Raw genomic sequence first — 55,737 nt, 5'->3', positions numbered from 1 at the left:
ATCGCGCCGATGGTCTGCGCAGTGGCACGCCGGTTCGATTCAAAGGCCTGGACGTTGGGAAGATTGAGGACGTCGACCTCAGTGATGACCTTCAATCAGTACTGCTGACCGCGCGGATCACAGAAGTGCCGGAGCGTATCGCTCGGGTTGGCAGTCAGTTCTGGGTGGTCAAACCTGAGCTTGGCCTGATGAAAACCTCGAACCTCGAAACGTTGGTCACCGGGCAATACATTGAAGTGCAACCGTCGCCGAAGAACCTGGGCCCGCAGAAGACTTTCGAGGCCTTGACCAATCCTCCGGAAACCGCCAAGGAAGAGGCTGGTTTAAGTTTGGTGTTGAGCGCTGCTCGTCGGGGTTCGCTGAAGACTGGCGTCCCCGTCACCTATCGCGAAATAACGGTAGGCAAGGTGACCGGTTATGAGCTGGGCCAGACGGCTGATCGAGTATTGGTGCACATCCTGATCGAGCCGAAGTACGCACCCCTGGTGCGCAGTGGCACGCGGTTCTGGAACACCAGTGGTTTCGGTTTTGACTACGGCTTGTTCAAAGGCGCGACAATACGCACCGAGTCACTGGAGACGCTGGTTCAGGGCGGTATCGCCTTTGCCACACCGGATGGCGACCGCATGGGTGTCCCGGCGCGGCCTGAGCAAACCTTCCCGTTGTTCGATCAGTTCGAAGATGAGTGGCTGACCTGGGCGCCGAAGATCGCAATCGGCAAGTAATTTATCGGCGCCTGTGATCTGCCTTCGCGGGCAAACCTCGCTCCTACAATGAAAAGATAAAAAAAGGCCGCGATCCATTTGGATCGCGGCCTTTTTGTTGGCTTGGATTAAGTCAAATCAGACCGCATCCAGCTCTGGCTCATCAGCTTGTACAACAACGGTTGCCTTCACTTCATCGTGGCGACGAATGTACTTCCAGTCCGCCTCGTCAATGTAGATGCCGTTCGGGCCGCTGCCGCCTTCCAGGTCGATGGCGACACTGGCGCAAACTTGCGGCTTCACACTAGCCAGAATCGGCACGAAGCCCAGTTGCAGGCTGGTTTCCAGCAGCGCGGCCTGGTTCTTCTCGTCGATGTCCGCCGCCTCGTCGAGGTAGTACGGCAGGCGCACGCGCCCGGCCTGGTCGCGGTCCATCAAGTGCAGCAACAAGTACATGTTGGTCAGCGCCTTGATAGTCATGGTGGTGCCATTGGATGCCGCACCGTCGATGTCGGTGTGGATCACCGGCTGGCCGTTGACCTTGGTGATCTCGAACGCCAGCTCGAACAGATCCTTAAGACCGAGTTGGTTGTGGTTCGCCGCCACCAGCCGCGCCAGGTATTCCTTGGCTTCTTCGTTCTTGTTGTCCTGATCGGCGCTTTGGCTCAGGTCGAAGACGGAAAGGGTTTCGCCTTCTTCGTACTGACCGGCGCTGTGGATGATCTGGTCAATGTGCTTGAGCGCTTCCTTGTTCGGTGCGAGCACGATGCGGAAGCTTTGCAGGTTGGAGACCTGACGCTTGTTGATCTCGCGGTTGAACAGCGCCAGTTGATGCTCGAGGCTGTCATAGTCGCTGCGGATGTTACGCAGGGTCCGGGCGATATCGGTAACCGCCGCACGGCGCGCCTTGCCGAGGGTCAGGGCTTCATCGGTGCGGTGTGCATAGGCGTTGATCAGCAGTTGCAGGCGACGTTCCATGTCGTCTTCGCTGTCAAACTTGGCCACGCCTTTCAGGCGAACCTGAGCGTACAGCGCGTCGATCTGCCCGTCGCTGCGCAGCAATCCTTGCCAGCTGTCCTGATAGTCATTGAGCAACGGCAGCAGGTTGTCCATGGAGTCGTCGACCGGGTCCATGAACGGCGTGCCGAATGGCAGGTCCGCCGGCAATAGCTGACGGCGGCGCAGGGCGTCGTCGAGGGTACGTTGCTTGGCTTCCATGTCGCCGATCTGCCGGCCGACCAGTTGCAGCTTGGCCGACAGTTGCTGGACGCGTTCGGTGAAGGCATCGCTGGAACGTTTCAATTCGTCCTGAGCGGCTTCCATCTGTGCCAGTTGCTCAAGCTTGTCGCCTTCCTCGGCGCTCAGGGTTTGCGCGCGGCGGAAGTCTTCCAGGGCTTTCTGCGCATCCAGCACTTGCTGGTACAGGGCTTCGGTCTGGGTCTTGCTGGCCGCACGGTCGGCTGCCACGGCAGCTTGAGTTTTCAGCTGCTTGAGTTCTTTTTCCAAACGGTCTTTCTGATCGCGCAATGCCGCGCGGTCGGCTAGGGCTTGCAGGGCCGGCGGCTCGATGTGCGAGATGTCGATGGACAGGCCCGGCACTTCGAAGCGCTCACCTTTGAAGCCATCAAGGATCAGCTCCATGGATTTGACCCACTGACCATCCTCGTCCAGCGTAATGCCATGCTCGCCCAGCGGGAGGCTGAACAACGCGCTGTTGAACAGGCGCATCAGGCGCTCGACGTCCTGCTGCGAGAATTCTTCGCGCAAACGGGCGTAGCTGTTGTTGTCGGCATGATCGAGTTGTTGCTTGACCGACTTCAGGCGTTTTTCCAGATCCCGCAGGCGCTCTTCCAGGTCTTCGGCGCTGAACTGCCGCGACTGGGCCAGTGCACCGGCCAGTTCGTCGTGCGCGTCCTTGGCGGCCAGCAGTTGCTGCTCGAGGACTTTGACGTCATCGACCAGCGCGAAGCGATGCTTGAGCACCGACAACTCGCCGAGCCATCGCTGGATACCGGTGATTTCCCGCTCCAGACGCATCAGCTCCTGAGTGCCACCACGCTGATCGTTTTGCAGCGCGTCCTGCTCGTTGCGGTAGTGCTCGGCCTGAATCGTCAGTTCTTCCTTGCGCGCACTGGCGTAGTCCGACCAGGTGCCGAGCAAGGAATCGAGCAGCGGCGAGATCCGGTGCAGTTTACCGCGCAGGATATTGCGCTGGGCCACGCCAGCGGCCAGTGCTTCAACCAGCGGGCCAGCGGTGACCAGCGAGTTGTAATCCTGCTCCATGCGACGTACATCGCGGAACGCTTCTTCACACGCTGCGATGTAATCGACGCTACCGGAACGCAGGCTGTGTTCGAAAGCATCGAGGAACAACTGCTTGAGTTTGGCCGCGGTGATTTCGCGCATGTGCAGCAAGTTGATAAACAGGGCCCGGAAGGTCTTCAGGCTCTGCTCGCTGGTGGAGCGCAGCGGGATCAACGTCAGGTCCAGCGGAATCGAAGTGTGGCCGCCAACCAGCAAACGACGCAGTTCATCCGGCTTGAGTTCGTAGGCTTTCAGGCCTTCGCGTTCGAGGTTGTTGAACAGCTCTTTCTGCCGCAGGCAGGTGTCGTCTTTCTGGTAATGGGCCAGATCGAGTTTGCCGGCATAGGCAAAGAACTGGTGACCGAAACCGCCGCCCGGGCCGCGGCCGACCACGCCGATTACGTGCGGGCCGTGGGGCAGGGAGACTTCCACCAGGATGTAACTGGTGTCCGAAGCGAAGTAGAACCGACGGGATTGCTCCAGGCTGTACTTGCCGAAACTCATGTCCGACATGCGCGCCAGAATCGGGAACTGTAAGGCGTTGATCGAAGCGGATTTACCGAGGTTGTTCGCGCCGTAAACCGACAGCGGCTCTTCCAGCGGGAACAGGCCGAGGCTGTAACCGGCGGTGTTCAAAAGGGCAAAGCGGCGAATGCCGTAGCGTTCCTTGCTCATGCGTCAGTCTCCTGTTCTTCGGCAATGGCGCGGGCCATGGCGTCTTCTTCGCTTTCTTCCTCGAAGTCGCTGAGGTCTAGCGGATCATCGGTTTGCAGCAGCTTCTCGTCGCTGTCGTCATCGATCAATACCGGAACTGGCAATGGCAGCACGCTGTGCAGGCTGGCCGCCAGATCGCGGTCCTGCTGAACCGACAGGCAAACATCGAGGAAGCGGTGCATCGGCGGCAGGAAGCGGTAGATGCCAGGCTCTTCGCTGGCGAAACCGAGTTGGGTCATGCGACGCATGATCTTTTCTTCCAGTTCGTCCTGAGTCTGGACCTCGGCCTGGATGAACAGGTCGCGGTACTTTTCCAGCAACGATGGCAGTTCATCTCGGCCGAGACTGCCGCCGTCGAGCACGGAGATCGGGTCGCGGCCCTGGTCGGCCAAGTGCTCGACAAGGATGAAGGTGAACAGCGCCAGACGTTGCGCGGTCTTGTTTACTGCCGCAGCAGCCAGGTCTGGTACGAAGTAGTAGAAACCCCGGGTGTCGCAGACCAGTTCAAAGCCCAGTGCCTTGAACAGCGTGCGGTACTGGTCCTGGAAGTTCGACAGTTGCGCGTACAGCTCCGGATCGCGGCGGCTGACGTGGTAGCCCTTGAACAGCTCGCGAAAGATCGGTGCCAGATGGGACAGTTCGGATAGATCAAGATGCATTTGGAATGCTCGCAGAATTCTCGGCGGCGGTGTCACCGGACGAGAGCAGGGCGAAGGAGCGCAGGCTGACCTGATGCTCGTGAGTGTGGTAATCGCGGCGTTCCAGACGCTCGCGTTTGAAGCGTTTTTCCCGCGACAGACGCGAGAACCAGTAGAGCAATTCGTCGGTGGCGCCGTCCGGCTCCTGCTCCAGCAGCCAGGTCATCAGGTCCGGCATCGGCAGGGCGTCTTCGCAGCGTTCGAGCATTTCCCGAACCGTGCGTGGCGCGCGTGGGGCTTCGCCTTTCTGGGTCTTGTGAGCCTTGGGGAAACGCGCAGGTTTCGGCTCGAAACGGGCCAAGGCGTACACGTAGGCTTCGACCTGACTGGCGCTGCCGAGGAAGGTGCTTTGAGGCCGGGTGAACATCGGCATCGCGGCTTGCGGTACCGCATCGATACCTTTACGACGAATGGCCGACAAGGCCAGCGCCGCGCCACGGGTCACGGCGTTGTGCCGGCGCGCTTCTTCACGCAACGGCAGCAGCAGTTCACGGGCATGACGCAAGGTCAGTTGGGCACTGGTCTGCATTTCGAGAATGCGCGCGTGGGTGCGCAGCAGCATGTCGTCGTCGACCAGATGGCCGAGGCGCTGCTGTTCAGTGAGCATCTTCAGCAGGACGTTTTCGACCTTGCGCACGCCTTGTTCGAAGGCGCCGTCAGCGTTCACCAACTGGATCATCGGCTCGACGTATTCATCCCAGGTCGCCAGTACTTCAGCGTAGCGTTGACGCAATGGGATCTGCCGGTCGCTGGTCTTGGCCCGCTCGGCGACGGCCACCAAGGCCTGTTCGTCGTTGGCAAGCTTCTTCAAAACGTCTCGCACGCGCATGTCGAGCAGACGCAACTGGCGCGCCAGATCGTTGCCGTCGCGAATCTCGAAGGCGTCCTGAATGTAACCGGCCAGGCGCTCGAGATGGCGCAAATAGGCTTCGATTTCCAGACACAGGCCCAGACGGTGCTCACGGCGCAGGTAAGCGAGGAAATCGTGGATCTGCGCATTGAGCTCGAAACGGTTCGGGCTTTTCGCCACGGGAACCAGAATATCGAGGCGGATCCACACGTCCAGAAGGCTGGTGATGTCCTGCGGTGTACTGTCGAGTTGCTGGGCGGCCAGTTGCGTGCGCAGTTCGTTGAGGCTCAGGGTGCCTTGGTCGAAGTGCTCGCACAGTGGCTCCAGAAGTGCCCAGTGTTCAGCGAGGGCGCGCAAGACGCGCTTGGGTTCGATCATCGGAATGGCCGGCTGGTTGGCGATTAAAAGCCGCGATTGTACTGCATCGCAGCCGTGTCGATTCACTCTCGGGATGGGCTGTCGCCATTTTTCATAGGTGGAAAGACTATCGGTGAAGTCTATCGATCAACAGCGCGGGCGATCTTGAGCGAAGGGCGGTAGAATCACTGCACTTTAGTTATCCACAAGTGGCCGACCTTTGCTTATCGAGTCCCGTCGCCGCGCTTATTTGACCGCCATGCAGGTGGTCAACTGGCTGCCGCGCACCGAATTGCCCTTTGCTGCGCCCTCGCGGCCTGAACTGCTGGAGATGCCCGAGCCGTTGGTCATCGCCAAGGTTGTACAGGCTCCTGTGGCTGAGACGCCCGTGGAACCGGTGGTCAAACCTTCTGAACGGGTAAAGATCGAGGTGCCACGGCCATCGTTGGCCAGCACGCGCACGAACGCCAAGGTCGAAGAAGAGGAAGCCCCGGTCGCGGTTAGGGCGCCGGTCGTTCCGCCACCGCGCTTCGCCCTGCAATTACTGCGTGCAGGTCGTTGCCTGTTGCTGGTGGAGTTACCCACAGGCGAAAGCTTCCAGACCCGCGATCCGGCCTATCTGTTGCTCAAAGACATGCTGCGCGCCGCCGGCCTGCCAGACAGCCCGCAAATCATCGGCGAGCCGGTGTGCTGGCCGCTGCTGGCACGCGGCACCATGGATCAAGGGCCGGAAGCGGCTCGGGATTTCGTACAAGGCTTTCTGTCGGCCCGTCTGGAAGACGCTCCATGCGTCTGCCTGTGGCTGATCGGACTGCCGGCGGTGCGTTTTGCCGGTGAGGCCAACGCCGAATCCTTCAACCGTGAACTTCAGGTCGAAGGCCTGGGGTCGGTCTGGGCCCTGCCGGGTCTGGAATTATTAATGGAAGAGCCACAGCGTAAGGCTGATGTCTGGCAAGCCATGCGTCGGCTGATGGCGCGCTGGAAAGAATCGAATGAGTGACGCTGTATCGTTCCGCCCGATGATCGAGGCGGACCTGGACACTGTACTGAAAATTGAATACGCGGCTTACAGCCATCCCTGGACCCGCGGGATTTTTCTCGATGGCCTGGGCAAGTACCAGATCTGGCTGATGTTCGAAGGGCAGCAACAGGTCGGTCATGGCGTGGTGCAGATCATTCTTGATGAGGCGCATCTGCTGAACATCACCGTCAAACCGGAAAATCAGGGCCGAGGCCTGGGTTTGACGCTTCTGGAGCATTTGATGTCGATTGCCTACAAGGCAGAGGCGCGGGAATGTTTTCTGGAAGTGCGCGACAGCAACCGGGCGGCGTTTCGGTTGTATGAGCGGTATGGGTTCAACGAAATCGGACGTCGGCGGGATTACTACCCGGCGGTTGGCGGGCGCGAAGATGCCGTGGTAATGGCCTGCACTTTGGTTGACTGAAACGCCCGTAGGAGCTGCCGAAGGCTGCGATCTTTGATCTTTCTATGTCGCGGCAATAAAAAATCAAAAGATCGCAGCCTTCGGCAGCTCCTACGTTGGAATCCGGGCAGACCTGTAGATCAACGCTTGCCATCCATCGGATCGCGTCGCGCCAATTCCTCCTCATCCAGCCCATTGCCCCCGCCGATGTCGTCTTCATCGACAATGCTCAAATCCCAATCCGCCTGGTCGCCTTCACCCTCTTCGCGGCTGTCCCGTGCGCCGTCTTCACGGATCAAGGTTTCCGGGCTCATGTCATCGTCGGTGGATTCATGGTCATCGGTCGAGCCGCCGGTCATGCCAGCCTCACGGATGCGTTCGTCGGGCATCTTCTGCGCACGCTCGTGTTCGGGGATCAAGTCGCCGATTCTGGCGCTCGGTTCTTCCTCGTCGAAATCCAGCTCATGCACTGAGCCCATGCGGTCTTCGTTGTCGTCGATGGGCTCGGGTTGCGCTTCATCGAACGGACGTCGTGAATCAGTCATGGCATTCCCTCATACTGTAGGCCTTACTACAGTGGACCCACTGGGCTTGCGAGAATTCCACCGGCACGGAGCACCGGACAGCCATTTAATGCATCAGGGGAATCTGCATCTCGCGCGTGACCCCGACACAGGGTTGTCTGTCAAAGCAGCAAATCATTCTTGAGGCTTCATTGCATGAACGAATTACAAGATCTGATTGATAACAATGAGCGCTGGGCCGACGCGATCACCCAGGAAGATCCTGATTTCTTCGCCAAGCTGGCCCGTCAACAAACCCCGGAATACCTGTGGATCGGTTGCTCCGATGCCCGCGTGCCGGCCAATGAAATCGTCGGCATGCTGCCGGGTGATCTGTTCGTGCACCGCAACGTGGCCAACGTTGTACTGCACACCGACCTCAACTGCCTGTCAGTGATTCAGTACGCGGTCGACGTGCTCAAGGTCAAACACATCTATGGTTGCGGCGGTGTACGCGCCTCGATGCAGGACCGTCAGTTGGGCCTGATCGATGGTTGGCTGCGCTCTATTCGCGATCTCTATTATGAAAAGCGCGACGAACTGGCCAAGTTGTCCACCGAAGAAGAAAGGGTCGACCGCCTCTGCGAACTCAATGTGATCCAGCAGGTGGCGAACGTCGGTCATACCAGCATTGTGCAAAACGCCTGGCATCGTGGGCAGAGCCTGTCGATTCATGGTTGCATCTATGGCATCAAGGATGGACGCTGGAAAAGCCTGAACGCCACCATCAGCGGTTTCGAACAGTTGCCGCCGCAATACCGTTTGCGCCCGGTCGAGGCGTTGTAAAAGCTTTTCAGCCGAGACTTCGTCGACGCCGGTGTTGAAAAAACTGTTCTCCATTGGCATTCGGCGACTCGTCGTAGCCGATGATCCAGCCACGGCAGCAGGAACAACCGCAACGGCAGGCGAACTGTCGCTGCAGCTTGTCTTCTGTCGCGGCGAAATCCATCGTCAGCCGGTCACCCTTTTTGATGTCTTTGAGCGACCATAACCACAGCTCGCTCATGTCGAGAAAGACGTTGGGGTCGCAGGAGTGGCTTAGCAAGCCGCAGAAGCGCGGATCGTAGACGTGGATACCTGGCGCTAGCTGTCGGGTGTGTCGGCAGCGATAGGGCAACAGATGTCCGGAAACCCTGCAGATTCGGCTGATGCGGGGGAACTCGCGCAACGCCGTGACAGCTATTGCCGATCCCTCAGCGTTGTAGATGATTTCAAAGTCGTCCTTGGAGGGGAATCCAAGGCGAAGGGGCAACTCTTCAAAGGGATAGATGCCATTGGATGGCGGTGGGGGTATTTCTTGGTGGGCATGGGCTCTCATCACAATCCTTGTCAGCTGGGTGCTACAACCTCCGTCAGCTGATATCCGGTCAGCTCTGCAGCACATGGGTATGCCCCAAGCCTCTCGCAAATGAAACATTTGATCTACTGTCAGATATGACAGGCGAAAAAGGCTCTTTCCCGCGTCAGCCATGGCTCACGCGGGAAAGACTTTCATCGTTTACAAGTGTGGAGCAGGAGCAGAGGTCGCAAGAGACGGGCTCTTCAGCTGTTTCAGCTGAGATTTGACCGTCGTTGTTGCGCATTTGGCCACGGCCTGTTCGGGCGTCAGGTTGCGGATCGAGGTGTAGAACAGTTCGCAGGTTTTTTCTTTCTGGGTGACTTGCCAGGTCTGAGTACAGCTTTTCAGCTGAACGGTAGGGTCAGTGCCCGGTTTGCTGCCCATCCCGGCCTGCCAGCACGCGGCGCTCAGATCCTGCCCCATGACTTTCAGCCCCGCGGCGTCAGCCTTGGCCTGGGCATCGCTGCCGCTATAGGCCTCGGGATCGGCGGCGTACCAGATGTAGCTCGGGTGGTTGGAACCCAGTACTGGCACCTTCACACCCTCGCTCGGGCTGATGGTTGCCAGGCCCAGCACGTCCACGGTCGGCCCGTATTGTTGCTTGATCCAGTTACGCACCGGTGCACCGAAGGCAACCATTGGCAACGCAGCGCCACTGGCGTTCTGGCTGACTTCCTTGACCATGGTGGTCTGGTAATCCTTGAAGTAGTCATAGACGCCTTCGAGGTCCTTGCCGGCGCTGGACGGCGCGGCAATCGGTGCGATGTCGATGATGGTCTGATAGCCCGGTGTCTGGTCGTCAGGGATGCCATTGGCGGTCAGCAGCGTGGCCCAGCGATCGGTTGTCTTGGACTCCAGATAGTCCTGAGCCTGGGTCAGCGAGTAATCCGGCGGGAAGTGCAGCAGTTCGACGCTTTTACGGTTTTCCAGTGCCATGCCCAGCGGCAGGAACAGATACCAGTTATAGGTCCATTTACCATCGGCACTCAACTTGCTGGCGCCGTTGTAAGCCAAATCCCCAGCCTTGAGCAATGCGGTCAATGGTTTGTCATAACCTTTGGGCACACCGCTGATATTGGCGTAGAGCTGCTCATTGTCGGTTTTGACCACCACTTTTGCGGTTTTGTAGCCATCGCGTTGTACGCTCTGGGTCAGGTAGTGCTCGACTGTCTGTTCCAGTGTCCAGTTGCGATAGCAGATGACGTTGCAGTTGTTGGGGTAGGCGAACAGCCGGGTAACACGTTCGGTACTGCCCAGATTCAGATCGACATCGGCGTGAGCGGCGGCACTCAGGGTGAGGGCTGCGAGGGTGAGTCCTGTGAGTTTTAACATGCTCAGATCCTTTTCAGCGTGGTCCCGATGATGGGATGGATGCCATATTGGATCAGCGGCGTTACATATAAAAGCGGGTTCTCATGGTTTTTTTCACAGGATTACCCCTGCCTATTTGGGTCTGCTGTGGCGAGAGCCCGGCCCCCCCAAGTAAATTGTCCGGAGCCGGGTGAATATTAAGTATTACAACAGATGCAATGCCAAATGGCCGCCAGCGCGCAGGTATTCTATTTGCGCAACAACAGCATCTTTGACGATGGCTTCGCCTGTATCGGTCAACTTGGCTTTTTTGGCATCGATGATGGACGATTGCATTAATTGCATGACCACATCCATTGCTTTCTGGAACGCTGTCAGATTGTTGTGCAGGCCAAACTCGCGAACGACAGCGTCCATGCGGCGATCTGCATCATCACGCAACTTCCTATATTCAACGACTGAAACTCTGCCGTCCTGGTATATCTCATTGATCATTTCTTCCAGCGTTTTTGATACTAAAGACATCTGACTTGTTCATCCTTGGAGTGGTGTCGTTTTTAACTTTAAAAATCAAGTTGTAAGATGCCGAAGTTTAACCCGCTGATTTATATATTTGAGATAGGAACTGGCTGGATTTAATGTCAGGCGCAATCGAGCCTGTATGTAGGAGAAGTCTTGGTCGTTGCCGATTAGCCTGATGGCGAGTCCATTCGGTTGGTGCCAACAGTCAACCAATCGGTCCGTTGCGGTGATGCTGTTTGGGACGATGGTCTGACGGGTTGTCCACAAGCGCATTTGCGTAGACCATGGGCGCCTTGGTTTTTTGCCTGCCAGAGTTTTTTCCATGACGACCAATAACAATGCGCTCCCGGCGCCCTTCACCCGCTCGGACTACAAGACACTGGGGCTTGCAGCCCTTGGCGGTGCGCTGGAAATCTACGACTTCATCATTTTCGTATTTTTCGCGCTGACCCTCAGCCAGCTGTTCTTTCCGCCAGAAATGCCCGAGTGGCTGCGTCTGCTGCAAAGCTTCGGGATCTTCGTTACCGGTTACCTTGCGCGGCCTCTGGGCGGGATCCTGATGGCGCATTTCGCCGATAAATTGGGACGCAAGAAGGTTTTCAGCCTGAGCATCCTGATGATGGCGTTGCCATGCCTGCTGATCGGGATCATGCCGACCTACGCCCAAATTGGTTATTTCGCTCCACTGCTGTTGTTGGCCCTGAGGGTCCTGCAAGGCGCGGCGGTAGGTGGTGAAGTGCCGAGTGCCTGGGTGTTCGTCGCCGAGCATGCACCGGTCGGGCATCGCGGTTATGCCTTGGGTTTCCTGCAGGCGGGGCTGACCTTCGGCTACTTGATCGGAGCCCTGACGGCGACATTTCTGGCACAGACGTTCACCCCGGCGGAAATCCTTGATTACGCTTGGCGCTACCCGTTTCTCCTGGGCGGTGTGTTTGGCGTCATTGGTGTCTGGCTGCGTCGCTGGCTCAGTGAAACTCCGGTATTCATGGCGATGCAGGTCCAGCGCGAGGCTACTGTCGAACTGCCGCTGCGCACGGTCCTGCGCGAGCACCGCCTGGCGATGTTGCCGGCGATGATTCTCACCTGCGTGCTGACCTCGGCCGTGGTGGTGTTCGTAGTCATCACCCCGACCATGATGCAAAAAACCTTCGGCATGACCGCCAGCCATACTTTCGCCCTGAGTGCTTTGGGCATCGTGTTTCTGAACATCGGCTGCGTACTCGCGGGGTTGCTTGTCGACCGCATTGGTGCCTGGCGCACGGTGATGCTGTATAGCCTGCTGCTGCCTCTGGGTATCGGCGTGCTCTACACCTGCCTGATCATTGAAGGTCAGTGGATTGGTTTGGCCTATGCAGTGGCAGGCCTCGGTTGTGGGGTAGTTGGCGCGGTGCCGTCGGTGATGGTCAACCTGTTTCCGGCGCGAATTCGCGTCTCGGGGATTTCCTTTACCTACAACATTGCCTACGCCGCCTGGGCCAGTATCACGCCGCTGCTATTGATCGGTCTGATGCCGTGGAGTCCATGGATTTGTGTGATTTTCTGCGCAGTGATGGGGGCGGTGGGCGTCAGCAGCGCAGCGTATTTCGGCGCGCGAGTACCGCGAGTTGGGCGCTGTTCGGTAGCTGGCGCGGTATAAAGGTGATCGTGTTGCCACTATTTTTGTAGGACAATCCCGAAACACCCTTCAGAAAATATTCCCAAGGCCGATGGCTAGGCTGTATGCAGCTTTTATCCCTGTCCATCGGTGCTTTCCATGTTCAACAAACGCTTGAAGCAGGAGCTGTCGGCTCTTCGCGAAGAACTCTCCAGCCTTCAGCAAGTCAAGGAGAGCCTGGACAGCGAGATGTTGGCCCTGACTCTTGATTCCGATGGCAGGATTCAATCGGTCAACCAGAACTTCATGGGTGAGATGCTCTACAAGGGCAACGATCTGGTCGGCCGACACATCGAAGACATCGTCCCCGTCCATGTGAAATCGGACGAATTCCACCGCCGCTTCAAGACTGCGCTGACCCGTGGCGAGCACTTTGCCGGCACGGTTCGTTTATTGCGGGGCAATGGTGCCGAAGCCTGGCTGCGGTCGATCATGCAGCCGGTGCGGTCCTCGGATGGCCGGATCAAACACTTCTCGATTTACTCCAGCGACCTGACCCGCACCATTGAGGCGTCCCGTGAACATGAGAACCTGATCGGTGCGCTGGTGCGTTCGACCGCGCTCATCGAGTTCGACCTCAATGGCAATGTGCTGTCGGCAAACGAGCGGTTTCTCAATGGCATGGGCTACAACCTGGCGCAGGTCCAGGGCAAACATCACCGCACCTTCTGTGAGCCAGAGGAATATAACAGCGCCGAGTATCAGAACTTCTGGCGCCGCCTGAATGCCGGTGAGTTCGTGGCCGATCGTTTCAAGCGTATCGACAGCCACGGTCGCGTGGTCTGGCTGGAGGCTTCCTACAACCCGGTGGTCGACGCGAACAACAAACTCTACAAAGTGGTGAAATTCGCCACGGTGATTACCGATCAGGTCAATCAGGAGCAGGCCGTCGCCGAAGCGGCCAACATCGCCTACAGCACCTCGTTGCAAACTGACAGCAGTGCCCAGCGCGGTACCACTGTGGTGACTCAAGCGGTGGACGTCATGCGTGACTTGGCCAGGCACATGCAAACCGCTGGCGAAGGCATCGAAGCGCTGAACGCACAATCATTGGTGATCGGCACCATCGTCAAAACCATCAGTGGTATCGCCGAACAAACCAACCTGCTGGCGCTCAACGCAGCCATTGAAGCGGCCCGTGCAGGTGAACAGGGTCGAGGTTTTGCCGTGGTGGCTGACGAAGTCCGGCAACTGGCCTCGCGCACCAGCCAGGCGACCGATGAAATTGTCGGCGTCGTTCGCCAGAACCAGGACATGGCACGCAACGCCGTGGCCCTGATGACCGATGGCAAACTCCAGGCCGAACAGGGGCTGGCGCTGGCGGCGGAGGCGGGCACAGTGATCGTCGAGATCCAGGATGGGGCGCAGAAAGTGGTAAGCGCGGTCGGGCAGTTTGCCAATCAGTTATCGACTTGATGCTATCTGTGCGGCATGAATAGCGCTAAAAAGGGCAGGCCTGCTTTTGCGGCTTGATCAGGCTAGGATTCTTCGCTGACAAAAAAAGGCCTACCTCGCGGTAAGCCTTTTCTTATTCGTGTGTACGACTCAATCCCCCAACGCTTGCCCCTCACGCCGCGGATCGGCACCACCGGCCAACGCCGCATTCCCTTGTGCATCCTTGACCCGAACAATCGCCTGAGTCCCGCTGGTCATGTCGATCTCGTTCACGTTGTGCCCTTTGTCCTTCAGTACCTGAATCAGCTCTGTGCTGAACTGCCCCTGTTCCAGTTCGGTCGGGCCGTTGCGGCTGCCGAAGTTGGGCAGGTTGATAGCCGCTTGCGGGTCGAGGTTCCAGTCGAGCAGGCCGATGGTGGACTTGGCCACGTACTCAATGATCTGCGAGCCGCCGGGGGAGCCGACGGTGGCCAGGAATTCGCCGTTCTGGCGATCGAAGATCAGAGTGGGCGCCATGGATGAGCGGGGGCGTTTACCGGGCTCGACGCGGTTGGCGACTTTTTGCCCGTTCTCTTCGGGGATGAACGAGAAGTCGGTCATTTGGTTGTTGAGCAGAAAACCCTGGACCATCAGGTGCGAGCCAAACGCTGCTTCCACGGTGGTGGTCATGGACACCGCGCCACCTTCGTCATCGACCGCCACCACTTGCGAGGTAGAGATGCGCAGTGGCGAGCGGTCCGGCGCATAGGCAATCTGAATCCCCGGCGGGGTGCCGGGTTTGGCCTGCCTCATGCTGCGGTCACCAATCAGCGCGGCGCGGCTGGCCAGATAAGTCGGGTCGATCAGACCTTTTATCGGCACGGGTACGAAGTCGGTGTCGGCGACATACTGTGCTCGGTCGGCGTAAGCCAGGCGCTCGGCTTCAGCGATCAGGTGCACAGCTTCTGGGGCTGGTTCGATGCCCGCCGGTTGGCTGGTCTTGACCGGTTTGAGTGGTGCCAGGGCAAAACGCGGGTCGCGGGATTCCAGCGCCTGCAAGGTGCCGAGAATTTGCGCCACTGCGATCCCGCCCGACGATGGAGGTGGCATGCCGCAGACCTGCCAGCGTTTGTAGTCGGTGCAAAGCGGCCCGCGTTCCTTGGCCTTGTAGCCTTGGAGATCGTTCAGCGACAGGCTGCCGGGGTTGGCGTGATCCTGAACCTTGGCGACGATCTCTTTCGCGATTGGCCCTTTGTACAGGGCGTCGGGACCTTCCTTGGCGATGCGCTTGAACACCGCGGCGAGTGCCGGGTTCTTCAACTGTGTACCGATGGCTTTCGGGCTGCCATCGGCGTTCAGGAAGTAGGCGGCCATGTCGGGTGAACGCTGTATGAACGCGTCTGCCGCGATCAACTGATGCAGTCGTGGCGAAATGGCGAAGCCTTGTTCCGCGAGTTTGATGGCGGGTTCGAACAACTTCGCCCACGGCAGGCGACCATGCTTTTGATGGGCCAATTCCAGTGCCCGCAACACACCCGGCGTCCCCACTGAGCGTCCGCCGATCTGTGCCTGGGTGAACGGCATCGGTTTGCCGTCGGCTTGCAGAAACAGTTTCTCGGTGGCGCCGGCCGGAGCGGTTTCGCGACCGTCGTAGGTGCGCACAACCTTGCCATCCCACAGCACAATCAACGCGCCACCGCCGATACCCGACGATTGTGGCTCGACCAGTGTCAACACCGCCTGCATGGCAATGGCCGCATCAATCGCCGAGCCGCCCTCACGCATCATCTGCCGTCCGGCTTCGGCTGCCAGCGGGTTGGCGGCTGCGGCCATGTGTTTGGAGGCGTATCGGGTCTGCAGGTCGGTGCGATAACCAGAGGCGATTTCTGGCGCGACTGGCAGGGTTGAGACTGACGGCGAAGAGGGCGGGGCACTGCACGCGGCGAGGGTTAAAGCGGTTGCGATCAGCGAAAAGGCTGACAGGCGATAGCGACTCAAGTGGAAGGCTGAGAACACGCGGAGCACTCCGTCCATGGGATAAAAGGTCCGGGGACTTTATCGAGCGAGGGCGTGGTGTGCAAATCAGAGGGCTCTCGCCACATTTCTCGAGGCATAAAAAAAACGGTCTACCTTTCGGTAAGCCGTTTCAGTACTTGGTGGAGCACAGTCATTTGAACTCGACCGTTAATCTAAAGACTTACAAGCGGTTTTTTTTTGAACAATCCAAGTCATACACGTGGGCATCGAGATCATCCAAATGTATCTGGGGGATAATGTCGGCGGGAATTCTTGAGGAACTGGAAAGGTTGTAGACGTGGAATTGATCACTGATTACTTTTCTCGCCACTATTTTGAATGACGGTAAAATCCTGGTGTGAAAATGCTGATCCAGTCCGCAAGGAGAAACTACGGTGTTCTTCTCTTCATAGAATCGACTGACAGCTTGATTTAGGTCAACCCCCACCATCACCACCTTATTGAAACCGGCGTGATAAGCGATTTGCAGAGCCGCATAGGCAACAGTGCGCGCGTCGAAAAAACCTCGCTTCAGATTTTTGCTGAAACCGATGCGCCGATTGCGACGCTTAAGAAAGTTACGATTTCTTATCAGGTCTTTATCTACACCAATAAGTTCGCCCCAAGAAAGCTTTGGCGCCTTGCTCAGCAAAAACACTTCCCCTTTTGGCGCAACCGACAGGTTTTGAACCTGGTCCTCCCATAAGGCAACTCGCTCACTAAGAAGTAAGGCTTGGGAGAACAGTTCCGGCTGCTGCTCGGGAAAATTCTTATCGGTACAGGCATAGAAAAAAGGCTTAACGCCAGTCCCGATAAACTTTGAGATAGCCCCATTCATTGTGATCATGGGGACATCTGCGAATTGTTCAGGATGAAAGTCTTTGGCAGACCCTCCCGAGGCTACAATAAAAACAGCGCCTTTATGAATATTGCGACACTCATCAAAGTCACGAATATTAATCCTAGCGCTCATTCTTGGTTAGTCCTGTTGTTAGGATCATTTGATGCGATATCGGCACCAAACAATATTGCTGAAGCATGGTTTGTGAAGCGGTAAATTGTATCAAGTTATGTCTTGAGGCATTTTGCGGATGAGGTTTACATTTTATAAAGCTACCGGTGCAAGGTCCAGTGTGCCATCACGGCATTTCATATGGCAAAAAAACATACTGATGTCGTCGAACTCCGCAGTGAGAGGAGGGTGGTGAATGTCCTGAATTTCGGCTGAGAAGAAAAAACGGCATATCTGCGACGAATCTTCATGCGTTCGGGCGGTATCGTCCAGAGTTTTTTACTGAGGTGGAAGATACCAGGCGTAGACAAAGCCGAGCATCTGGCAGTCCGCTGAGGAAGTATGTGCGAAATTGGAGCTCTTGCTGGTTTGCAGGAGTTTACGCAGGCCTTCAATGCGCTAGTGTATGGCGCGACCCGGTACATGGGAGAGAAGCAAAACGAATGCTCCAGACACAAGAAAGCCCGCACTAGGCGGGCTTCTTGTGTGGCTTATAGACTTCACTAGATGTCTGTAAACCGGTACTTGGTGGCTACACAGGGACTTGAACCCCGGACCCCAGCATTATGAATGCTATGCTCTAACCAACTGAGCTATGTAGCCAAGTGGCGCGCATTATTCACCTGGAACGAAGATGCGTCAAGCGTAAATTTAAAATATTTCTCCACACTTTCAACCGCTTATCCCGCTGACCCGAAAAACCGGGCCAAGGGAGGGCGTCAACCGAGCTGAAATTTCCCGGTATTCGCACTCAAAGCCTTGCTGCCCTGGCTCAAGGTGTCCGCAGCCAGATTCACCGCCCGCGCGCCTTCAAGCAAGCGTACCGCCGCCTGATCGACTTGCTGGATGTTGCCGCTGACTTCATCGGCGGTGCTCGCTTGCTCGTCAACAGCGGTGGCGATCTGCGCCAAGGTGTCGGTGACACTCTGCACCGCGTTGGCGATTTCCCCCAGGCGCTCGCCCAGACCGGTGACGGCCTGCGCATCCGATTGCGCCTGGCCGCAGGCCGCTTCCATCAGGCTCACGGCTTCGTTGACGGTGCTGCGCAGGCTGTCGACGGTGCCGGCGATTTGCGCGGTGGACGATTGGGTGCGTTGTGACAGGCTGCGCACTTCATCGGCCACTACGGCAAAGCCACGACCTTGCTCGCCGGCCCGTGCGGCCTCGATGGCGGCGTTGAGGGCTAGCAGGTTGGTCTGCTCGGCGACACCGCGAATGGTATCGACCACCAATTGAATTTGCTGTCCTTGCTCGCTGACCCGGCCCAGTGCCGCCGCAGTGTCGTTCAAGCGCTGATTGAGCTGCTGAATACTCGCTGTCGTGCGTTGGCTGTCACGGCTGCTGTCGGCGGCGATGCGCTGGGTGTGCTGAGCGCTGCCAGATGCCTGTTCGCAACTCTGGGCGACCCCTTGAGAGGTCGCGGCCAATTGTGTGGCCGCAGCGGCGATCTGGCTGATCTGCAACTGCTGAGCTTCGACTTCCCCAAGGGCACCACTCGAGTGATGGTTGAGGGTGCGCACCGCGTTACTGAGCTGCAAGGTCTCGTGATCGACCCCCAGCAGGCTGTTGCGCAGTTGCACTACAGCGACGTTGAGGGCGGTGCTGATAGCAGCCAGTTCGTCGCGGCCCTGCACCGGTACTTGCAGGCTCAGGTTGCCGTCACGCAACGCTTCGGCCAGTAGCGTGATGCCGCTGGCGCTGCGACGGATCGAGGCCTGCAAACAGATGAACAGGTACAACGCGGCCAGCAGCAGGCAGCCAAAAACTGTCGCCACCAGGATGAACTGGCGTATGGCCGAGCCGTGGTAGTAATCCAGCCGTTGATCCAGAGAAACCAACGATTGCTGGCGCAACGAGGCGAGGTCGCCGAGGAGGGCGTCGAGGCTGCGTTCAAAGTCTTCCGGCTTGAGGTTGATGCTGCCGCCGAAAACGCCCTCGTCCAGCACTTTCAAACCGGCGTCCAGGTGCTTGAGGCTGTCGTGGTATTGCCCGGCCCAGGTTTGCAAGGCGCTGGGCAGGCGCGCTTCCAGCAGCCCGGCGGTTTTCACCAGCTGCTCCCGGGCATCGCCGATGCGGCTGCGCAAGTCCCGCAGTTGCAGGCGGCTTTGCAGGGTGAACTGCCCGGATACTACTGAGGCCTGACCGACGGCGGCGAGACGACCGACCCGTTCGATCAGGTCCGGCGCGTGTTGAATGGAGATCTGCGTCAGTAGCCAGGTTTCCAGCCATGGCGCGAGGGTCAGGCGATTGTCCATCGCGATTTGTTCGCGCAAGGCTTGCAGAGCACCCAAGGCATTGGTGAAGCGATCGTAACCGTCCGGCCACCAACCGACGCTGCTCAGGTTTTTCGAGTCCAGGCCGGTGAGTGCGGTTTGCAGGGCTTGATAGCGGGTGAGGATTTGGCCCTCGGCGCCTTCGGTTTTCAAGGCGTTGCCCAGGTCCATGGTGGCTTGGGCGACGGCCGGCTGAACCGCGTCGAACGCTGCCATCGCCGCGATGGTTGCGGGTGTCGGCTGGCGATTGGTTTCGGTGGCGCGCCAACGCGCGGCGCGGTCACGCTGGGCGGTGAGCAGATTGTCGAGCGCATCAAGTGCGAGCAATTGACGAACTCCGGCGCGTTCACCGGAGATCAGGTTCAACTTGTCACGATAATCCTGACCGATCATCCACAGACTGCCCCCGAGTGGCAGGATGAACAGCAGAAACAGCAGCTGAAATTTGCGTGCGAAGCCGAAACGCCCCAGCAGCCCGATCCCCGGTGATAAAAAAGCCTGCATGCCCCATGACTCCTCTGGACACCACGCACCATTGGCGTGCGTCGAGGTCATTGCGACCGCGACTCGTGCCCTGCTAAAAGGCCTCGAAAGTTCACCCTTGGTCCGCTCTGTAGGCCGACTCTGTAGCGAAACTTCCCATTCTCGGTTCCCTTTGTAAGGGGCCGCGTTGAACGGATAAACAAGGCAAGATTCAGACCATGGCTTTGCGCTATCACCTTCTTTTTTGAAGTCGTTAGCAGGCTAAGGGGATGGCGCTACTGTACCGAAAAATGGCACATTGACCGGCCTGCCAGTGCGCACCCATCCGCAGTACGGAAACTCTCATGGCTATCAGCAACACTCAGTCCGCCGCGACCTCGGCGCCTACCACTTCACAAAGCAGTCCGCTGGTCATGCGCATCATTGGCGCGGTGGCGCTGGCGCATTTGATCAACGACCTGATTCAGGCGGTATTGCCGTCGATCTATCCGATGCTCAAGGCCAGCTATGGCCTGACCTTCACTCAGATCGGTCTGATCACCCTGACCTTTCAACTGACGGCCTCGCTGTTGCAGCCATGGGTCGGTTACCACACTGATCGTCATCCCAAACCCTGGCTGTTGCCGGCCGGTACTGTCTGCACATTGATCGGTATTCTGATGATGTCGGTGGTCGGTAGCTTCCCGATGATTCTGCTGGCGGCGGGGTTGATCGGTGTCGGTTCATCGACCTTTCACCCGGAAGCTTCCCGGGTGGCGAGATTGGCCTCGGGCGGGCGGTTCGGCTTGGCGCAGTCGACGTTTCAGGTCGGCGGTAATGCGGGCTCGGCTTTCGGGCCGTTGTTGGCGGCGGCGATCATCATTCCCTACGGTCAGGGTCATGTGGCGTGGTTCGGATTGTTCGCGCTGTTTGCGCTGTTCGTGCTGTATCGGATCAGTCGTTGGTACGCCAACCACCTGAACCTGTTCAAGCTCAAACAAGGTCAGGCAGCGACTCACGGCTTGTCGAAAGGCCGGGTGATCAGTGCACTGGTGGTACTCGGGTTGCTGGTGTTCTCCAAGTATTTCTACATGGCCAGCCTCACCAGCTACTTCACGTTCTATCTGATTGAAAAATTCGACCTGTCGGTGGCCAGTTCGCAGTTGCACCTGTTCCTGTTTCTCGGTGCGGTAGCGGCGGGGACCTTCTTCGGCGGGCCGATCGGCGACAAGATCGGGCGCAAGGCGGTGATCTGGTTCTCGATCCTTGGCGTCGCACCGTTCACCCTAATGCTGCCCCACGTCGATCTGTTCTGGACCAGCGTCCTGAGCGTGGTGATCGGTTTCATCCTCGCCTCGGCATTCTCGGCCATTGTGGTGTATGCGCAAGAACTGGTGCCGGGGAATGTCGGGATGATTGCCGGGGTGTTCTTCGGCCTGATGTTCGGCTTCGGTGGGATTGGCGCAGCGTTGCTTGGGCATCTGGCGGATGTCCACGGCATCGAGTACGTGTACTTCCTGTGTTCGTTCTTGCCGCTGCTTGGGGTGTTGGCGATCCTTCTGCCACGAACCAAAAAAGTCTGACCCGTACCGACCGGTATAGAGATTTGTAGTATTAAAGCGCGCCTGCAGCCGTGATTGCCGTTTGCGCAAATCACTATCCTGATGGAAACTTCGCGCCTTTCTGGACTCGATAAGGATGCGAGCAGTGGAGTTTGACAGGAATCAATTTATGACTCTCTACAGTCAGTATGCGTTGGCCTGCGTGGGGATGATGCTGCTGCACACTTGCGTAAGGAGCTATGTACTCAGGAAATGGCTGGGTGTTGGTCTGGTTGGTTTGGGCTTTTGCGTGATATTTGTGCTGCCGCCCTACATTGGCAGCATCGATGTCGGGATCTTTGCAATCGCGATAGTGGGGGCGGGGGCTTCGATGTTCTTCAATCGGAGTAAGTACCGAGTGTGAACATAACGGTGGCAGCGCCTGAAAAAGGAGCCGCTGTAGCCTTTGTTGTGCTGGTTTTATACGCGAAAAAGAGGCACAAAAAAGCCGCGTCTAAACGCGGCTTTTTCTTGAGCGGGTGTTTTACACGTTGAAACGGAAGTGCATCACGTCGCCGTCTTTAACGATGTAGTCCTTGCCTTCCAGGCGCCATTTACCAGCTTCTTTGGCGCCGGCTTCGCCCTTGTACTGAATGAAGTCTTCGTAGGCGATGACTTCGGCGCGGATGAAGCCTTTTTCGAAGTCGGTGTGGATCACGCCGGCGGCTTGTGGCGCGGTAGCACCGACGCGGACGGTCCAGGCGCGGACTTCTTCGACACCGGCGGTGAAGTAGGTCTGCAGGTGCAGCATCTCGTAGCCGGCACGAATCACGCGGTTCAGGCCAGGCTCTTCGAGGCCCAGGGCTTCGAGGAACATGTCTTTCTCTTCGCCGTCTTCCAGTTCGGCGATTTCGGCTTCGATCTTGTTGCAGACCGGAACCACCATGGCGCCTTCTTCTTCGGCGATGGCTTTGACGATGTCCAGCAGTGGGTTGTTCTCGAAACCGTCTTCAGCGACGTTGGCGATGTACATGACTGGCTTGGTGGTCAACAGGTGGAAGCCACGAATCACCGCTTTGTCGTCGGCGCCCATGTTCTTCATCAGCGTGCGCGCTGGCTTGCCGAGGGTGAAGTGAGCGATCAGTTGCTCCAGCAGGCCTTTTTGGACCACGGCGTCCTTGTCGCCACCCTTGGCGTTGCGGGCGACTTTCTGCAGTTGCTTCTCGCAGCTGTCGAGGTCGGCGAAGATCAGCTCCAGGTCGATGATCTCGATGTCGCGTTTCGGGTCGACGCTGTTGGAGACGTGAATCACGTTCTCGTCTTCGAAGCAGCGGACCACGTGAGCGATAGCATCGGTCTCGCGGATGTTGGCGAGGAATTTGTTGCCCAGGCCTTCACCTTTCGAGGCGCCGGCAACCAGGCCCGCGATGTCGACGAATTCCATGGTGGTCGGCAGGATGCGCTTTGGATTGACGATGGCTGCCAGGGCTTCCAGACGCGGATCCGGCATCGGCACGATACCGGTGTTCGGCTCGATGGTGCAGAAGGGGAAGTTCTCGGCCGCGATCCCGGATTTGGTCAGGGCGTTAAACAGGGTGGACTTGCCGACGTTAGGCAGGCCGACGATGCCGCAATTGAATCCCATGGTGTTTCCCCGAGGAGTTAGAGTCAGGCCTTCTGGCTGTGCAGGTTTTTCATCGCGCGGTTCCATTCACCGGCGAGGATATCCGGCAGCACGCCGAGGGCAAAGTCGATGCTGGCATCGAGTTTTTCCTGTTCGGCGCGTGGCGCACGACCGAGGACGAAATTTGAAACCATACTGGCAACGCCCGGGTGGCCAATGCCAAGCCGCAAGCGGTGAAAGGTATTCTGATTGCCCAGTTGCGCGATGATGTCGCGCAACCCGTTGTGACCGCCATGGCCGCCGCCCTGTTTGAGCTTGGCAACGCCCGGAGGCAGATCGAGTTCGTCATGCGCCACCAGGATTTCTTCAGGCTTGATGCGGAAGAAGCCGGCAAGTGCCGCGACGGCCTGGCCGCTGCGGTTCATGTAGGTGGTGGGAATCAGCAGACGAACATCCTGACCCTGATGCGAGTAGCGCCCGGTCAGGCCGAAATATTTGCGATCGGCTACAAGGTTGACACCCTGCGCGTGCGCGATGCGCTCAACAAAAAGGGCCCCTGCGTTATGCCGGGTCTGTTCGTATTCAGCGCCTGGATTTCCCAGGCCAACGATCAGTTTAATGGCAGTCACGATAGGGGCCCTTCCTTGAAGTGGTGGATAACATCGCCGCCATCAGGGCGTGCGGCGAAAGTGGACGACAAGTGCTCATTTACCATTATGTAAACTCCGCGTTCTCGCCCGCTTTCTCGCTACGCTCTAGTCCGCGATGTTTCCGGTCACTCCGGCGAACAGAGTGAAATTACTCTGCTGCGCCTTCTTCAGTAGCTTCTGGAGCAACACGTGGAGCGTGGACGTTGGCAACAGCCTTGTCATCGCCGTGTGCCAGAGCAACAAACTCAACGCCTTTAGGGGCTTTGAGGTCGGACAGGTGAATGATCGAACCGACTTCGGCGTTAGCCAGGTCGACTTCGATGAATTCAGGCAGGTCTTTTGGCAGGCAGGTCACTTCGATTTCCGAAACAACGTGCGAAACTTCGCCGCCTTTCTTGATCGGAGCTTCTTCACCAACAAAGTGTACAGGCACGATAGCGGTCAGTTTCTGGCCAGCTACAACGCGTACGAAGTCAGCGTGCAGTACGTGGCCTTTGGCCGGGTGACGCTGCAGAGCCTTGATGATTACGTTTTGCTTGGTGCCGCCAACGTTCAGCTCGATGATGTGGCTGTAAGCCGCTTCGTTTTCGAGCAGTTTGGCAACTTCTTTAGCCAGCATGCTGATGGATTCAGGGGCTTTGTCGCCGCCGTAAACTACAGCTGGAACCAGGCTTGCGAGACGACGCAGGCGGCGGCTCGCACCTTTCCCCAGGTCGGAACGCACTTCAGCATTCAGAGTAAAATCGTTCATGTTGTATCTCCAAAATAACCACATTCGCCCCGGCGTTTGCGACCAGCGCTTAAGGGCGATATGGGCAAAAAAGCCCCGCCCCGACAGGAATGCCGGGGCGGGGCGCTTTTCGTCAACGAGATGTAATGAAAAGGGCAGGGCCCTTAACGGAACATCGCGCTGATCGATTCTTCATTGCTGATGCGGCGAACCGCCTCGGCAACTACCGGTGCGATATCCAGTTGACGGATACGCGCACAGGCTTGTGCTGCAGCGGACAGCGGAATGGTGTTTGTTACCACCAGCTCGTCCAGCACGGAATTTTCAATGTTTTCGATCGCCCGACCCGACAGCACAGGGTGCGTGCAGTAGGCGAAAACCTTGGCAGCGCCATGCTCTTTCAAGGCCTTGGCCGCGTGGCACAGAGTGCCGGCGGTATCGACCATGTCATCGACCAGAATACAGGTACGCCCTTCGACATCACCGATGATATGCATCACTTCAGAGTGATTGGCTTTCTCACGGCGTTTGTCGATGATCCCGAGGTCCACGCCCAAGGATTTGGCAACAGCCCGTGCACGCACGACGCCGCCAATGTCTGGGGACACGATCATCAGGTTTTCGAAGCGCTGATCTTCAATGTCATCCACCAGTACCGGGGAGCCGTAGATGTTATCTACCGGAATATCGAAGAAGCCCTGAATCTGGTCAGCATGCAGATCAACCGTGAGAACACGGTCGATGCCGACTACGGTAAGCATGTCAGCAACGACTTTCGCGCTGATAGCCACACGTGCGGAACGCGGACGGCGATCCTGACGGGCATAACCAAAGTAAGGAATAACAGCAGTGATACGAGTAGCCGAGGAGCGGCGGAAGGCATCAGCCATCACTACCAGTTCCATCAGGTTATCGTTGGTCGGAGCGCAAGTCGGCTGAATAATGAAAACGTCTTTACCGCGAACGTTTTCATTGATCTCGGCAGTAATTTCGCCGTCGGAGAACTTACCGACAGAGATGTCACCGAGAGGGATATGCAGCTGACGTACAACACGCCGAGCCAGATCGGGGTTAGCGTTCCCCGTAAAGACCATCATCTTGGACACGCGCAGTACCTGAAGGCTGAGGGTAACCTGGATGAGTATAGGAAAATGGCAGGGGCGGCTGGATTCGAACCAACGCATGGCAGGATCAAAACCTGCTGCCTTACCGCTTGGCGACGCCCCTGTATCTGTTGCAACGAGTACCCAGTACTCGATTCCTTTTAGAGCAGACTTTGCAGCTTGCGATGCAACATCGAAACGTTGCTTCCTTTTGCTACAAACCCTGTAAGGGTCTCTGTCAGAAGGGCCGAGACTTTATCAGCTTCAGCTTTGCTTGGGAAGCCCCCAAACACACAACTTCCAGTTCCGGTGAGTTTTGCTTCGGTAAATTTACCTAACAAATTCAATGCGTTACGTACATCTGGGTAACGCCTTGCTACCACCGGTAAGCAGTCATTTCGACTGTTTCCCTTGGGAACGGGGCGCACTTTAATGGGAGGAGTGTTACGTGTCAACAGTGGATCTGAAAAAATTTCTGCTGTACTTACAGATACTTGCGGCACCAGCACGAGATACCACGGTTCTTCGGGCTCTACAGGGGTGAGTTTCTCCCCTACGCCCTCGGCGAAAGCCGCGTGGCCACGAACGAAAACCGGGACGTCGGCGCCAAGCGTAAGGCCCAGTGCGGCCAGCCGATCTTCATCCCAACCCAGTTGCCAAAGATGATTGAGGCCCAGCAATGTGGTCGCCGCATTCGAACTGCCGCCACCGATTCCACCGCCCATGGGCAGGATTTTTTCGATCCAGATGTCGACACCCAGCGAACAGCCGGATTGCTCCTGAAGTTTTTTTGCGGCTTTGACGATCAGGTTACTGTCGTGAGGGACGTCGGCGAATTCGGTGTGCAACCGAATCACGCCATCGTCGCGAACGGCGAAGGTGATTTCATCGCCGTAATCGAGGAACTGAAAAATCGTCTGCAACTCGTGGTAGCCGTCTTCACGGCGACCGAGGATGTGCAGCATCAGGTTGAGCTTGGCGGGCGAGGGCAATGTCAGGCGCGGTGCAGTCATGTTCACTGCCCCAGTTTGCGTGGTTGCCATTCCTTGATCACCAGCGTGACATCAAGGTCGGTGCCGTGCAGTTTGATCCGCTCGGGCAGCCAGTAGCCGTTTTGCTCGGCATAACTGAGGTATTCGACCTGCCAGCCATCCTGTTCGAGATTGGCCAGGCGGCTGTCGACGTCGAGGGTCAGGCGACTTTTGCTGTCCGGGGCCGGGAGCCCGCGAACCCACCAGGCCAGATGGGATACCGGCAATTTCCAGCCCAGTTGTTCTTCAACCAGGGCTTCCGGTGTCTGTGCGTCATAGCGGCCCTGATTGGCCACTTCCAGCGAGACTTTGCCCGGGCGACCGGTCAAGCGGGCTGCACCACGACCCAGCGGGCCGGAGAGACGGATGTCGTAGTAATCCTGGCGTTGCAGCCAGAACAGCGTGCCGCTACCCGAATCTTTTGGCGCGCGGATGCCGATTTTGCCGTTGATCTGCCAGCCGTCGAGGCCGGTCAGTTGCTGTTTGTGCTCGCGCCATTGGGCCTTGTTGCCTTGACCCTGGACCGATTCGCGGGCAACGAAGCCCGCGCAACCGGCGAGCAGGGCGATGAAGCTGAAAACGATGATGTGGCGCAAAAACATAACTTAAAGAGTCTCTGATCCGGTCAGGCGCTTGATGGTGCCGCGCAGGGTAGGGCTGTCGGGCTGTTCCTTGAGGAACTTGCTCCAGATTTGCTTGGCTTCGCGTTGTTTACCGTTGGCCCACAGCACTTCGCCCAGGTGAGCGGCGACTTCCTGATCGGGGAAGCGCTCCAGCGCCTGGCGCAAATACCGCTCGGCTTCATCGAGGTTACCCAGGCGGAAATTGACCCATCCGAGGCTGTCGAGGACTGCCGGGTCTTCCGGGTTGATCTGGTGCGCCTGTTCGATCAAGGCCTTGGCTTCGGCGTAGCGTGTGGTGCGGTCGGACAGGGTGTAGCCGAGGGCGTTCAACGCCATCGCATTGTTCGGGTCGCGCTTGATGATCAGTCGCAGATCTTTTTCCATCTGCGCCAGGTCATTGCGTTTTTCTGCCAGCATGGCCCGGGTATACAGCAGATTCAGATCATCGGGGTATTGCTGCAGCGCCTGCTGCAAGACTTTCCAGGCCTTGTCGCCCTGTTTGTTGGCAGACAAGGTTTCGGCTTCGATCAGGTACAACTGGATCGCGTAATCGGGTTGCTCGCCGCGTTCGGCTGCCAGACGGCTTTGGGCTTCGGCGGTCTTGCCGTTGCTCATCAGAATATCGGCCTGACGCAATTGCGCCGGCAGGTAATCGTTGCCCGCCCCGACCTGAGCGTATTCGATCAATGCGCCCTGCGGGTCGTTACGCTCTTCAGCAATGCGCCCCAGGTTCAGGTGTGCCGAGTCGACATGGCTTTCCCGAGCGATCAAATCTTCCAGGTAGCCTTTGGCCTCGTTCCACGCCTTGGCTTCCAGGCAGACCAGGGCCAGGGAATAACGCAGTTCGTCGTCTTCGGGGTATTGCTGCACCAGGCTCGAAAACTCGGCCTTGGCATCTTCCATGCGGTCCTGCTCAACCAGCATGCGCGCGTAAGTCAGGCGCAGGCGTTTGTCGTCCGGGTATTTCTTGATGCTTTTTTGCAGCAGTGGCAGGGCTTCATCGCCACGGTTGAGCCCTTGCAGCAGGCGCGCGCGCAGGAGGATCGGGGCTATTTCGCCCTCGTCTGGCGGGTTGTCTTCGAGCAGGGTCAGGGCACCTTTGGCATCGCCGTCCTGTTGCATCAGCAAGGCCTTGCCGAAAATCAGCTGGTTGTTGTGCGGATGGCGCTGCAACAAGCGGTCAAAACCTTTCATCAGGCCGTTGCGCGTGTCCTGGTCGGTATCGGCCGCGGACAGGGCGAGGAAGTCGAAATGTGTGTCGCCTTTGCCTTGCAGGACTTTCTCCATATAGACCATGGAGTCGTCGTAACGCCCGGCGCGGGCAAGTTGCACGGCAGCGGCCCGTTGCGCTTCGAGATCGTCCGGGGCGTTTTTGGCCCAGACCAGTGCGGTATCGAGGGCAGCCTGATCGGCACCCAGATACTCGGCAATGCGAAATGCCCGCTCGGAGATGCCCGGATCCTGGGTGTTGATGGCCTGGGTCACGTAGTTGTCCAGGGCAATGTCGTAACGATTGCGCTGGCCAGCCAATTCGGCGCTCAACAGGCTGAAGACGGTTTCTTCACTGAACGAGCTGTAAACCTTGGGCTTTTCAGGGGCCGGAGTGCTGTCTTCGACTGGCGGCGTACCGTCCGATGAAACGGGAGCCAAGGCCTGGCAGCCGCTGAGGAAGACAAAAGCGAGGAGCAACGCGGAAGATCTATTCATATAGGAAAAGGACGACTAACCTGCGGTCGGATCATCATGACACAAGCCTTCGGCCAAACATAACCGCCCGGCCAATTTACCCGCGCGGGCAATCCCCGCAGCCCCGGCGCTCTTGTAAACGAGAACGGATCGCAGCCTTCGGCAGCTCTTACAGGAGCGATAGATATCGAGTGGTTGTTCTGGCTCTGTCGAAGTAGGACAATTGTCGGCTTCACGTCACCATCAGCGACCTTGAATGGCCTTCCTTGCACTCGGTATTAACCACAAGACTGCTTCAGTAGACGTCCGCGAGCGCGTGGCCTTTACCCCTGAGCAGCTGGTTGAGGCCTTGCAGCAGCTCTGCCGACTCACCGACAGCCGCGAAGCTGCGATCCTCTCCACCTGCAATCGCAGTGAACTGTATATAGAACAGGATCACCTTTCGGCTGACGTCATATTGCGCTGGCTGGCCGATTATCATCATTTGAGCCTCGATGAGCTGCGCGCGAGCGCTTATGTGCATGAGGATGATGCGGCAGTTCGTCACATGATGCGGGTTGCCTCCGGGCTCGATTCGCTGGTGTTGGGTGAACCGCAGATTCTTGGTCAGATGAAGTCGGCCTACGCTGTGGCTCGCGAGGCTGGCACCATCGGTCCGCTGCTCGGGCGGCTGTTCCAGGCCACGTTCAATGCGGCCAAACAGGTGCGAACCGACACCGCCATCGGCGAAAACCCGGTATCCGTGGCGTTTGCCGCGGTCAGCCTGGCGAAACAGATTTTCAGTGATTTGCAACGCAGCCAGGCTTTGCTGATCGGCGCCGGCGAAACCATCACCTTGGTCGCCCGTCATCTGCATGAGCTGGGGGTGAAGCGAATCGTGGTCGCCAACCGCACCCTGGAGCGCGCGAGCATTCTGGCCGAACAGTTCGGCGCCCACGCAGTGCTGCTCTCGGACATCCCGGCAGAACTGGTGCGCAGCGACATCGTCATCAGTTCCACCGCCAGCCAGTTGCCGATTCTCGGTAAAGGCGCGGTGGAAAGTGCCTTGAAATTGCGCAAGCACAAGCCGATTTTCATGGTGGATATCGCCGTCCCTCGGGATATCGAACCGGAAGTCGGCGAGTTGGACGACGTATACCTGTATAGCGTCGACGATCTCCACGAAGTGGTCGCCGAAAACCTCAAGAGCCGTCAGGGCGCAGCCCAGGCCGCCGAAGAGATGGTGTCGATCGGTGCCGAAGATTTCATGGTTCGCCTGCGCGAACTGGCGGCGGTGGATGTGCTCAAGGCCTATCGTCAACAAAGCGAGCGCATGCGCGACGAAGAATTGCAGAAAGCCCAGCGTATGCTCGCCAATGGCAGCAGCGCCGAAGACGTGCTGGTGCAACTGGCCCGCGGCCTGACCAACAAACTCTTGCATGCCCCAAGCGTGCAATTGAAAAAGCTCTCTGCCGAAGGCCGCCTCGATGCGCTGGCCATGGCCCAGGAACTCTTTGCCCTCGGTGAGGGCTCATCGGATAGCTTTTCGGATAAGAAACCGCAATGAAAGCGTCACTGCTCAATAAGCTGGACATCCTCCAGGACCGTTTCGAGGAATTGACCGCCCTGCTTGGCGACGGCGAGGTCATTTCCGATCAAAACAAGTTCCGCACCTATTCCAAGGAATACGCGGAAGTCGAGCCGATCGTGGGCACCTATAAACAGCTGCTTAAAGTGCAGGGCGACCTCGAAGGGGCTCAGGCGCTGCTCAAGGACAGCGACCCGGACATGCGCGAAATGGCCGTGGAAGAAGTCCGCGAAGCCAAAGAGCAACTGATCGAAATCGAAGCTCAACTGCAACGCATGCTGCTGCCCAAAGATCCCAATGACGGGCGCAACGTATTCCTCGAAATCCGTGCCGGCACCGGCGGTGACGAAGCGGCAATCTTCTCCGGCGACCTGTTCCGCATGTATTCGCGTTACGCCGAGCGGCGTGGCTGGCGGGTAGAGATTCTCTCGGAGAACGAAGGTGAACACGGCGGCTATAAAGAAGTCATTGCCCGGGTCGAAGGCGAGAACGTTTACGGCAAGCTGAAGTTCGAGTCCGGTGCGCACCGCGTACAGCGGGTTCCGGCCACTGAATCCCAGGGCCGCATCCACACGTCAGCCTGCACCGTGGCCGTGTTGCCCGAGCCGGACGAGCAGGAAGCGATCGAGATCAACCCGGCGGATCTGCGGGTCGACACCTATCGCTCCTCCGGTGCCGGTGGTCAGCACGTCAACAAGACCGATTCGGCGATTCGTATCACACACTTGCCGTCCGGTATTGTCGTCGAGTGCCAGGAAGAACGTTCCCAGCACAAGAACCGTGCCCGGGCGATGTCCTGGCTGTCGGCCAAGCTTAACGATCAGCAGACCAGCGCCGCCGCGAACGCAATCGCTAGCGAGCGTAAATTGCTGGTAGGTTCCGGTGACCGTTCCGAGCGTATTCGCACCTATAACTTTGCCCAGGGCCGGGTCACCGACCACCGGGTCAACCTGACGCTGTATTCGCTCGACGAAATCCTCGCCGGTGGCGTGGATGCGGTGATCGAACCGCTGCTGGCCGAGTACCAGGCCGACCAATTGGCAGCGATAGGTGAGTAAATGACGATCATTGCCAGTTTGTTGCGCGCCGCTGATTTGCCCGACTCGCCCACCGCGCGTCTGGATGCCGAATTGCTGCTGGCGGCTGCCTTGGGCAAGTCCCGCAGTTTTCTGCACACCTGGCCTGAACGTATCGTCCCGAGCGAAGCAGCACTGAAGTTTGCCGAGTATCTGCAGCGCCGCCGTAGCGGTGAGCCGGTGGCCTACATTCTGGGGCAGCAAGGCTTCTGGAAACTCGATCTGGAAGTCGCGCCCCATACGCTGATTCCACGTCCCGACACCGAATTGCTGGTAGAAGCCGCGCTGGAACTGTTGCCGGCCAAACCGGCCAAGGTGCTCGACTTGGGCACTGGCAGTGGTGCCATCGCCCTGGCGCTGGCCAGTGAGCGTCCGGCCTGGAGCGTCACCGCCGTGGATCGCGTGCTGGAAGCCGTGGCCCTGGCCGAGCGCAATCGCCAGCGCTTGAGCCTGAGCAATGCCACCGTGCTGAGCAGCCATTGGTTCAGCGCCCTGGAAGGCCAGCGTTTCCAACTGATCATCAGCAATCCGCCCTATATCGCTTCGAGCGATCCGCATTTGGTGGAGGGCGATGTGCGCTTCGAACCGGCCAGTGCACTGGTGGCCGGCGTCGATGGGCTCGACGATTTGCGTCTGATCGTCGCCCAGGCACCGGATCACCTCGAGGCGGGTGGCTGGTTGATGCTCGAACATGGTTACGATCAAGCCGAGGCCGTGCGCGATTTGCTGCTGACCTGCGGCTTTGAAGAGGTCCATAGCCGCACCGATCTGGGCGGTCACCAACGCATCAGTCTGGGGCACTTGCCGTGCTGAATGATCAGGAATTACTGCGCTATAGCCGGCAGATTCTGCTGCAACACGTCGACATCGACGGCCAGCTACGGCTCAAAGAAAGCCGCGTGCTGATTGTCGGCCTCGGCGGTCTCGGTTCACCGGTTGCGCTGTACCTGGCGGCGGCCGGTATCGGTGAGTTGCATCTGGCGGACTTCGACACGGTCGACCTGACCAATCTGCAACGCCAGATCGTTCACGACACCGACAGCGTCGGCCTGAGCAAAGTCGATTCGGCGATCCGTCGCCTGACCGCGATCAATCCCCAGATTCAGCTGATTGCCCATCGCACCGCCCTGGATGAAGATTCCCTGGCAGCGGCCGTTGCGGGGGTGGATCTGGTGCTGGACTGTTCCGATAATTTTTCCACCCGCGAAGCGGTCAACGCCGCGTGTGTGGCTGCGCGCAAACCGCTGGTCAGCGGTGCGGCGATTCGGCTGGAAGGGCAATTGTCGGTCTTCGACCCTCGTCGCCCGGAAAGTCCGTGCTACCACTGTTTATACGGGCACGGCAGCGAGGCCGAGCTGACCTGCAGCGAGGCCGGCGTACTCGGTCCACTGGTAGGCCTGGTCGGTAGCCTGCAAGCCCTTGAAGCGCTGAAATTGCTGGTGGGGTTCGGTGAACCGCTGGTGGGGCGTCTGTTATTGATCGATGCCTTGGGCACGCGCTTCCGTGAGTTGCGGGTCAAGCGTGATCCGGGCTGCAGTGTCTGCGGGTCAAGCCATGCGTGAAGCACCGATTGGAGTGTTCGATTCCGGTGTCGGTGGGCTGTCGGTGTTGGCCGAGATCCAGCAGTTGCTGCCCAACGAATCTCTGTTGTACCTCGGCGATTGCGGGAATATTCCCTACGGTGAGAAATCCCCGGCATTCATCAGTCAGCGTTGCAGTGTCATGGCGCAGTTTTTTCAGCAGCAGGGCGCCAAGGCGCTGGTGCTCGCTTGCAACACCGCGACCGTCGCGGGTGTTGCGGACTTGCGGCGCGATTTCCCTGAGTGGCCCATCGTCGGCATGGAGCCCGCGGTCAAACCGGCTGCAGCGGCGACGCGCAGCGGTGTAGTTGGCGTACTCGCCACCACCGGTACTTTACAGAGTGCCAAGTTCGCCGCCTTGCTCGACCGTTTCGCCGCCGATGTGCGAGTCATCACTCAGCCATGCCCCGGGTTGGTGGAGCTGATTGAAAATGGCGATTTGCATAGCGAGGCATTGCGTCAGTTGCTGCAAGGGTATGTCGATCCGCTGCTGGCTGCAGGTGCAGACACGATCATTCTTGGCTGCACGCACTATCCCTTTTTAAAGCCACTGCTTAAGCAGATGATCCCCCAGAGCATCAGCCTGATCGATACCGGTGCCGCTGTGGCACGGCAGCTTCAACGATTGTTGGCCGAGCGTGAGTTGCTGGCCGAGGGACCTGCTCGCGCTGCCCGGTTCTGGACGAGTGCGGATCCGGAGCATTTCAGAAATATCTTGCCGGTTTTGTGGCATTCGACGGGCGTTGTGCAAAGCTTCGACTTGTAGATAAAAAAAGAGATCACACGAATAATTGAGCTGAACTTCTGATCAAGCTTCAACTTCTATAGCTTTGTCTGTTGGGCAGCATAAAAACCATACGAAATTGTTCGGAAAAGGATGTTTCTAATGAAGCGACTATTCTGCTTGGCCGCGATTGCGACCGCATTGATGGGGCACAGTTTTACCGCGCAGGCAGCAGGGGTGGAATTCGGGGTCGGCCAGACCAGCGATTCGACCATGACTTACCGATTGGGCATGCAATTCGACTGGGACAAGAGCTGGTTGCAGAGTGATATCGGTCGCTTGACCGGCTACTGGAGCGGCGCTTACACCTATTGGGAGGGCGATGAAACGTCGAGCAATCACAGTTTGTCATTCTCGCCGGTGCTGGTGTACGAGTTTGCCGGTCAGACCATCAAACCCTACGTTGAAGCGGGTATCGGCATCGCGGTGTTTGCCAACACCGAAGTCGAAGACAACAAACTGGGTAGTGCCTTTCAGTTCGAAGACCGTTTCGGGTTTGGTCTGCGTTTTACCGGAGGACATGAAGTCGGGATTCGCGCTACGCACTATTCCAATGGCGGGATCAGTAGCCCGAACGATGGCGTAGAGAGTTACTCGCTGCATTACACGATGCCGTTGTAAGCAGTACTGCACCTTTAATGTGGGAGCGGGCTTGCTCGCGAATGCGATTTAACATTCAACACTGATGTTGACTGACAATCCGCTTTCGCGAGCAAGCCCGCTCCCACATTGGATTTTCGGTAGCCTGTTGTGTTCGCTCACCGATACGCCGTCGCAATCCCTTGGCGTTCGGTGATGCATTCCGGTGCGCCCATTTCGAACTCCCGGCAGATCAGCGGACGTTTTTCGTAGATGGTGCACATCATGCTGTTGCGATCCAGAGCGGCGCACCAGCCGTCATCCAGTCGCAGCATGACTTCCCCGCCCCAATCATCGGTATCGATAAAACGCTCGGGCACGCCGGTGTCGGTGATCAACATGACTTCAAGCTGGCAGCAGCAGGCCGCGCAGGTTGAGCAGGTGACCGCAGGTTCGGCGATTTGCGTGTGGGGAATGGTTTTCATGGCACGCAGTGTAAGGCAGTGGGCCCACGCTGTGTGAAAGGCCTGACGGACGCTCAGGCTTCACGGCAGATCCTCGACCGGCGGATTGTTTCGCTCCACGTGCTTGCCGATTTCCAGTCCCGTCTGGTCGGGTTTTTGCGGCAGAGGCCAAAGGACAGGCATGACCAGTTCCGGTAAGGAGAGCTCCAGTGGACGATGCTTGAGCATGTCGAAGAGGTATTGTGCAGCTTTTTCCGCCGACCAGTCGAGGTGTTCTGGAACGTCGTTGCTCAGGGGAATATCGATAAGTCCTGGGCTGACTATGGTCATTTCGATGTTTTCCGGCGCCACGTCGAGGCGCAAGGACTCGAAAAGGTGACGCAACCCGGGTTTTGAATCGCCATAGGATTCGGCCCGCGGCAGGGGCAGATAGGTCACCGAGCTGGCCATGCCCACCAGATGCGGTGCAGTGCCCGCCTGCAGCAGGGGCCGGGCCGTTTCGATGCAATAGCTGCTGGCAAGCAGGTTGGTACGCACGATGTGCTCGATGATTGACGAGTCGAACTGATGGGCGTCGACGTATTCGCAGGTGCCCGCATTGAGGATCATGGTGTCCAGAGAACCCCATTCGTTGGCAATCTGCTCGCCGATTTCGCGCACCCGTTGGCCATTGGTCAAATCACCCGCAACCACCAGCACTTGTCCGGGATAACGCTGAGACAGGGCTTCCAATGGCGCCAGTGAGCGGGAGCTGACAGCCAGGTGGGCACCGGTTTTCAGTATTTCTTCGGCCAGCGCGGCACCAATACCGTTGCTGACACCGGTCAACCAGTAGCGCCTTGGAGGTGTGCGACTCATTCCAATTCCCTTTTTATAATTTTCCGGATCAATTGCGTATTTTATAACGCAATGCTGCGGCATCAAACTAATTCCAGGGGTGATAAGCCATGTCGGGATGGCAGGTTCTTGAACGCGGCCAAGGCCCGTTCGCGGGAAGTGCTCAGGTTGACGATCGGCGATGGATAATTGCTTACGCCGAATAATCCGTCGAAATTTGCCGGGTTGTGCAGGTCTTTTTTGTTCATTCCATTGATCTGCGGCAACCAATGCTTGATGAAAACCCCCTCGGCGTCGAACTTTTCCGACTGGCTCAGTGGGTTGAAAATCCGGAAGTAGGGCGCCGAATCGGTGCCGGTGGACGAACTCCACTGCCAGCCACCGTTGTTCGCCGCCAGATCGCCGTCAATCAGATGCCGCATGAAGAAACGCTCGCCTTCACGCCAGTCGATCAGCAGGTTTTTGGTCAGGAACATTGCCACGACCATGCGTAAACGGTTGTGCATCCAGCCGGTCTCCAGCAATTGGCGCATGGCGGCATCGATGATCGGCAGGCCGGTACGGCCTTGTTGCCAGGCCTTGAGGTCTTCCGGGGCGTCACGCCAGGCGAGGGCTTCGGTTTCCTGGCGAAAGGCGCGGTGCCGGGAGACCCGTGGGTAGCCCACCAGAATGTGCTTGTAGAATTCGCGCCACAGCAACTCGTTGATCCAGGTGACCGCACCGATCTTGCCGCTTTCGAGTTCCCCCTGATTGCTTTGCAATGCGGCGTGCAGACACTGACGAGGGGAGATGACCCCAGCGGTCAGATAGGCCGAGAGCCGGCTGGTGCCGGGTTTTGCCGGGAAATCGCGCTCGCTGTGGTAATTGTCGATCTGCGCGTCGGTAAAGGTCTCGAGGCGGCGTCGGGCCTCGGCTTCGCCGGCCGGCCAGAGAGCACGCAAACTGTCGCTGGGCGTGTCGAAACCCTCGACATGAGAGGGCGGTTTGTCGCTGGCGATACCCAGTGGCGCCTGAATGGCGGGGGCGGTAACCAATCTCGGCAATGATGCATGCAAGCGTTCGTAGCAGACCTTGCGGAACTGGCTGAAGACCTGGAAATAGGTGCCGGTTCTGGTCAGCACAGTGCCAGGCTTGAACAGCAGTTGATCGAGGTAGCAGTAAAAGTCGATGCCTTGGGCTTTCAGGGCTTGAGCCACCGCGGCATCACGACGGGTTTCATGAATGCCGTATTCCTCGTTGGCGTGCACTGCGTTGATCTTCAATTGCTGGCACAACTCGAGCAGAACCTTCGGTGCCTCATCCCAACGGGGCGCCTTGCGAATCAGCAGCGGGATGTTCAGGGCGCCCAGCGCATGACGTAATTCGCTCAGGTTGCGCAGCCAGAAATCCACTTTGCACGGCGCATCGTCATGCGCCAGCCATTGCTGTGGACTCAGCAAATACACCGCCACACTCGGGCCCCGCGCTGCGGCGGCCGAGAGGGCGGTGTTGTCATGTAGACGCAAGTCGCTGCGCAGCCAGATCAATTGCATGGTGGTATCCGCGCGATCCATTAAAAATCCGATTTAAATGAGCCCACGCTGAATCAGGCCCTGATGGGCCGACAACGGGTCTTCGGCCAGGGACAAGTCAGCAATGGCGGCGGTTCTTGCGGATAACTCGGTGTGGTGAATACGCACCGTTGATCCGGCAATCATTTTTGGGCAGCTGACGCCATTCAAAAGTTTCGTCAGCTGCGAAAGATTCATGGCTTTGCTGGAATACAGCAGTACGCCGCGGGCTTGCAGGTGATCGACCGCCAGCGCAAGTTCGCCAGCGGGGAGCGGCCAGTCGAAGACTTCCACCGGGCAATCGACGCTGCTGATCAGCCAGGCCGTGAGCCACAGATAAGGCTCCAGCGGCAGGTCCGAGTGATTGATCAGCAGCAGCGGCGCGGTGCGTAACTGACGGTTGTTATGGTAGATCCTCGCGCCGAATTTGCTGCGCAACCAGGAATAAACAAACACCCGCTCCATCTGCGCGCCGAACTGGCCTTGCCAGCGTTGTTCCAGTTCCGCCAGCAACGGCATCAACAATTTTTCACACAAGGTGCGTGGCGGATACAGCGCCATCGCCTGATTCACCGTGTCATCAAGGGTGCGTTCGGCCAGCTGAGTGACCGCTTGCAGCAACGTCTGGCGTAGCACCAGCCAATCGTTCCCGATGGGATCGGTAAGCCCCTGAGGCGTGTCGAGCAGTTGTTTGACCTGGCTGACAGCCACGCCGCGATTGAGCCAGGTGAGGATCGTCAGGATCCGTTCAACGTGTTCGGCACAGAACAGCCGATGTCCCTTGGGTGTACGCTGAGGCACGATCAACCCATAGCGCCGTTCCCAGGCGCGTAAGGTGACGGCATTGACGCCGGTCTGCCGGGCCACCTCACGAATGGGCAGCCAACCAGCGTCCAGGGCTTTCTTGAAGTCGCTGCCAAGGTCTTCGCTGGCGCTGGTGTCCGGTGGATTTTTCATTAAATCGCGTTTCGCAGGCTGAGGTTTTCCGGGTGCGGTTGCAGGTAAACCTGTTGCGCAATGTATGGATCCGGGTGTTGGCGAAAGTAGTGTTTGAGCAGCGTCAATGGCACCACCAGCGGCACGATTCCGTGGCGATACTGGCCGATGACGTGCTGCACTTCCTGTTTGTCTTCAGGGCTGATGGCTTGTTTGAGATAGCCGCTGAGGTGCTGCAGCACGTTGGTGTGGGTGCGGCGTGTGGCGCATTTTTTCAGGGCTGTCATCAGCTCGCTGAAATAGCGCGGGCCGAACTCTTCGAGATCGGACTGGCCCATGTTGCCCAGTAAGTTGCCCAGGGTTTTGTATTGCACCGGGTTGTGGGCCATCAACAGGTATTTGTAGCGCGAGTGAAAGTCAGTGAGGCTGCGCCGGGTCAGGCCTGTGTGCAGCAACTGCTGCCAGGCGCTGTAGGCGAACACGCGGGTGAGGAAGTTTTCCCGCAGCACCGGGTCGTTGAGGCGGCCGTCTTCTTCCACCGGTAGATCAGGGTGCAAAGCACAGAAGGCTTGGGCGTAGATACCACGGCTACTGCCGTCCACTGGCGCGCCATTGTCGTGGTAGACCTTGACCCGTTCCAGCCCGCACGAAGGGGATTTCTGCATGAAGATATAGCCACAGATGTCGCCCAGCTCCATCGCCATTTTTTGACCGTACTCGGCCAGCGGCTGGGTGACGTTGATCTGCGGGTTGATCGTACCGACAGCCTCCGGATGTGCAGGGTTGCCGACCAGACGGATTGGTTGGCGAGGGATACCCAGGCCAATGGCGACTTCCGGGCACACCGGGAGGAAATCGAAATAATCGGTGAGGGTAATGCTGCACAGCTGTGATGCTTTGTGCCCGCCGTTGTAACGCACTTCGGCTCCCATCAGGCAGGCGCTGATGGCGATTTTGGGTTTCATGACTGTAAGGGGCATCGGAGCGCCTCGAATCCAGATCTGTACAGATTATTAGGTCTGTACAACATGACTTCATCATAGATTCAAAGGTGTACAAGTCAAATTTTTTGTATAGGTTTTTGCGGGGCTGCTGCCCATCTCGACAGCAGCGATAGGCTGGACTTGATTCAATTCACTGCAGGTGTTCATGCAGCCGGCGGGCTGCTTCCTGACCACTGAGCCAGGCACCTTCGACACGGCCAGACAGGCACCAGTCACCGCACACATACAGGCCCAGATCGGCATCGGCCAAGGCCCCCCATTCATGGCTGCTGGCCGGCCGGGCATACAGCCAACGGTGAGCGAGGCTGAAGGTTGGAGCAGGCATGGCGTCGTGCAGCAGTTCGGCAAAGGCACCATGCAATTGCTCGATCACCGCTTCCTTGGGCAGGTCGATATGCTGCCGGCTCCAGGCGCTCGTGGCGTGCAGCACCCAAGTGTCGAGAGTCGTGTCGCGTCCCGGTTTGCTGCGGTTGCGCGCCAGCCAGTCGAGGGGGCTGTCCTGTACGAAGCAGCCTTCGATCGGGGTTTCCAACGGTATTTCGAACGCCAGCGCGACGGCCCAGGTGGGTTCCATTTTGACCCCGGCGGCAGCCCCGGCGAGTTTCGGTGCAGTCGCCAGCAGTGCGGTTGCCTGAGGGGCGGGTGTGGCGATGACGACATGGCTGAACGGACCGTGAGTGAAACCCTCGGCGTCTTGCAGGTGCCAATGTTCTTCACCGCGATAGACCTCGGTGATGCGGCAAGCGAAATGCGCCTCCAGATCACCGAGCAGGCCGCGCGTGATCGCGCTCATGCGTGGCGTGCCGACCCAGCGGGTCTGTTCGTCCGGCGAAGGCCTGAGCTGGCCGCCGTGAAAGGTATAGAGCTGCGGCGTCCATACGGCGACCCAGTCGTTGGCTTGCCAGCGCTGGACTTCAGTGACGAAGCGGCGGTCGCGGGCAGTGAAATATTGCGCGCCCATGTCCAGAGCACCCGCATCGCTGCGCTTGCTCGACATGCGTCCGCCACTGCCGCGGCTTTTATCGAAAAGTTGAACGACATGCCCGGCCTCCGTAAGGGCCTGGGCGGCTGAGAGTCCGGCGATGCCGGTGCCGATGATTGCGATAGGTACAGTCATAGGGGCCTCGTTTACCTTTCTGTACAGACTACGCCGTGGTTCAAACCTGTACAATATTGTTTTTTGGTATAACTTTTAGCGTTCTCGTTCTGACAGCTTGGCCTATTGTTAAGCACAGAGCCTGCCCGATACCAAAGATCCCTGCTTATAAAAATAGACTAGTGATCAGGGTAAAACGCCACGCGAGGAAGATGTCATGCACATATTGCTGACCGGCGGTACTGGTTTGATAGGACGTCAACTCTGCCGACACTGGTTGAGCCAGGGACATCGCCTGACGATCTGGAGTCGCACGCCTGCCAAAGTCGCCAAAGTCTGTGGCACTCAGGTTCGTGGAATCGCACGGCTTGAGGACTTGGGTCAAGAACCGGTGGATGCCATTATCAATCTCGCGGGGGCACCAATTGCCGATCGGCTCTGGACGCACAAACGCAAAGCGTTGCTATGGAGCAGCCGGATCACCCTGACCGAAACTCTACTTTCTTGGCTCGAAAGCCGCGAGCAGAAACCGCAGGTATTGATTTCTGGCTCCGCGATCGGTTGGTACGGCGACGGTGGTGAGCGGGAGTTGACCGAAGAATCTCCACCGGTCATTGATGATTTCGCCAGCCAGTTGTGCGTCGCCTGGGAGGAAACCGCGCAGCGCGCCGAAGCGTTGGGCATTCGCGTGATCCTCATTCGTACCGGGTTGGTGCTGTCCGCCGAGGGCGGCTTTTTGTCGCGGCTGCTCTTGCCGTTCAAACTGGGGCTGGGCGGGCCGCTCGGCAATGGTCGGCAGTGGATGTCGTGGATTCATATCAAGGATCAAATCGCCCTGATTGATTTTCTTCTGCACCGCAATGAGGCCAGCGGTCCATATAATGCCTGCGCGCCCAAGCCGGTGCGCAATCGCGAATTCGCCCAAACGTTGGGTAGCGTGTTGCATCGTCCGGCGTTCATGCCGATGCCAACCCTCGTGTTGAAGGTGGGCCTGGGCGAGTTGTCATTGTTGCTGCTGGGTGGCCAGAAGGCCATGCCGGCTCGCTTGCTGGAAGCGGGCTTCACTTTCCAGTTCACCGATTTGCGCGCGGCGTTGGACGATCTGTCCAGCCGCCTTAAGAAATAGGACGTTGCATGACCGATCACGCGTTGCTTCTGGTCAACCTGGGTTCACCCGCTTCCACCTCGGTGGCGGATGTGCGCAGCTACCTCAATCAATTTCTGATGGACCCGTATGTGATCGACCTGCCGTGGCCGGTGCGGCGTTTGCTGGTGTCGCTAATCCTGATCAAGCGGCCAGAGCAATCGGCTCACGCTTACGCGTCGATCTGGTGGGCGGACGGCTCGCCACTGGTGGTACTCAGCCGTCGTCTGCAACGGGCCATGACCGCGCAGTGGACCCACGGGCCGGTGGAACTGGCGATGCGTTACGGCGAGCCGTCTATTGAATCCGCGCTGGTGCGGCTGGCTGCCCAAGGGCACAAAAAAGTGACTTTGGCGCCGCTCTATCCGCAGTTCGCCGACAGCACTGTGACCACGGTGATCGAAGAAGCCAAGCGGGTGGTGCGGGAGAAGAAACTCGACGTGCAGTTCTCGATTCTCCAGCCGTTCTACGATCAGCCGGAATACCTCGACGCCCTGATGGCCAGCGCTACGCCGTATTTGCAGCAGGATTACGATCACCTGCTGCTGAGCTTTCATGGTTTGCCGGAACGGCACCTGACCAAGATCGACCCCACCGGTCACCATTGCTTCAAAAGCGATAATTGCTGTCAGAACGCGTCATCGGAAGTATTAGCCACCTGCTACCGCGCTCAATGCCTGCGCACTGCGTCAGAGTTTGCCCGGCTCCTGGGCCTGCCGGACGGCAAATGGTCGGTGTCGTTCCAGTCGCGTCTGGGGCGAGCCAAGTGGATCGAACCCTACACCGAAGCGCGCCTTGATGAGCTGGCCAAAAGTGGCGTGAAGAAAGTCCTGGTGATGTGCCCGGCGTTCGTTGCCGATTGCATCGAAACTCTGGAAGAGATTGGTGATCGCGGGAAGGAGCAGTTCCTCGAAGCGGGAGGGGAGGAGTTGGTGCTGGTGCCGTGCCTCAACGATGATCCGCAATGGGCCAAGGCGTTGAACGCATTGTGTGAAAGAGCGCCGTTGGCGCTTTAAAAGCATCGCGGGCAAGCCCGCTCCCACAGGTATTACGCTGACCTTGTGGGAGCGGCGGTGCGGCGGTCCGACTTGCCCGCGATGGCGTTCTTGAGACCTGCTTAGATCAGCGGCTCTTCCGCCTTCTTGTGCTTCCAGCTGTCATGGCCCGGCAGCAACAGGTTCAGCGCAATCGCCACCACCGCGCACAGCGCGATGCCTTTGAGGCCGAAATCGTCCGGGCCGGTTCCTGTGCCGACCAGCACGCCACCAATCCCGAACACCAGCGTCACCGAAACAATCACCAGATTGCGTGCTTCGGCCAGGTCGATCTGGTGGCGAATCATTGTGTTCATCCCCACCGCCGCAATCGAACCGAACAGCAGACACAAAATCCCGCCCATCACCGGCACCGGTATGCTTTGCAGCAGGGCGCCGAACTTGCCGATGAACGCCAGGCTGATCGCAAAGATAGCCGCCCAGGTCATGATTTTCGGGTTGTAGTTTTTGGTCAGCATCACCGCGCCAGTCACCTCGGCGTAGGTGGTGTTGGGTGGGCCGCCAAACAGTCCGGCGGCGGTGGTGGCAATGCCATCGCCGAGCAGGGTGCGGTGCAGGCCGGGTTTTTTCAGGTAATCGCGACCGGTCACGCTACCGACCGCGATCACGCCGCCGATGTGCTCGATGGCCGGGGCCAGGGCTACCGGAACGATGAACAGAATCGCCTGCCAGTTGAATTCCGGCGCCGTGAACTGTGGAATCGCGAACCACGGTGCAGCAGCAATCTTTGCGGTGTCGACTACCCCGAAATAGAACGCCATGGCAAAACCCACCAGCACACCGGAGATGATCGGCACCAGGCGGAATATACCTTTGCCGAACACCGCGACAATCAGGGTGGTCAGCAGCGCCGGCATCGAGATCAACATCGCCGTCTGATAAGGAATCAGCTCGGTGCCGTCACCGGCCTTGCCCATCGCCATGTTGGCGGCGATCGGCGCCATGGCCAGACCGATGGCGATGATCACCGGGCCAATCACCACCGGTGGCAGCAGGCGGTCGATGAAGCCGGTGCCTTTGATCTTCACGGCAAGGCCGAGGAAGGTGTAGACGAAACCAGCCGCCATCACACCGCCCATGGTCGCCGCCAGGCCAAACTGGCCCTTGGCGAGAATGATCGGCGTGATGAAGGCAAAGCTCGAGGCGAGAAATACCGGCACCTGACGCCCGGTGACGATCTGGAACAGAATCGTCCCAAGGCCTGCGGTGAACAGCGCCACATTCGGGTCGAGGCCGGTAATCAACGGCATCAACACCAGCGCGCCAAAGGCCACGAACAGCATCTGCGCACCCGATAGCACTGTGCGCCAGAGCGGATCGTTGAACGCTTGCTGCATGCTCAAGCGTCCTTCTGCTTGGTGCCGAAGATCTTGTCACCGGCATCGCCCAAGCCCGGGATGATGTAACCGTGTTCGTTCAGTTTCTGGTCAATGGAGGCGGTGTAGATGGTCACGTCCGGGTGAGCCTTCCCCACAGCGGCGATGCCTTCAGGGGCGGCCACCAGGACCATCGCGCGGATGTCCTTGCAGCCGGCCTTTTTCAGCAAATCAATGGTGGCGACCATGGAGCTGCCGGTGGCGAGCATCGGGTCGATGATCATCGCCAGGCGTTCGTCGATTTCCGGCACCAGTTTTTCCAGGTAGGTGTGGGCCTGCAGGGTTTGTTCGTTGCGGGCTACGCCCACGGCGCTGACTTTGGCGCCCGGGATCAGGCTCAGCACGCCTTCGAGCATGCCGATACCGGCACGCAGGATCGGCACCACGGTAATTTTCTTGCCGGCGATTTTCTCCACCGACACCGTGCCGCACCAGCCTTCGATGTCGTAGCTTTCCAGTGGCAGGTCTTTGGTGGCTTCATAGGTCAGCAGGGCACCGACTTCCTGAGCGAGCTCACGGAAATTCTTCGTGCTAATGTCGGCGCGGCGCATAAGGCCAAGTTTGTGACGGATCAGCGGATGGCGGATCTCGAGAATGGGCATGGGAAAGGCTCCGGCGGCGGGCAAAAAAACCGGCCTAGATTAATCTATCCGAGGGTGTTGTCCTATAGACATTCAGAACGTTAGTCCACAAACGCTTGATCTGGCCTCGCTTGATGCGTACCTTTGCCCGCTTTTCCTCACTTAGTCCCCCCGTTACCACCCCCAGGAGAGCGCCATGTCCGCTGATCTCGAGCATATCCGTCAAATCATGCGAGAGGCTGACTGCCTGTACACCGAAGCTGAAGTCGAGGCGGCCATCGCCCGCGTCGGTGCACAAATCAACGATCAGCTGGCTGAACGTAACCCGGTGGTGTTCTGCGTGATGAACGGCGGGCTGATTTTCTCCGGCAAGCTGCTGACGCATCTGAACTTCCCGCTGGAAGCGTCCTACCTGCACGCCACCCGTTATCGCAACGAAACCAGCGGCGGCGACCTGTTCTGGAAAGCCAAGCCGGAAGTCTCGTTCATCGACCGTGACGTACTGATCATCGACGACATCCTTGATGAAGGTCACACCCTGGGCGCGATCATCGACTTCTGCAAACACGCTGGCGCGCGCGCCGTGCACACTGCCGTGCTGATCGACAAGGACCACGACCGCAAGGCTCGCCCGGACCTGAAAGCCGATTTCGTCGGCCTGCCGTGCATCGACCGTTACATCTTCGGTTACGGCATGGACTACAAAGGCTACTGGCGTAACGCCAACGGGATTTTTGCCGTTAAAGGCATGTAAACAGGATGACGGTCTGGGGGCGATTTGCCGTCAGGCGCGTTGAGGCTTGAATATAAGGCCTCACATCAGGATGCGTGCGCAGTTTGCTTGAACTGCGCGCTCAGTCCTGTCCGGCAAGCCAGCGTTCGCTTTTGCGTCGAGCCTGTTCCAGATTATTCACGTAGGCCAATTTGCGCTGTTCCCGATGGATGCCCGCGCGTCTGAGTTTCAGGCGTACCCGTGGAGCAGTTCCGACCAGAATCAGGCCGATGCCGTCGGTGCGGTAATCCCTGAGGATATTGTCGAAGGCCGCCAGCGCCGTCATGTCCAGCATGGGCACGGCACTCATCTCGACGATCACCACTTTGACCTCCGGGCTGAATTTGCGCAGCACGCCCAGGGCTTTTTCCGCCGCGCCGAAAAACAGCGGCCCGCGTATCGCATAGCAACGAACATGCTCCGGCATATCCTGCAAGGCTTGATGGAACTCGCGAGGCAGTTCGGCGGTGTCCGTGAGGTCGCTCATGCGTTTGATGAACAAACCGGCGGCCAGCAGCAGGCCGACGGCGACGGCCAGCACCATGTCGAACAGCACCGTCAGGCTCAGGCAGGTCAGCAAGACCAGCACATCGCTGCGTGGTGCAATGCGCAAGGTGTGCACGACGTGCCGGGCTTCGCTCATGTTCCACGCCACCATCACCAGCAGTGCCGCCAGCGCCGCCATCGGCAAGTAGCTGAACAGGGGAGCGAGGACGAGTATCGCCAGCAACACCACCGCACTGTGGATAATCGCCGCTAATGGCGAAAAAGCCCCGCTGCGCACGTTGGTGGCGCTACGGGCGATCGCCGCGGTGGCGGTAATGCCGCCGAACAGCGGTGCGACCAGGTTACCCAGACCTTGACCCAGAAGCTCGGCATTGGGGTCGTGTTTGCTGCCCGTCATGCCGTCGGCCACCACCGCGCACAACAATGATTCGATGGCACCGAGCATGGCGATGGCAAAGGCAGGCGCCATTAATTGGCGGATCAGGTCGTAAGACAGGTGCAGCGGCTGGCCGTAGGGCCCCGGCAGATTCCACGGCCAATCGAAGCTCGGCAGAAACGGCGGTATGCCGGGATGGCTGACGCCATCGACGATATAGCTGAAGCGCTCCCCCAGCGTCGCAACCGGTAACCCGCCGCTTTCCAGTGCCACCCCCAGCAATGCGCCGACGGCCAGCGCCACTAAATGCCCCGGAATCCTCGGCACAAAACGTGGCCAGACGATCAGCACCGCCAGGCACATGACACCGATGATCACGTCCCCCAGACGAGCGCTGGGTAACGCCTGGAGCAGCCCGCCTAATTGCTCGATGTAATGTTCGGCATGCCCGGTGGTACTCAGGCCCAGCAAATCCTTTAATTGAAGGGTGGCGATGACAATGCCGATCCCGGCGGTAAAGCCCAGAGTGACTGGATAAGGGATGTACTGAATCAGCCGTCCGGCCCGAATCAGCCCCAAGGCAATCAGGATTGCCCCGGCTAGCATGGTGCAGAGCAGCAGGCCACCCAGACCATATTGTTGCGTGATCGGCAGCAGTATCACCACGAATGCGGCTGTTGGCCCGCTGACATTGAAGCGCGAGCCTCCCGTCAGGGCGATCAGGGGCGCGGCGATCAGCACCGTATACAGACCTTGCTGGGGCGCTACCCCCACCGCAATCGCCAGGGCCATGGCCAGAGGGATGGCGATAATCCCGACCGTCACCCCGGCGCTGATATCGCCGCGCAAACGTCTGAGGCTATAACCTGCGCGCCAAGTCTGACGCCAGGCGGCGAATAACGGGGGCATGGAGAATGACATGGGTACTCCACAACAGAGGGTGCACTGTCGAAATGGGGCTGAAAGCTCTTTCAGTATGCCCAGCCTTGTCTTCCAGAGTATTGACCTGGATCGGTGATTCGCCGGGTAGTTCCTCATGCTAGAGTGCTCGGCCCCGCCCCCGGAGCCATCCATGAGCCTTTTGATCCGCAGCTGCGCCGCCCTGTTGCTGACCGTCAGCCTGCCCCTGGCCGCCACCCCGTCGCCGATGCATGCGCAGTTTTTGCCCCCGGACGACCTGACTCTGCGTGACGCCGAACCCGAGCAGCAGCAACTGTTGCAGATCACTGAGTATTCGGTAGTGATCGGCAGTCAGCGCCAGTCCAACCAACAGCCGATCCCGGTCACATCGCCATTGCTGATCCGCCTCAAGGGCAAATCCTTGAACAAGGGCGCGACCATCAGCCAGGTGCTGGTCAACTTCGATGGCGAAAGCAAAAGCTTGAAAAAACCGATCTACGATGAAAAAAGCAAAACCCTGACGCTCTATTACCCGTTGGCTCAGTACCGGGTGGTGATCGACTTGTTGCGCAATGACACGGTGTATTGCCAGTTCCTCAGTTACGCCAACGGCCATATCTGGGCCGATTTGCACACAGGCAGCGTTCGTCCGCGTTGAGCCTGGCGCCTGCGCAGGGGTAAACTGCCCGCCCCGTGAAATGTCTGCGAGCTGGAGTCGGCAATGCGTAAAGATAAGAAGCAAGTGATTGGTGACGAGATCGGCGATGAGCAGATCAAGCTGTTCCTCGATTTTGAGCCGGTCGACGCCACTTCACCGTCGCTGCACAAACTGATCAAGGCGTACCGTGGCCTGCGCATCGATGACTTCGAGCGTTTTCTGACATTCTTTGTTGAAGCCGGCTATGACCTGGATGGCAAGGATGAGCACGGCAATGACTTCGTCGCCCTGATCAAGGATCAGCGCAACGCGGCGGAATACATCGAGCTGATCAACAAGGCTCGCGGTTAGATCAAAAGACCAGGATCAAAAGATCGCAGCCTGCGATCTTTTTCCAAGACTGACGAAGATCCATAAAAAAACGCCCCGCCTTCAATGAGGACGGGGCGTTTTTTATGCGGCCGAATCAAGCGTAGCTTTCGGTCTCGTTACTGGCTTCAACCAGTTCCAGCGCGACGTTGTTGTGCGCATTGATCTTGCGATACAGCGCAGCGTCGGTTTCCAGAACCTTTTCCCGAGCCGGGAAGATTTCTGCCAGCTTGGCAGCCCATTCACTGGACGCTTTGTTCGGGAAACATTTTTCGATCAGCTCAAGCATGATCGAAACAGTCACCGAAGCGCCTGGTGAAGCGCCGAGCAGGGCGGCAAGAGAACCGTCCTTGGCTGCGACCAGTTCGGTACCGAACTGCAGAACGCCGCCTTTCTTCGGGTCTTTCTTGATGATCTGCACCCGTTGGCCGGCCACTTCCAGGCGCCAGTCTTCGGCTTTCGCCAGTGGATAGAAGCGACGCAGGGATTCCAGGCGCTGTTCCATCGACTGCATCACTTCGCTGACCAGGTACTTGGTCAGGTCCATGTTGTTTTTGGCCACGGCCAGCATCGGGCCGATGTTGCCGGCGCGGACTGACATCGGCAGGTCCATGAACGAACCGTGCTTGAGGAACTTGGTGGTGAAACCGGCGTAAGGTCCGAACAGCAGGGACTTCTTGCCATCGACCACGCGGGTGTCCAGGTGCGGCACGGACATCGGTGGCGAACCTACCGCAGCCTGGCTGTAGACCTTGGCCTGGTGGTGCTTGACCACTTCCGGGTTATCGCAACGCAGCCATTGGCCGCTAATCGGGAAACCGCCGAAGCCTTTGCTTTCTTCGATACCCGAAGCTTGCAACAGTGGCAGTGCCGCACCACCAGCGCCGAGGAACACGAATTTCGCATCGACGTCACGGCTATTGCCGCTGTTGACGTCCTTGATGCTGACGGTCCAGCCACCGTTGTTACGCTTCAGGCCAGTCACGCGCTTGCAGTACTTGACCTGGGCATCGGGTGCGCTGGTCAGGTGCTTGAGCAATTGGTTGGTCAGGGCGCCGAAGTTGACGTCGGTGCCGTTCATCACGCGGGTGGCGGCGACGACTTCGTCAGCCGGGCGGCCCGGCATCATCAACGGCATCCACTCGGCCATGGTGGCCTTGTCTTCGGTGTATTCCATGTCCGAGAAGGCGTGGTGCTTGCTCAGCGTCTTGAAACGTTCCTTGAGGAAGGAGACGCCGTCGTCGCCCTGCACGAAGCTCAGGTGCGGCACCGGGCTGATGAATGACTTGCACGAGCCGAATGTGCCTTTCTTGGTCAGGTAGGACCAGAACTGCTTCGACACCTCGAACTGGGTGTTGATGTGCACGGCTTTCTTGATGTCGACGGTGCCGTCGGCGGCCTGTGGCGTGTAGTTCAGCTCACACAGCCCGGCGTGACCGGTACCGGCGTTGTTCCACGGATTGGAACTTTCCGCGGCACCGGAATCCATCAGCTCGACGACTTCCAGCTTGATCGCGGGGTCGAGCTCTTTGAGCAGTACCGCAAGGGTGGCACTCATGATGCCGGCCCCAACCAGTACTACGTCGACTGCTTCGTTATGCGCCATTTAACGCGTCTCCAAAATCTGCAGCACCAAATTGTCGGCATAGCTGCCAGGAGTGACGGGGCGTGTCAGTGATGCCCCAGGTACCCATGGCCAGGATCGCCATGTCCGAATCTTCGCAATTTTTCGCAACTTCGACGGATGCATGCGGCCTGGCCTCAAGAGTCACATGAACTCATTTCGGCGCGCGGCTGGCAATTCGACTTATGGTCGAGACATCCGTTTGTGCAACCAAATCCGTAGCGGACAGGCTTCAGGCTCCGGTGTTCGAGGAATACTCGGTCCTGTGTCGTTGGGCTGTTGTAGACGCTAATGGTGCATGTTCAGACGCAAAACTATTCATTTGCTCGCCACACTCTTGTGAAGTTGTGAAAACCCGTTTTTTTCACGCTCTTTTGAAGACGTGAACCTCAAAAAAGGGCTGTCCCAGCCTGGCACCGTGCCCGGATGGATTGCCGCCATGGGATACATGACAAGCAAAACGGGCAAACAGCTCAGTGACCGAGCGTAATGACAGCTCTGCAGATTCGCGAAAAGTGGTGTTTTTGCTTAGGGAACAGCAAGCGCGCCAGCTTCACTCGATCTGTGTGGGCGGCTCTCTGTGGGCGGTGCGGGGGTGTCAATACCGAGGCATTAACGATGCTGCGAGGCCCGATCAGGAGACGTCCTTATAATCGGGGGGAGATTGTAACGAAGAAACGCAGGGAAATGGTCGTGTTTAATGACTTTTATTAGGCGTCCGGTCAGGTGGTCAACAGTTGTTGCGCCCGCGCACGTGGCTGGCGCTGGCTGACACGGGCGCTGGCGGGCAGGGGATGGTGCAGCCAGTTGAGGCGGATTTCTTCGATTTCGACCCAGCCATCGCCCATGGGCTGAAGGCTGCACTGTTTGAATGCCTGGCAACGGCCATCGCGGTCGAGCAGGGCAAAACAGCGATGCAGTGGACGTGGCGCGAACATCGAGATGAGAAAACGCATGGCAAAGTACCTTGTGGGGTGACTGCTGTGAAGGTTGCCAGTGAGCCATGACGTACATGTGTAAGGTCGGTGACAGATGTGTGACAGGAACCGCGCTGTGCCGGGTTTGTCAGAGATTTCAGTAATCGTTGCTGGACGCTAGTTCGCCGCAGTGGCGCACCGCTATACTGCGGGCCTGTTTGTGCCTGATTCTGGAGAGAAGAGCATGTTGCAACGCCTGTTGTTCGGTTTGATCACTGTGACCAGTTTGACCCTCGTCGGCTGCGCCCACAGCCCGCAACAACTGAACCCGGAACCCAAGCTGACGGCTCAGCTGGCGCCGGTCGGCCGTGGTCAGCCGGTGGTGGTGCGTGTGGTGGACGGTCGTCCGTCGCCAACGCTGGGGACTCGTGGTGGTCTGTATCCGGAGACCAGTGCGATCACTGTGCAGGGCGCGCAGATTCTGCCGAAGTTGCAGGCTCAGGCTGAAGCCGCCGTGCGCTTGCTGGGCTTTACCCCGACGGCCAATGCGCTGAATGCACCGCAATTGACCGTGACACTGGCCGAGCTGAAGTATCAGTCGCCCAAGGAAGGCCTGTATGTGACTGAGGCAACGATTGGCGCGACGTTCCGTTCGGATGTGCAGAATGCCAACCGCCGTTACAGCGGTCGTTACGGTGCGTCGCTGGATCAGCGTTTTGGCATGGCGCCGAATCAGGAAACCAATACCAAGCTGGTCAGTGATGTATTGAGTGATGCGTTGACCCGCTTGTTCAAGGACCCGACGATTGGTCAGGTGCTTGCCGAGTAACGGTTTGCGGCTTGTTTAAAGAACCCGGTGTCAGTGATGGCGCCGGGTTTTTTTGTGTTCGCAGATTCATTGTGGAGCGAACCTGCTCGCTCAGGAATCAGGCGCGTGGCGCAGGCTTCGACACGACGCTCAAGCCGCCTCCGAATAAAAATCCAGAACACTCACCCCCGTCAGCAAATCCGTCTCCGGCAAATCCGCATGTTGATGCCCGCCCAGCGCGCAATACACCAGCCAATGCCGGTCCTGTACGTTGAAGGCGAGGCTGCCGACTAAAGTTTGTTGTTCGTCGCTTTGGGCAATGAGGTAGAGGCGGTCCTGGTTTTCGGCGTGGAGCATGACGGGGTCCGTGTCGGTTTCGAGGGGCGACAGACTGGCGGATTCAGATGACGGCGCCGTGACACAGGACAGTAATCGGCTAAATGGTTTCGTTATTTGTCGGAAAGCCGGGGCAGGTCGGAGCGCTTTCGGTAGAATCCGCGCCGTGGTCGTCGGTCCGACGTCTGCTACACCGGTTTGCCTGAGGTTTTGTGATGTCGCTGCATTTGATTTCGCTCTTTACCGCTCATCCCGCCAAATTGATCAATTTGCTGGCCTTGCTGTTCGCCTTCCCGGGCGGCTGGTTGCTGCACGCCACCCGTCGTCGCGAACAACGCGCCCTGGCCAGTATCGAAGCGCAGCGCCAAAGTCGCCCCAGTGAAGAGCCAACGCTGGATTGGGCGACCCTGCGCATGAACCGGTTTTTCTACCGCTTCGGTTTCGCCTGCCTCGGGATGGCGTTGCTGGTGTCGTGGATCAGCACTCGCGTCTAAAGATCTGACATGACCCTGTGGCGAGGGAGCTTGCTCCCGCTGGGCTGCGAAGCGGCCCCACCCACCCCTTGTTGTGTCCGACACATCGCGAGCACTGACTTTACGACTGCTATGCAGCCGGGCGGGAGCAAGCTCCCTCGCCACAGGTGCCTGACTGTCCTGTCGCATCAAGACAAACAAAAACGGCACCCGAAGGCGCCGTTGTCGTATCCAACCAAAATCGCTTACAGCGGCAACCCGGCCTTCACCCGATACTGATTGCGCACCGGCGTCGCATATTGCAGCACCAGATACGGACGATGCTCCTCAGGGCAGGCATCCAGCCGACGCTGCCATTCTTCCTGAGCCTTGGCCAGTTCGTCCGCCGCAAACACCTCGGCCGCTTTCGGCACCTGCAGTTGCGGGTCGGCGTCTTTCCACTGCGCATACGCCAGGTAGTGCGCCGGGAACAACCGGTAACCGCTGAGGATCTGCTTGTCCATTTCGATCGCCAATTGCTTGGTGTCTTCGAACAGTTCAGTGATCGGCGCGGCGAAGTTCACGTGGACCCGGCCTTTGTAACCGGTGATGCCTTTGGCGATGCTGACGTCATCCTCGCCCGGCACCTTGGAGTAGCTGCCGGTGGTGGCGCGGATGTACAGCTCGCGGGCCTTGGCCTGGTCGCACGGGTCGTATTCGTAGCTGATCGACACCGGAGTGAGGTTCAGCGAGCGGATGACTTCGCCAAACGGCTCGTCCTTGCGGCTCATGTGGAACATCTTGAGGATCGCCGACTCGGTGCGGTCGTCGCCGTCCTTGGCTCGGCCTTCAGCCTGGGCGATCCAGATCGAGGCGCAGTCGTTGCGGATCGAGTGGTTGATGTACGCCGACAACAGCTGATACGCCGCCATTTTTTCCCGGCGACCGGTGATCGAGCGGTGCACGATGAAGCTCTTGTTCAGGCGCATCAAATCGCTGACAAAAGGCTTTTGCAGCAGGTTGTCGCCAATGGCAATGCGCGGGGTCGGCAGGCCGGCGTGGTACACGGCGTAGTTGACGAAGGCCGGGTCCATCACAATGTCGCGGTGGTTGGCGATGAACAGGTAGGCGCTGCCGGACTTGAATTGCTCCACGCCGGTGTAGGTCACCCCGTCCGTGGCGCGCTCGATGGTGTGGTCGACGTAAAACTCGACTTTGTCCTGCAAGGTGGCCACCGACGTGATGCCGGCGAACTCACGGCGCAGCCGATGCGCTATAAGAGGTTTGAGCATCCAGCCGAAGGCACCGGCATAGCGCGGGAAGCGGAAGTGGATGAGGATATCTAGAAACGCCTTGTCACCAAGTAACCGGTTCAGTACTGCCGGGACTTCGCTGTCGTCGTAAGGTCGGATGGCATCGAATTCGCCCATCATGCTCTCTTGTTAGAAACGGCTAGGGTAAGTAAAGGTTTTGATAAAAAACCAACGGGGCACGGTCTGAAAAGGTAGCCAGACGAAAATAGCCCTGCAAATAGACCGGCGATTATACGCACAAGTCACCCGGGAGACCGCGATGCTGGAAACCGAGCGCTATGAATGTCCATATTGCGGTGAAGAGGTCGAGGCTGTTCTGGACTTGTCCGGCGGCGATCAGACCTATATCGAAGATTGTCCTGTGTGTTGCCGTCCCATTACTTTTGTTTTGCAGACTGACGGTCATGAATGGTTGCTCGAAGTTCACAGCGAAAACGAGTGAGGGTCTATGCAGCGCATCTACGAACCGGAAAACCTGATGGAAGGCGAATTGCTGCAAGGCATGCTCGCCAGCGAGGGCATCGAGGCGCATCTGGTTGGGCGTGATTTAGTCGGCGGCACCGGGGAGTTGCCGATGTTTGGCCTGCTGGGCTTATCGGTCGATAACGATCAGGCCGAATACGCCCGGGAGCTGATCACCGCGTACAATGCCGCGCTGCCGCTGTCCGGTGATGAACCGGACAGTTTTCCCGGCACGCTGGTCTGTTAGGCTGACGTTCGTTTGATCAAGAGTCGTATTGCCCCATGTGTGGACGTTATGCCCTGTTTCGCTGGAACCCCGCTTTCGCGGCCCTGCCCGGATTCCCCGCCGATCAGCAGGCCCAGTGGAATATCTCCCCCAACGATTCGGTGTTGATGCTGCGTGCCGGCGCAGAAGGGCAGCGAGAGTTGGCCCGCGCCCGCTGGGGCCTGACGCCACCGTGGCTGACCGACCTGTCCCGCACCCCGGCCCATGCCCGCGCCGAAACCGTTGCCGAACAGCCGATGTTTCGCGAAGCCTTGCGCCTGCGTCGTTGCCTGCTGCCAGCCAATGGTTTCTACGAATGGCGCGGCACCACCCGCAAACGTCCGTACTGGCTGACCCCGGGGGAGGGTTCGGCGCTGTTCTTCGCGGCGATTTGGGAGGCGTATCCGGTGCAGGAGCAGGTGTGGTTGAGCACGGCGGTGATCACCCAGCCGGCTTCGAGTCAGCGTCGACCGTTGATTCTCGATGCGGCGGGGCAGGAAGCCTGGCTCAACCCCGAAACCCCGTTGCATGCCTTGCAGGCGTTGCTGGCCAGTGAGCCCGCGGCGTTGCGTGAGCGGGTGTTGGCGAACCTGGTGAATGATCCGAAGCTCAATGGGCCGGAGTGTTTGACGCCCGGCTGATCTGTTGTCTGGGCTGACGTCATCGCGGGCAAGCCAGCTCCCACAGGGATTTGTGGCGTTCACAAAACTTGAATGAGTCATTGCGGACCTATGTTCGGCCGTGGCGTGCTGTGAAATTTATCTTGGGTTGAAGAGTCTTATACGAAAGTGCGTGCTACACGTCCGTTGTATCTGGCGCCGATACAAATCCCCACCTAGGATACCCGGCATGTTTCCAGGGAGCTTCTTGATGAATAAGACATTGGTTTTGTGTGCACTGAGCGCAGGTTTGCTGCTCGCCGGTTGTCAGTCGGTCAACACCACCAGCGGTGGCGCCGTAGGGGTTGAGCGCAAGCAGTACATGTTCAGCATGTTGTCGACCTCCGAGGTCAATCAGATGTACGCCCAGTCTTATCAAAAGACCGTCGGGGAGGCGAACAGCAAAGGGGTGCTGGACAAAACCAGTAACGATGCGAAGCGCGTTCAGGCGATCTCCAAGCGGCTGATTGCCCAGGCGCCGGTGTTCCGTCCGGATTCGGCCCAGTGGCAATGGGAAGTGAACCTGATCAAGAGCGACGAGCTGAATGCCTCCTGCGGGCCTGGCGGCAAGATCATTTTCTACTCCGGGCTGATCGACAAGCTGCAACTCACCGACGACGAAATCGCCGCCATCATCGGCCATGAAATTGCTCACGCCTTGCGCGAGCACGGTCGTGAAGCGATGTCCAAGGCTTATGGTATCGAAATGGCCAAGCAGGGCGCCGGTGCGTTGTTCGGTCTGGGCGAGGGCAGCCTGGCCCTGGCGGACACCGTAGCCCAATACGGCATGACCTTGCCCAACAGTCGCAGCAATGAAAACGAAGCAGACTTGATCGGCCTCGAATTGGCTGCCCGCGCCGGGTACAACCCGAACGCCGCGATCACCCTGTGGAACAAGATGAGCAAAGCCTCGAATGGCGCGCCGCCAGAATTCTTGAGCACTCACCCGGCGTCGGCCAGCCGGATTTCTGCCTTGCAGGCGGCGATTCCGAAGGTGATGCCGTTGTACGAGAAAGCACCGAAATCCTGATAATTATCGGGTGAGGTTACTGACGCCTTCGCGAGCAAGCCCGCTCCCACAGTGAGTTTTTGGTGTACACAAAACTTGTGTTCACACCGATCAAA

At 58.5% G+C, this 55,737-nt stretch carries 55 protein-coding genes, 2 tRNA genes and 1 pseudogene (1 of these 58 only partly in view); 26 read left to right on the top strand and 32 right to left on the bottom strand.

Translation table 11 applies throughout. The annotated features are described in order from the left end of the window. Positions 1-725: the 3' end of a PqiB family protein gene (locus tag KVG95_RS28945; protein ID WP_217858864.1), read on the top strand. It extends 1,579 nt beyond the left edge of the window; 725 of the gene's 2,304 nt are visible here — the last part of the coding sequence; its start codon lies beyond the left edge, outside the window; its stop codon occupies positions 723-725. Positions 726-842: 117 nt separating this feature from the next. On the opposite strand, the gene mksF is transcribed toward KVG95_RS28945, so the two are convergent. From mksF to mksB, 3 genes are read right to left on the bottom strand one after another with little or no spacing between them, the layout of a single operon-like run. Continuing rightward, positions 843-3,683, bottom strand: coding sequence for an Mks condensin complex protein MksF (gene mksF, locus KVG95_RS28940; protein ID WP_217858863.1), 2,841 nt, complete (start codon positions 3,681-3,683; stop codon positions 843-845). Beyond that, on the bottom strand, positions 3,680-4,381 hold the full coding sequence (mksE, locus tag KVG95_RS28935; RefSeq protein WP_048397727.1) for an Mks condensin complex protein MksE: 702 nt from the start codon (positions 4,379-4,381) through the stop codon (positions 3,680-3,682). Before mksE ends, mksF begins: the two co-directional genes overlap by 4 nt. Then, a complete protein-coding gene (gene mksB / locus KVG95_RS28930) occupies positions 4,371-5,648 on the bottom strand; it encodes an Mks condensin complex protein MksB (RefSeq protein ID WP_048397728.1) in 1,278 nt (425 codons plus the stop codon). The genes mksE and mksB overlap by 11 nt, the downstream gene beginning before the upstream one ends. 238 nt (positions 5,649-5,886) lie before the next feature. Between mksB and KVG95_RS28925 the strand changes: the two genes are divergently transcribed. Together KVG95_RS28925 and rimI are read left to right on the top strand one after the other, a co-directional pair. After that, positions 5,887-6,627 (top strand): energy transducer TonB, encoded by a 741-nt coding sequence (locus KVG95_RS28925; RefSeq protein WP_217858865.1) that lies wholly within the window; start codon positions 5,887-5,889, stop codon positions 6,625-6,627. Next, complete coding sequence (gene rimI / locus KVG95_RS28920) at positions 6,620-7,072, top strand: ribosomal protein S18-alanine N-acetyltransferase (protein WP_048397730.1); 453 nt, start codon at positions 6,620-6,622, stop codon at positions 7,070-7,072. The genes KVG95_RS28925 and rimI overlap by 8 nt, the downstream gene beginning before the upstream one ends. Positions 7,073-7,191: 119 nt before the next feature. Here rimI and KVG95_RS28915 read toward each other — a convergent pair whose 3' ends face one another. Then, positions 7,192-7,596: a serine kinase/phosphatase gene (locus KVG95_RS28915; RefSeq protein WP_048397731.1), complete on the bottom strand. Its 405-nt coding sequence runs from the start codon at positions 7,594-7,596 to the stop codon at positions 7,192-7,194. A 174-nt stretch (positions 7,597-7,770) separates the two neighbouring features. On the opposite strand from KVG95_RS28915, the gene can reads away from it, so the two are divergent. Then, complete coding sequence (gene can, locus KVG95_RS28910) at positions 7,771-8,400, top strand: carbonate dehydratase (RefSeq protein ID WP_217858862.1); 630 nt, start codon at positions 7,771-7,773, stop codon at positions 8,398-8,400. 7 nt (positions 8,401-8,407) lie between these two features. Here can and KVG95_RS28905 read toward each other — a convergent pair whose 3' ends face one another. The 3 genes from KVG95_RS28905 to KVG95_RS28895 all read right to left on the bottom strand — a co-directional run bounded on the left by KVG95_RS28905 (position 8,408) and on the right by KVG95_RS28895 (position 10,789). Continuing rightward, a complete protein-coding gene (locus tag KVG95_RS28905; RefSeq protein WP_217858861.1) occupies positions 8,408-8,932 on the bottom strand; it encodes an SET domain-containing protein in 525 nt (174 codons plus the stop codon). Positions 8,933-9,112: 180 nt separating this feature from the next. Then, a complete protein-coding gene (locus tag KVG95_RS28900; RefSeq protein WP_217858860.1) occupies positions 9,113-10,285 on the bottom strand; it encodes a hypothetical protein in 1,173 nt (390 codons plus the stop codon). Between the two features lie 183 nt (positions 10,286-10,468). Further along, a complete protein-coding gene (locus tag KVG95_RS28895) occupies positions 10,469-10,789 on the bottom strand; it encodes a hypothetical protein (RefSeq protein ID WP_217858859.1) in 321 nt (106 codons plus the stop codon). A gap of 319 nt (positions 10,790-11,108) precedes the next feature. Here KVG95_RS28895 and KVG95_RS28890 point away from each other — a divergent pair, with 319 nt between their 5' ends. The 3 genes and pseudogenes from KVG95_RS28890 (at position 11,109) to KVG95_RS30465 (ending at position 13,856) form a co-directional block, all read left to right on the top strand. Next, complete coding sequence (locus tag KVG95_RS28890) at positions 11,109-12,422, top strand: MFS transporter (RefSeq protein WP_217858858.1); 1,314 nt, start codon at positions 11,109-11,111, stop codon at positions 12,420-12,422. A 117-nt stretch (positions 12,423-12,539) separates the two neighbouring features. Then, positions 12,540-13,268: pseudogene (locus KVG95_RS30470) on the top strand (PAS domain-containing protein); the annotation flags it as partial. A gap of 156 nt (positions 13,269-13,424) precedes the next feature. Then, entirely contained in the window at positions 13,425-13,856 is a 432-nt protein-coding gene (locus KVG95_RS30465; protein ID WP_437180809.1) for a methyl-accepting chemotaxis protein, read from the top strand. Positions 13,857-13,985: 129 nt separating this feature from the next. On the opposite strand, the gene ggt is transcribed toward KVG95_RS30465, so the two are convergent. From ggt to KVG95_RS28865, 4 genes are all read right to left on the bottom strand, one after another. Next, positions 13,986-15,830, bottom strand: a complete 1,845-nt coding sequence (ggt, locus tag KVG95_RS28880; RefSeq protein ID WP_217858856.1) for a gamma-glutamyltransferase — start codon at positions 15,828-15,830, stop codon at positions 13,986-13,988. A gap of 181 nt (positions 15,831-16,011) precedes the next feature. Further along, complete coding sequence (locus KVG95_RS28875) at positions 16,012-16,803, bottom strand: WaaZ-like lipopolysaccharide core biosynthesis protein (protein WP_217858855.1); 792 nt, start codon at positions 16,801-16,803, stop codon at positions 16,012-16,014. Positions 16,804-17,368: 565 nt separating this feature from the next. Then, positions 17,369-17,445 (bottom strand) — tRNA-Met (locus tag KVG95_RS28870). A gap of 116 nt (positions 17,446-17,561) precedes the next feature. Beyond that, a complete protein-coding gene (locus tag KVG95_RS28865; RefSeq protein ID WP_217858854.1) occupies positions 17,562-19,619 on the bottom strand; it encodes a methyl-accepting chemotaxis protein in 2,058 nt (685 codons plus the stop codon). 323 nt (positions 19,620-19,942) lie between these two features. On the opposite strand from KVG95_RS28865, the gene KVG95_RS28860 reads away from it, so the two are divergent. Then, entirely contained in the window at positions 19,943-21,160 is a 1,218-nt protein-coding gene (locus KVG95_RS28860) for an MFS transporter (protein ID WP_217858853.1), read from the top strand. A gap of 148 nt (positions 21,161-21,308) precedes the next feature. Continuing rightward, positions 21,309-21,542: a hypothetical protein gene (locus KVG95_RS28855; protein ID WP_217858852.1), complete on the top strand. Its 234-nt coding sequence runs from the start codon at positions 21,309-21,311 to the stop codon at positions 21,540-21,542. 120 nt (positions 21,543-21,662) lie between these two features. On the opposite strand, the gene ychF is transcribed toward KVG95_RS28855, so the two are convergent. The 8 genes from ychF to KVG95_RS28815 all read right to left on the bottom strand — a co-directional run bounded on the left by ychF (position 21,663) and on the right by KVG95_RS28815 (position 28,586). Further along, positions 21,663-22,763, bottom strand: a complete 1,101-nt coding sequence (gene ychF / locus KVG95_RS28850) for a redox-regulated ATPase YchF (protein WP_052965811.1) — start codon at positions 22,761-22,763, stop codon at positions 21,663-21,665. A gap of 23 nt (positions 22,764-22,786) precedes the next feature. Further along, on the bottom strand, positions 22,787-23,371 hold the full coding sequence (gene pth, locus KVG95_RS28845) for an aminoacyl-tRNA hydrolase (protein ID WP_007905795.1): 585 nt from the start codon (positions 23,369-23,371) through the stop codon (positions 22,787-22,789). A 169-nt stretch (positions 23,372-23,540) separates the two neighbouring features. Continuing rightward, positions 23,541-24,143 (bottom strand): 50S ribosomal protein L25/general stress protein Ctc, encoded by a 603-nt coding sequence (locus KVG95_RS28840; RefSeq protein WP_052965810.1) that lies wholly within the window; start codon positions 24,141-24,143, stop codon positions 23,541-23,543. Between the two features lie 143 nt (positions 24,144-24,286). Next, the gene (locus tag KVG95_RS28835; protein ID WP_003171603.1) at positions 24,287-25,228 is read right to left on the bottom strand and encodes a ribose-phosphate pyrophosphokinase; all 942 of its coding nucleotides are present in this window, start codon (positions 25,226-25,228) and stop codon (positions 24,287-24,289) included. A 46-nt stretch (positions 25,229-25,274) separates the two neighbouring features. Further along, positions 25,275-25,349, bottom strand: a tRNA-Gln gene (locus KVG95_RS28830). A 37-nt stretch (positions 25,350-25,386) separates the two neighbouring features. Then, complete coding sequence (ispE, locus tag KVG95_RS28825) at positions 25,387-26,238, bottom strand: 4-(cytidine 5'-diphospho)-2-C-methyl-D-erythritol kinase (protein WP_038981569.1); 852 nt, start codon at positions 26,236-26,238, stop codon at positions 25,387-25,389. Positions 26,239-26,240: 2 nt separating this feature from the next. Further along, complete coding sequence (gene lolB / locus KVG95_RS28820; RefSeq protein WP_217858851.1) at positions 26,241-26,858, bottom strand: lipoprotein insertase outer membrane protein LolB; 618 nt, start codon at positions 26,856-26,858, stop codon at positions 26,241-26,243. 3 nt (positions 26,859-26,861) lie between these two features. Further along, positions 26,862-28,586: a tetratricopeptide repeat protein gene (locus KVG95_RS28815; RefSeq protein WP_217858850.1), complete on the bottom strand. Its 1,725-nt coding sequence runs from the start codon at positions 28,584-28,586 to the stop codon at positions 26,862-26,864. A gap of 235 nt (positions 28,587-28,821) precedes the next feature. Here KVG95_RS28815 and hemA point away from each other — a divergent pair, with 235 nt between their 5' ends. The 6 genes from hemA to KVG95_RS28785 all read left to right on the top strand — a co-directional run bounded on the left by hemA (position 28,822) and on the right by KVG95_RS28785 (position 34,193). Continuing rightward, the gene (gene hemA / locus KVG95_RS28810) at positions 28,822-30,111 is read left to right on the top strand and encodes a glutamyl-tRNA reductase (RefSeq protein ID WP_052965803.1); all 1,290 of its coding nucleotides are present in this window, start codon (positions 28,822-28,824) and stop codon (positions 30,109-30,111) included. Continuing rightward, complete coding sequence (prfA, locus tag KVG95_RS28805; protein ID WP_095051167.1) at positions 30,108-31,190, top strand: peptide chain release factor 1; 1,083 nt, start codon at positions 30,108-30,110, stop codon at positions 31,188-31,190. Before hemA ends, prfA begins: the two co-directional genes overlap by 4 nt. Next, the gene (gene prmC / locus KVG95_RS28800; RefSeq protein WP_217858849.1) at positions 31,191-32,021 is read left to right on the top strand and encodes a peptide chain release factor N(5)-glutamine methyltransferase; all 831 of its coding nucleotides are present in this window, start codon (positions 31,191-31,193) and stop codon (positions 32,019-32,021) included. Further along, positions 32,015-32,770 (top strand): molybdopterin-synthase adenylyltransferase MoeB, encoded by a 756-nt coding sequence (locus tag KVG95_RS28795; RefSeq protein WP_217858848.1) that lies wholly within the window; start codon positions 32,015-32,017, stop codon positions 32,768-32,770. Before prmC ends, KVG95_RS28795 begins: the two co-directional genes overlap by 7 nt. Then, a complete protein-coding gene (gene murI, locus KVG95_RS28790; protein ID WP_217858847.1) occupies positions 32,763-33,554 on the top strand; it encodes a glutamate racemase in 792 nt (263 codons plus the stop codon). The genes KVG95_RS28795 and murI overlap by 8 nt, the downstream gene beginning before the upstream one ends. A gap of 120 nt (positions 33,555-33,674) precedes the next feature. Then, complete coding sequence (locus KVG95_RS28785) at positions 33,675-34,193, top strand: acyloxyacyl hydrolase (RefSeq protein ID WP_052965794.1); 519 nt, start codon at positions 33,675-33,677, stop codon at positions 34,191-34,193. A gap of 137 nt (positions 34,194-34,330) precedes the next feature. Here KVG95_RS28785 and KVG95_RS28780 read toward each other — a convergent pair whose 3' ends face one another. The 6 genes from KVG95_RS28780 to KVG95_RS28755 form a co-directional block, all read right to left on the bottom strand. Beyond that, positions 34,331-34,636 carry a YkgJ family cysteine cluster protein gene (locus tag KVG95_RS28780; RefSeq protein WP_007905822.1) on the bottom strand — a complete coding sequence of 102 codons (306 nt, stop codon included), beginning with the start codon at positions 34,634-34,636 and terminating at the stop codon, positions 34,331-34,333. A 60-nt stretch (positions 34,637-34,696) separates the two neighbouring features. Next, entirely contained in the window at positions 34,697-35,473 is a 777-nt protein-coding gene (locus KVG95_RS28775; RefSeq protein ID WP_217858846.1) for an SDR family NAD(P)-dependent oxidoreductase, read from the bottom strand. Positions 35,474-35,535: 62 nt separating this feature from the next. Continuing rightward, entirely contained in the window at positions 35,536-36,984 is a 1,449-nt protein-coding gene (phrB, locus tag KVG95_RS28770; RefSeq protein WP_217858845.1) for a deoxyribodipyrimidine photo-lyase, read from the bottom strand. Between the two features lie 33 nt (positions 36,985-37,017). Continuing rightward, the gene (locus KVG95_RS28765) at positions 37,018-37,959 is read right to left on the bottom strand and encodes a MerR family transcriptional regulator (RefSeq protein WP_217858844.1); all 942 of its coding nucleotides are present in this window, start codon (positions 37,957-37,959) and stop codon (positions 37,018-37,020) included. Then, on the bottom strand, positions 37,959-38,918 hold the full coding sequence (locus KVG95_RS28760) for a YbgA family protein (RefSeq protein WP_217858843.1): 960 nt from the start codon (positions 38,916-38,918) through the stop codon (positions 37,959-37,961). Before KVG95_RS28760 ends, KVG95_RS28765 begins: the two co-directional genes overlap by 1 nt. A gap of 154 nt (positions 38,919-39,072) precedes the next feature. Then, entirely contained in the window at positions 39,073-40,059 is a 987-nt protein-coding gene (locus tag KVG95_RS28755; RefSeq protein ID WP_217858842.1) for an NAD(P)/FAD-dependent oxidoreductase, read from the bottom strand. Positions 40,060-40,255: 196 nt separating this feature from the next. Here KVG95_RS28755 and KVG95_RS28750 point away from each other — a divergent pair, with 196 nt between their 5' ends. Together KVG95_RS28750 and hemH are read left to right on the top strand one after the other, a co-directional pair. Continuing rightward, positions 40,256-41,164, top strand: coding sequence for a TIGR01777 family oxidoreductase (locus KVG95_RS28750; RefSeq protein WP_217858841.1), 909 nt, complete (start codon positions 40,256-40,258; stop codon positions 41,162-41,164). A gap of 8 nt (positions 41,165-41,172) precedes the next feature. Then, positions 41,173-42,198, top strand: a complete 1,026-nt coding sequence (gene hemH, locus KVG95_RS28745) for a ferrochelatase (protein ID WP_052965787.1) — start codon at positions 41,173-41,175, stop codon at positions 42,196-42,198. A 101-nt stretch (positions 42,199-42,299) separates the two neighbouring features. Here the strand turns inward: hemH and KVG95_RS28740 are convergent, their stop codons facing one another. Both KVG95_RS28740 and upp read right to left on the bottom strand, forming a co-directional pair. Continuing rightward, positions 42,300-43,574: a uracil-xanthine permease family protein gene (locus KVG95_RS28740; RefSeq protein WP_217858840.1), complete on the bottom strand. Its 1,275-nt coding sequence runs from the start codon at positions 43,572-43,574 to the stop codon at positions 42,300-42,302. Positions 43,575-43,576: 2 nt separating this feature from the next. Then, the gene (gene upp / locus KVG95_RS28735) at positions 43,577-44,215 is read right to left on the bottom strand and encodes a uracil phosphoribosyltransferase (RefSeq protein WP_123359213.1); all 639 of its coding nucleotides are present in this window, start codon (positions 44,213-44,215) and stop codon (positions 43,577-43,579) included. 175 nt (positions 44,216-44,390) lie between these two features. Between upp and KVG95_RS28730 the strand changes: the two genes are divergently transcribed. After that, positions 44,391-44,948: a hypoxanthine-guanine phosphoribosyltransferase gene (locus tag KVG95_RS28730; RefSeq protein WP_052965782.1), complete on the top strand. Its 558-nt coding sequence runs from the start codon at positions 44,391-44,393 to the stop codon at positions 44,946-44,948. 100 nt (positions 44,949-45,048) lie between these two features. Here KVG95_RS28730 and dauA read toward each other — a convergent pair whose 3' ends face one another. Next, entirely contained in the window at positions 45,049-46,770 is a 1,722-nt protein-coding gene (gene dauA / locus KVG95_RS28725; protein WP_217858839.1) for a C4-dicarboxylic acid transporter DauA, read from the bottom strand. A 151-nt stretch (positions 46,771-46,921) separates the two neighbouring features. Here dauA and KVG95_RS28720 point away from each other — a divergent pair, with 151 nt between their 5' ends. Both KVG95_RS28720 and KVG95_RS28715 read left to right on the top strand, forming a co-directional pair. Further along, positions 46,922-47,407 (top strand): hypothetical protein, encoded by a 486-nt coding sequence (locus KVG95_RS28720; protein WP_217858838.1) that lies wholly within the window; start codon positions 46,922-46,924, stop codon positions 47,405-47,407. Positions 47,408-47,470: 63 nt separating this feature from the next. Beyond that, the gene (locus tag KVG95_RS28715) at positions 47,471-47,758 is read left to right on the top strand and encodes a PA4642 family protein (protein ID WP_052965776.1); all 288 of its coding nucleotides are present in this window, start codon (positions 47,471-47,473) and stop codon (positions 47,756-47,758) included. A 115-nt stretch (positions 47,759-47,873) separates the two neighbouring features. Here KVG95_RS28715 and mqo read toward each other — a convergent pair whose 3' ends face one another. Together mqo and KVG95_RS28705 are read right to left on the bottom strand one after the other, a co-directional pair. After that, the gene (mqo, locus tag KVG95_RS28710) at positions 47,874-49,382 is read right to left on the bottom strand and encodes a malate dehydrogenase (quinone) (RefSeq protein ID WP_217858837.1); all 1,509 of its coding nucleotides are present in this window, start codon (positions 49,380-49,382) and stop codon (positions 47,874-47,876) included. 740 nt (positions 49,383-50,122) lie between these two features. Next, entirely contained in the window at positions 50,123-50,356 is a 234-nt protein-coding gene (locus tag KVG95_RS28705) for a hypothetical protein (protein WP_008012002.1), read from the bottom strand. A 205-nt stretch (positions 50,357-50,561) separates the two neighbouring features. Here KVG95_RS28705 and KVG95_RS28700 point away from each other — a divergent pair, with 205 nt between their 5' ends. Continuing rightward, complete coding sequence (locus KVG95_RS28700) at positions 50,562-51,146, top strand: YajG family lipoprotein (RefSeq protein WP_007905851.1); 585 nt, start codon at positions 50,562-50,564, stop codon at positions 51,144-51,146. Positions 51,147-51,275: 129 nt separating this feature from the next. On the opposite strand, the gene KVG95_RS28695 is transcribed toward KVG95_RS28700, so the two are convergent. Beyond that, complete coding sequence (locus KVG95_RS28695; protein WP_007939788.1) at positions 51,276-51,482, bottom strand: hypothetical protein; 207 nt, start codon at positions 51,480-51,482, stop codon at positions 51,276-51,278. Between the two features lie 194 nt (positions 51,483-51,676). Here KVG95_RS28695 and KVG95_RS28690 point away from each other — a divergent pair, with 194 nt between their 5' ends. Next, on the top strand, positions 51,677-51,955 hold the full coding sequence (locus KVG95_RS28690; RefSeq protein ID WP_217858836.1) for a hypothetical protein: 279 nt from the start codon (positions 51,677-51,679) through the stop codon (positions 51,953-51,955). 224 nt (positions 51,956-52,179) lie between these two features. Here KVG95_RS28690 and KVG95_RS28685 read toward each other — a convergent pair whose 3' ends face one another. Further along, on the bottom strand, positions 52,180-53,343 hold the full coding sequence (locus KVG95_RS28685) for a 1-acyl-sn-glycerol-3-phosphate acyltransferase (protein WP_217858835.1): 1,164 nt from the start codon (positions 53,341-53,343) through the stop codon (positions 52,180-52,182). A 142-nt stretch (positions 53,344-53,485) separates the two neighbouring features. Here KVG95_RS28685 and KVG95_RS28680 point away from each other — a divergent pair, with 142 nt between their 5' ends. The 4 genes from KVG95_RS28680 (at position 53,486) to KVG95_RS28665 (ending at position 55,642) form a co-directional block, all read left to right on the top strand. Continuing rightward, the gene (locus KVG95_RS28680; RefSeq protein WP_052967976.1) at positions 53,486-53,668 is read left to right on the top strand and encodes a CPXCG motif-containing cysteine-rich protein; all 183 of its coding nucleotides are present in this window, start codon (positions 53,486-53,488) and stop codon (positions 53,666-53,668) included. Between the two features lie 6 nt (positions 53,669-53,674). Beyond that, positions 53,675-53,935 (top strand): putative signal transducing protein, encoded by a 261-nt coding sequence (locus KVG95_RS28675; protein WP_038981600.1) that lies wholly within the window; start codon positions 53,675-53,677, stop codon positions 53,933-53,935. Positions 53,936-53,970: 35 nt separating this feature from the next. Then, positions 53,971-54,594 (top strand): SOS response-associated peptidase, encoded by a 624-nt coding sequence (locus KVG95_RS28670; protein WP_217858834.1) that lies wholly within the window; start codon positions 53,971-53,973, stop codon positions 54,592-54,594. A gap of 229 nt (positions 54,595-54,823) precedes the next feature. Further along, on the top strand, positions 54,824-55,642 hold the full coding sequence (locus KVG95_RS28665; protein WP_217858833.1) for a M48 family metallopeptidase: 819 nt from the start codon (positions 54,824-54,826) through the stop codon (positions 55,640-55,642). Positions 55,643-55,737: the final 95 nt, after the last annotated feature.

The sequence above is a fragment of the Pseudomonas farris genome, assembly GCF_019145235.1.
Lineage (GTDB): Bacteria > Pseudomonadota > Gammaproteobacteria > Pseudomonadales > Pseudomonadaceae > Aquipseudomonas > Aquipseudomonas farris.
Note: the sequence above shows the minus strand (reverse complement) of the source record. Positions and strands in the feature narration are given on the sequence as shown.

Excerpts from the sequence above, each read along its gene's own strand:
- KVG95_RS28700 (WP_007905851.1), top strand. The coding sequence starts at position 50,562 with ATGTTGCAACGCCTGTTGTTCGGTTTGATCACTGTGACCAGTTTGACC.
- KVG95_RS28905 (WP_217858861.1), bottom strand. The coding sequence starts at position 8,932 with ATGAGAGCCCATGCCCACCAAGAAATACCCCCACCGCCATCCAATGGC.
- mksF (WP_217858863.1), bottom strand. The coding sequence starts at position 3,683 with ATGAGCAAGGAACGCTACGGCATTCGCCGCTTTGCCCTTTTGAACACC.
- KVG95_RS28750 (WP_217858841.1), top strand. The coding sequence starts at position 40,256 with ATGCACATATTGCTGACCGGCGGTACTGGTTTGATAGGACGTCAACTC.
- KVG95_RS28670 (WP_217858834.1), top strand. The coding sequence starts at position 53,971 with ATGTGTGGACGTTATGCCCTGTTTCGCTGGAACCCCGCTTTCGCGGCC.
- murI (WP_217858847.1), top strand. The coding sequence starts at position 32,763 with ATGCGTGAAGCACCGATTGGAGTGTTCGATTCCGGTGTCGGTGGGCTG.
- KVG95_RS28915 (WP_048397731.1), bottom strand. The coding sequence starts at position 7,596 with ATGACTGATTCACGACGTCCGTTCGATGAAGCGCAACCCGAGCCCATC.
- upp (WP_123359213.1), bottom strand. The coding sequence starts at position 44,215 with ATGCCCATTCTCGAGATCCGCCATCCGCTGATCCGTCACAAACTTGGC.
- KVG95_RS28855 (WP_217858852.1), top strand. The coding sequence starts at position 21,309 with ATGACTCTCTACAGTCAGTATGCGTTGGCCTGCGTGGGGATGATGCTG.
- KVG95_RS28765 (WP_217858844.1), bottom strand. The coding sequence starts at position 37,959 with ATGAAAAATCCACCGGACACCAGCGCCAGCGAAGACCTTGGCAGCGAC.
- KVG95_RS28740 (WP_217858840.1), bottom strand. The coding sequence starts at position 43,574 with ATGCAGCAAGCGTTCAACGATCCGCTCTGGCGCACAGTGCTATCGGGT.
- KVG95_RS28875 (WP_217858855.1), bottom strand. The coding sequence starts at position 16,803 with ATGAGCGCTAGGATTAATATTCGTGACTTTGATGAGTGTCGCAATATT.
- KVG95_RS28840 (WP_052965810.1), bottom strand. The coding sequence starts at position 24,143 with ATGAACGATTTTACTCTGAATGCTGAAGTGCGTTCCGACCTGGGGAAA.
- prmC (WP_217858849.1), top strand. The coding sequence starts at position 31,191 with ATGACGATCATTGCCAGTTTGTTGCGCGCCGCTGATTTGCCCGACTCG.
- KVG95_RS28680 (WP_052967976.1), top strand. The coding sequence starts at position 53,486 with ATGCTGGAAACCGAGCGCTATGAATGTCCATATTGCGGTGAAGAGGTC.
- hemA (WP_052965803.1), top strand. The coding sequence starts at position 28,822 with ATGGCCTTCCTTGCACTCGGTATTAACCACAAGACTGCTTCAGTAGAC.
- KVG95_RS28705 (WP_008012002.1), bottom strand. The coding sequence starts at position 50,356 with ATGCGTTTTCTCATCTCGATGTTCGCGCCACGTCCACTGCATCGCTGT.
- prfA (WP_095051167.1), top strand. The coding sequence starts at position 30,108 with ATGAAAGCGTCACTGCTCAATAAGCTGGACATCCTCCAGGACCGTTTC.
- KVG95_RS28925 (WP_217858865.1), top strand. The coding sequence starts at position 5,887 with ATGCAGGTGGTCAACTGGCTGCCGCGCACCGAATTGCCCTTTGCTGCG.
- KVG95_RS28815 (WP_217858850.1), bottom strand. The coding sequence starts at position 28,586 with ATGAATAGATCTTCCGCGTTGCTCCTCGCTTTTGTCTTCCTCAGCGGC.
- KVG95_RS28895 (WP_217858859.1), bottom strand. The coding sequence starts at position 10,789 with ATGTCTTTAGTATCAAAAACGCTGGAAGAAATGATCAATGAGATATAC.
- KVG95_RS28720 (WP_217858838.1), top strand. The coding sequence starts at position 46,922 with ATGAGCCTTTTGATCCGCAGCTGCGCCGCCCTGTTGCTGACCGTCAGC.
- can (WP_217858862.1), top strand. The coding sequence starts at position 7,771 with ATGAACGAATTACAAGATCTGATTGATAACAATGAGCGCTGGGCCGAC.
- KVG95_RS28785 (WP_052965794.1), top strand. The coding sequence starts at position 33,675 with ATGAAGCGACTATTCTGCTTGGCCGCGATTGCGACCGCATTGATGGGG.
- ychF (WP_052965811.1), bottom strand. The coding sequence starts at position 22,763 with ATGGGATTCAATTGCGGCATCGTCGGCCTGCCTAACGTCGGCAAGTCC.
- KVG95_RS28715 (WP_052965776.1), top strand. The coding sequence starts at position 47,471 with ATGCGTAAAGATAAGAAGCAAGTGATTGGTGACGAGATCGGCGATGAG.
- KVG95_RS28780 (WP_007905822.1), bottom strand. The coding sequence starts at position 34,636 with ATGAAAACCATTCCCCACACGCAAATCGCCGAACCTGCGGTCACCTGC.
- KVG95_RS28695 (WP_007939788.1), bottom strand. The coding sequence starts at position 51,482 with ATGCTCCACGCCGAAAACCAGGACCGCCTCTACCTCATTGCCCAAAGC.
- KVG95_RS28860 (WP_217858853.1), top strand. The coding sequence starts at position 19,943 with ATGGCTATCAGCAACACTCAGTCCGCCGCGACCTCGGCGCCTACCACT.
- KVG95_RS28775 (WP_217858846.1), bottom strand. The coding sequence starts at position 35,473 with ATGAGTCGCACACCTCCAAGGCGCTACTGGTTGACCGGTGTCAGCAAC.
- KVG95_RS28755 (WP_217858842.1), bottom strand. The coding sequence starts at position 40,059 with ATGACTGTACCTATCGCAATCATCGGCACCGGCATCGCCGGACTCTCA.
- KVG95_RS30465 (WP_437180809.1), top strand. The coding sequence starts at position 13,425 with ATGCGTGACTTGGCCAGGCACATGCAAACCGCTGGCGAAGGCATCGAA.
- KVG95_RS28730 (WP_052965782.1), top strand. The coding sequence starts at position 44,391 with ATGTCCGCTGATCTCGAGCATATCCGTCAAATCATGCGAGAGGCTGAC.
- KVG95_RS28900 (WP_217858860.1), bottom strand. The coding sequence starts at position 10,285 with ATGTTAAAACTCACAGGACTCACCCTCGCAGCCCTCACCCTGAGTGCC.
- lolB (WP_217858851.1), bottom strand. The coding sequence starts at position 26,858 with ATGTTTTTGCGCCACATCATCGTTTTCAGCTTCATCGCCCTGCTCGCC.
- KVG95_RS28865 (WP_217858854.1), bottom strand. The coding sequence starts at position 19,619 with ATGCAGGCTTTTTTATCACCGGGGATCGGGCTGCTGGGGCGTTTCGGC.
- dauA (WP_217858839.1), bottom strand. The coding sequence starts at position 46,770 with ATGTCATTCTCCATGCCCCCGTTATTCGCCGCCTGGCGTCAGACTTGG.
- KVG95_RS28690 (WP_217858836.1), top strand. The coding sequence starts at position 51,677 with ATGTCGCTGCATTTGATTTCGCTCTTTACCGCTCATCCCGCCAAATTG.
- ispE (WP_038981569.1), bottom strand. The coding sequence starts at position 26,238 with ATGACTGCACCGCGCCTGACATTGCCCTCGCCCGCCAAGCTCAACCTG.
- phrB (WP_217858845.1), bottom strand. The coding sequence starts at position 36,984 with ATGCAATTGATCTGGCTGCGCAGCGACTTGCGTCTACATGACAACACC.
- mqo (WP_217858837.1), bottom strand. The coding sequence starts at position 49,382 with ATGGCGCATAACGAAGCAGTCGACGTAGTACTGGTTGGGGCCGGCATC.
- mksE (WP_048397727.1), bottom strand. The coding sequence starts at position 4,381 with ATGCATCTTGATCTATCCGAACTGTCCCATCTGGCACCGATCTTTCGC.
- KVG95_RS28665 (WP_217858833.1), top strand. The coding sequence starts at position 54,824 with ATGAATAAGACATTGGTTTTGTGTGCACTGAGCGCAGGTTTGCTGCTC.
- KVG95_RS28890 (WP_217858858.1), top strand. The coding sequence starts at position 11,109 with ATGACGACCAATAACAATGCGCTCCCGGCGCCCTTCACCCGCTCGGAC.
- rimI (WP_048397730.1), top strand. The coding sequence starts at position 6,620 with ATGAGTGACGCTGTATCGTTCCGCCCGATGATCGAGGCGGACCTGGAC.
- KVG95_RS28760 (WP_217858843.1), bottom strand. The coding sequence starts at position 38,918 with ATGCCCCTTACAGTCATGAAACCCAAAATCGCCATCAGCGCCTGCCTG.
- KVG95_RS28685 (WP_217858835.1), bottom strand. The coding sequence starts at position 53,343 with ATGGGCGAATTCGATGCCATCCGACCTTACGACGACAGCGAAGTCCCG.
- mksB (WP_048397728.1), bottom strand. The coding sequence starts at position 5,648 with ATGATCGAACCCAAGCGCGTCTTGCGCGCCCTCGCTGAACACTGGGCA.
- hemH (WP_052965787.1), top strand. The coding sequence starts at position 41,173 with ATGACCGATCACGCGTTGCTTCTGGTCAACCTGGGTTCACCCGCTTCC.
- KVG95_RS28675 (WP_038981600.1), top strand. The coding sequence starts at position 53,675 with ATGCAGCGCATCTACGAACCGGAAAACCTGATGGAAGGCGAATTGCTG.